Here is a 54659-nt window from a genome sequence, read left to right on the forward strand (position 1 = left end):
GTGGGCGAACGCGGCGGCGGCGAACGCGAGCTGGACCGCCAGCTTCGTCCGCGGGTCGAGTCGGTGGGCGAGCGAGTCGCCGGGCTCGTAGCGGAGCATCAGTCGGCTGTCGCCTCGGTTTCGGGGACGCGGACGCCGTAGTCGGGCAGTTCGGCGGCCGCCTCGTCGGGGGGTGCGTCGACGACGACCCGCCCGTCGGCAAGACAGACCACGCGCTCGGCGTCGCCGAGCAGGTCCCGGAGGTCGTGGGTGACCACGATCAGTCCCGTGCCGTCGGCGTGAAGCTCGCGCAGGTGCCCGAGCAGGCGGTCGCGTGCGGGCGAATCGAGCCCGGTGAACGGCTCGTCGAGCACGAGGTGGTCCGGCTCCATCGCCAGCGCCCCCGCGACCGCGAGGCGCTCGCGCTCGCCGCCCGACAGCGACTCGATCCGGTCGGCCTCGCGGCCGTCGAGCCCGACCGCGGCGAGCGCTTCCTCGGCCCGACGGTCGATCTCGTCGTGACCGAGGCCGAGGTTCTCCGGGCCGAACCGCACGTCGCCGCCGACGGTCGCCGCGACGAACTGGTCGCGCGGCTCCTGGAACGCCATCCCCACCGTCGTTCGGGCGGCGACGGGATCCTCGGTCGCCTCGGTCCCGTTCACGAGCACGCGGCCCGCGTCGGGCGCGAGCAGCCCGTTCAGGTGGCGGACGAGCGTCGACTTCCCGGAGCCGTTCGCCCCGCAGAGCACGAGGAACTGCCCGTCGGGGATCGACAGCGAGACGCCGTCGACGGCGCGGGCGTCGCCGTACTCGTGGACCAGTTCGTCGAGTTCGAGCACGTCAGGTCGCCTGCACCTCGTCGGAGCGAACGATCCCGACGGCGGCGGCCATCTTCACCAGTTCGGCGGGAACGAACGCGACGCCCGCGGCGAAGACGGCGGCGACGAAGCTCGTGTCAAGGTAGTACCAGTAGACGGGGATGCCGAACCCGTAGATGACGAGGACGCCGACGCCCATCGCGGCCACCAGCCGCGGCAGCGAGACTGTTTCCAGATCGACCAGCCCGTCGGCGCCGTGGACGATCGCGCCGATCAGCGCGGCCGCGAACGGGTAGGAGAGCAGGTAGCCGCCCGTCGGGCCGAATATCTCTCCCAGCCCGGCGCTGGCGCCCGAGAAGACGGGCGCGCCCAGCACGCCGGCCAGCAGGTACAGCGCCATCGCGAACCCGCCCCACGCGGGGCCGAGGTAGATCCCCGCGAGGAACACGCCGAGCACCTGCGCGGTGACCGGGACGCCCGGGCTGAGCGGGTTGGGGAACGAGACGAACGCGAACGCCCCCATCAGCGCCGCCAGCAGCGCGGCGCGGACGAGGTTGACGGCGACGTCGTCGCCGACGAGGTCGACTGAGTCGGTTGCGGTTGACACGCCCGACGGTTCTCGTAAACCCACCTTAACGCTACGGTTTACGAGCACGCTCCCCCGGCGCTACCCAACCCTTATTCGCCCGTAGCACGTCTGTTCACCCCTATGGACGAACAAACCGAGGAGCTCCGGGACCTGTTCGTCGAGACCACGGGCGCCGAGGAGGTGACCGAGGATCAGGCCGAGGACCGGGGCGATCTCGCCGACACGGTCGCCGCGGAGGACGCCGAGGCGCGGATCCGGGAGCTGGTCGAGCGGATGCGCGAGCGGTACGCGTTCGAGTCGGGACTCGACGACGACGCGCTCGTCCGGGTGGTGACCCGGTTCTACGCCGGCGACGGCGACGCCGAGATCGCCGACGCGCTGGGGACCGACGAGGCGACGGTGTTCCGGGCGCGGATGGACCTCCACCTCGTCCGCGAGAGCGACCGCGAGGCACCCCTCCCGATGGACGAACTCCGGGAGCTGATCGTCGAGGACGTGCCGCTCGCGGAGCGAGCGGAACGACTCGACGCGGACCTCGACACGGTCGAGCACTACTCGCAGGTGATCGCGGCCGACCGGCGCTCGACCCGCGCGAACGGCCGCTTCACCGACGAGTTCGCCGAACTGCTGACCGACGCGGACCTCCGGGACAGCCACGCCGCCGACGCCCGCGAGTCGGGGCTGGCGGAGGCCGCCGAGGACATCGAGACGAACACCCAGCTGTAGCTCAGGCGCGCTCGTAGCCCCGACCGACCTCGAAGGTGATGGCGGCCAGAACCACCAGAACCGCCGTCGCGACGACCGCCTTCGCGCTCCACGCCGGGATCGTCCCCTCGGGAACGAACTGGCCGACGAGCAGCACCACCAGGAAAGGGAGCAGCGTTCCGACGGTCCGGCGACGGGAGCCCGGTTCTCGGGACATCGGGTTCTTGTTCGACCGCCGCGACAAAAACTGTTCTGGGGCCGAAAGTTCAAGTCGGATCACGGGACCACGCTCCCCGTGTCCCTCGTCGCCGCCAGCGACCTCGGCCGCGCCGCGTACTGCCCCCGCCAACTCTACTACGCCCGCCGGTCGGACGACCGCGGGCCGCCGGCGGAGGTCGAACGCCGCCGCGAACTCGCCTTCAGCTACCCCGAACTCCGGTCGGCGAGCGACGCGACGCTCGACGACCTCCCGCTTGCCGTCCCGCCCGCGGAGTACCGCGAGAACCTCGACGCCCTCGCCGCCGAACCGCTGTGGGACCGCCTCGTCGAGCCGACCGCTCGCGACGCGCTCCTGAGCGGAAAGGACTGCCGCGGCGTCGCCCACAAACTGCTCGCGGCGGGCGGCGACGACGATCCCGCCCCACCGATCCCCACGCTCGTCTCCGGGGGCGTCCCGCCGCCCGCGGGCGTCTGGGAGCCACAGTCGGTCCGTGCGGTCGCGCTGGCGAAGGCGCTCGCGTGGGAGCGCGAACGCGCGGTTCCGCGCGCCGTCGTGGAGTACCCCGCCGCGGGCGTGGTTCGGACCGTCCGGCTCACCACCCGGAAGAAGGCCCGCTACCGGGAGCTGCTCCGGACGGTGGAGACGCTCGACGGGCCGCCGCCGCGGCTCGACGATGACGCGAAGTGCGAGTCGTGTGAGTACCGGGAGACGTGTGGGGTGAAGAGTCGGTCGCTCCGGTCGCTGTTGGGGCTTTGAGCGCCGATGGGGTCGCTCAGTGCTCGGCCAGCCACTGCTCGACCTCGTCGGCCCCCCGGCCGCGGCGGTGGATCTCGTCGTTCCCGGGGTCGACGACCGTGCTCTCGCCGCCCGGGAGCTCGCCCCCGTCGACGACGGCACCGACGCCCTCACGGATCGCGTCGTCGAGTTCGTCGGGATGGGTCGCGTTGGCCGCGCCGCTGCGGTTCGCGCTGGTGGCCGTGATCGGCGCGAACTCGGAGAGCAGGTCGAGCGCGAGGTCGTGGTCCGGAATGCGGATCCCGACGCGGTCCCGCCCGGCGGTCAGCGCGTCCGGCACGTGGTCCTGCCGCTCGAGGACGACCGTGACCGGGCCGGGGAGGAACTCGCGCATGAACGCCTCCTCGCGCTCGGTCGCGGTGACGTGTTCGAGCGCCTCCTCCACGTCGGGCACCGCCATCGAGAGCGGGTCGTCCCGCGAGCGGCCCTTGAGGTCGTAGACGCGCTCGACGGCGTCGGCGGCGATGGCGTCGGCGCCCAGCCCGTAGACGGTGTCGGTCGGGTAGACCGCCAGCTCGCCCATCGCGAGCATGCTGGTGGCCTGAACGAGGTCGTCGCGCATACCCCGACTCCGGGGGCGGCGGGAAAAAAGCGAGCGATACAGCCTACAGCGACTCGATCGCGGCCTCGACCTCGTCGTAGTCGGGGAAGTCCGGCCACGTCTCGGCGACCCACGCGTACTCGATCGTTCGGTCGCCGTCGATCAGGAAGACGGCGGGGCGGTGCTCGGTGATCCCGGTCATCCCGTCGAGGTCGTGCTCGATGCCGTACGCCTCGGCGACGCCAGCGTCGGGGTCGGAGAACAGCCGTGCCTCCTCGCCGCGCTCGGCGAGCAGGTCCCTGTGCTCGTACGGCGAGGAGATCGAGAGTCCGACCACGTCGACCTCGTCGGTCCACCCGCGGTCGTCGATCTCGTTCCAGACGTAGGTGGCGGGGAACGCGCCGTCCATCGGGTGGGCGACCAGCAGCACGGGACCGTCGTCGACGAGCGAGGCGAGCGAGCGGTCCTCCCAGAACTCCTCGTTCACCAGCGGGCGGGTGAAGTCGGGTGCCTCGTCGCCGACCTCGGGGTGGTCGGCGTCGGGCAGGTCGACGACTTCGAAGTCCAGTCCCATCGCCATCAGGCCTCACCCCCGTAGGTCTTCTCGAGGTACTCGACGATGTTGCCCGACTCGGACATGGTGAGTCCGGTGTTCTCGTCGACGATGGCGGGCACCGAGCGCTTGCCGCTGATGCGCTTGACAACGTCCCGGTCGGAGTGCATCGGCTCGACGAACCGCGACTGGTAGTCGAGGCCGTACTCGTCCAGTTTGCGGACGACCCGCTCGCAGAACGGGCAGGCCTGGAGCCGGTAGAGCGTGATCGGTGGGTCCTCGGACATGGCTCACGCTACGGACGCCCGGCGCCTAAAGTCGTCGGCGACGGCACTGGTGGCACGCCCCCGAGCGGGCCGGAAACCGGCGGGTCTCACACGGGAGGGGAACGCTTAATCCGGATGCCCAATAATCACGACGGGAAATGGGCTTGCTTCCCACGGTCACCTTCGCCCTTAGCAGGGGCGTTCTGCAGCTACCGGCGTTCGGACAGGAGGCCAAGACGGTGTTCGGCGTCGCCATGCTGGTCGTCCTCATCGGGTTCTCCGCCTTCTTCTCCTCCTCGGAGATCGCGATGTTCGGGCTGGAGAGCCACCGCGTCGACTCGCTCGTCGAGGAGGGGGTCCCCGGCGCGAACTTGGTGCAGGACCTCCTCGCCGACCCCCACCGGCTGCTGGTGACGATCCTCGTCGGCAACAACATCGCCAACGTCGCGATGTCCTCGATCGCGACGTGGCTGTTCGGCTTCTACCTCTCGGAGGGGCAGGCGGTGCTGGCGGCGACGTTCGGGATCACGACGGTCGTGCTGCTGTTCGGCGAGAGCGCTCCGAAGTCCTACGCCGTCGAGAACACCGAGTCGTGGTCGCTGCGGATCGCCCGTCCGCTGAAGTGGGCCGAGCGGCTGCTGCTCCCGCTGATCGTCGTCTTCGACTACCTGACGCAGGTGATCAACCGCGTCACCGGCGGCGGCTCGGCGATCGAGGACTCCTACGTCACCCGTGACGAGATCCAGAACATGATCCAGACCGGGGAGCGCGAGGGGGTCATCGACGAGGAGGAACGGGAGATGCTCCAGCGCATCTTCCGGTTCAACCAGACGATCGCCAAGGAGGTGATGACCCCGCGGCTGGACATGACCGCGGTGCCGAAAGACGCCACCGTCGAGGAGGCGATCGAGGAGTGCATCCAGTCCGACCACGAGCGCATCCCCGTCTACGAGGGGAACCTCGACAACATCATCGGCGTCGTGAACATCCGCGATCTGGTGCGAGCGGCCCACTACGGCGAGGGCGACCCGGTGCTCGAGGATCTCGTTCAGGCGACGCTACACGTCCCCGAGTCGAAGAACGTCGACGAGCTGCTCGAGGAGATGCAGGACAACCGCCTCCGGATGGTGATCGTCATCGACGAGTTCGGCACCACCGAGGGGCTGCTCACGATGGAGGACATGGTCGAGGAGATCGTCGGCGACATCCTCGAGGGCGACGAGGAGCAGGCCATCGAGTTTGTCGACGACGACACCGCGCTGATCCGCGGCGAGGTCAACATCGACGAGGTGAACGAGGAACTCGGCGTCGACCTCCCCGAAGGCGAGGAGTTCGAGACGCTTGCCGGCTTCATCTTCAACCGCGCCGGCCGGCTGGTCGAGGAGGGCGAGACGATCGAGTACGACGGCATCCGCATCCGGGTGGAGGAGGTCGACACCACGCGCATCAAGCGCGCCCGGGTGACGGTGACCGAGGAGTACTACGAGGACGACACGGGCGAGGTCGACGAGGAGATCGCCGATACCGACGTGGACGCCGCCGACACGGAGTAGTTGGCGACCCGTTTTCGCGGTTCGGTTGCGACGTTCGCAGAAAATCAGTGAGGAGGCGTTTCGCCGTTCGCCCTTCGGGGCTCAGGCGCTGGCGATTCCGCGAGACTCCGTCTCGCGTCTCGTCAGGTCTTCGTCCTACGGACTCAGACGCTGACGATCTCGCGGGAACACGAGAAGACTCGCTCCGCTCGTCTCTCTGGCTCCCGCTCGCCGCGGGCGCCTCTCAGGGCGAGAGGCGCTGGCGATCTCGCGGGAACAGCACGGCCTCGCGGATGTTCTCCAGTCCGAGCATCGTCATCACGAGCCGCTCGCCGCCCATCCCCCAGCCGGCGTGGGGCGGCATGCCGTACTTGAACATCTTGGTGTAGTACTCGAACTGCTCGGGGTCCAGCCCCTGCTGTTCGAACCCTTCGACCAGCTTCTCGTAGCGGTGCTCGCGCTGCCCGCCCGAGACGAGCTCCATCCGGGGGTGCATCATGTCGAACCCCGTCGAGAGCGAGTCGTCGTCGTCCTGATCCTTGATGTAGAACGGCTTGATCTCGCTGGGCCAGCCGGTGATGAAGTAGAACGTCCCCACGTCCTCGCCGAGCGCGCGCTCTGCCTCCGTCGAGAGGTCGTCGCCGAACACGAGCTGCTCGTCGAGCTCGCCGGTGGCGTTGATGCGCTCGATCGCCTCCTCGTAGCTCAGGCGGGGGAAGTCACCCTCCGGCACGTCGAAGTCGTCGTAGCCGAGCAGGTCGAGCTGCTCCGCGCAGTTCTCCGCGACGGCCTCGTAGACGGAGACGACGATCTCCTCGGCGGCGTCCATCGCCTCGTGGTGGTCGGCGAACGCCGACTCGAAGTCGATGGAGGTCGCCTCGTTGAGGTGTCGCGGCGTGTTGTGCTCCTCGGCGCGGAAGATCGGGCCGATCTCGAACACCGTCTCGAGGCCGGAGCCGGCCATCAGCTGCTTGAACAGCTGGGGGCTCTGGTTCATGAAGGCCTCCTCGCCGAAGTAGGTGATCGGGAACAGCTCCGTGCCGCCCTCCGTCCCGGTGGCGACGATCTTCGGCGTGTTGATCTCGGTGGCGTTCAGGTCGCGGAACGTCTCGCGGGCGGCGCGCATGACCTCCGCGCGGATCTCGAAGATCGCCTTGACCTCCGGCTTGCGAAGGTCGAGCGTGCGGTTGTCGAGTCGGGTCGGGAGCTCGGCGTCGACCTTCCCGGAGGGATCGAGCGGGAGCTCGGGGTCGGCCTCGGCGACGACCTCGATCGACTCGGGCACGAGCTCGAAGCCGGTCGGCGCGCGCGGCTCCTCCTTCACGTCGCCGGCGACTTTGAGCACCGACTCGCGGTGGACGTTCAGCCCGGTCTCGACCAGCTCGTCGTCCATCTCGTCTTTCTCCAGCTTGATCTGGAGCTTGCCGCTCTTGTCCCGGAGGATGAGGAACGCGATGCCGCCCAGGTCGCGGATCTCGTGGACCCAGCCGGCCACCGTGGCCGACTCGCCGGCGTCCACGTCCGCCGCGTAGGTTCGGTCCTGCATGGACGAGCGTTCGCTCGGGGCGTCTTTAAACACCGCGTTTCGGGGGCGGAACTGGCCGAGCGGCCGTGCCCGACGCTGACGAAAGAAGTATGTCGGGGGCGCTTCGTTCCCCGCTATGCCCCTCCACCGACGCGGCGCGTTGGCGCTGGCGGCCTCGCTCCTGACCGGCGGCTGTCTCGGGATGGCCGGCAGGGCGTGTAGCTCGGGCGTCACCGTCGACGTTCGGTCGTTCGACCCGGTCGCCGAACTCGACGGCTGGCTGGTCGACCGCCAGCAGGACGCCGCCGCCGACGCCGTCGAGAACGACGGCACACGGCTGAGCACCTACGAGCCGTCGCCGTTTCAGGAGCCGACGCTCGTCCGCCACGACGGCGCGTTCTACCGGGCCTACAGCGAGCAGGTCGACACCACCGACGTCCCGGCGTTCGAGCTCTCCGCGAAGTGGCGGTCGGGACAGACCCCCACCGACGCTGTGCTCGTGCCGTTCGCGGAGCTGCCCGCGAACGACCAGCGGGCGTTCCGGATGGCGGTCCCCGACCGGCCGGAAGCGGGGGCGCCGATCAAGAAGTTCACCGTCCGGAACCACTCGGTCCCGTACCCCGACGGCGGCGACGGCTCGGTGCTGATCGGGAACACGACGTGGGTCGAGTGGGAGAACCGGGCTGTCCGCGTCGAGATCCCGGGCGAGCAGACCCGGACGATCCGGCGGCGGACGTACGAGATCACCGTCGAGCACGTCGCCGAGGACGAGGCGGCGTTCCGGGCCCACCTCGCCGAGGAGTACCTCCTCGACCTGCGCGACGTTCCCGATTCCCAGCGAGAGATCCTCCGGGACGCACGCGGCGACGACGTCTACGACGAGTGCAAGCCCCAGTCGGACGCGCTGGCGGCGCTGCGTGATCGGCTGGACGGTGCGACCCCGCTCCCGGAGCCCTACCCCGGGGAGTTGTACGTCGCGTTCGACGGCGAGCGCGACCGGCTCTTGGTGCAGGACTGGACGGTTTAGGCGTCCTTCGCGCCGTCGACGGTCTCGGCCACCGCGTCGACGCCCTCGTCGTGGAGCAGGTCGCCGACGACGACCGTGTCGGCGTGTTCGCCCATCTCGCGGGCGCTCTCGTAGTCGCGGATGCCGCCGCCGTAGAACAGCGTCGCGTCGTCGAGTTCGTCGGCCGCGGCGGCGACGGTTTCGGGGTCGCCGTACGTGCCGGAGTACTCGAGGTAGACGATCTCCTGCCCGAACATCCGCTCGGCGACGCCTGCGTAGGCCGCCACGTCCGCGGCGGTCAGGTCGCAGTCGGCGTCGGTGTACTCGGCGACGGAGGCGTCGGGGTTGAGGACGACGTACGCCTCGGTGTGGGTGTTGGCCCAGTCGAGGTCGTCGTCGATCCGGGCCCACTCCTTGTGCGCGCCGGTGATCCAGAACGGGTCGCCGGCGTTCAGGACGGTGGGGACGAGGTAGCCGTCGAGCGCGTCGTGGTCGATCACGACGCCGGGGTTGGAGGGTTCCTGGTAGATCGGCACGTCGTGGGCCGCGCAGGCGTCGACGACCCGCTGCATCTTCTCGCTGGTCACGTCCATCGTCCCGCCGATCTCGAGCGCGTCGGTGCCCGTCGCGGCGACGTCGTCGAACGTCTCGCCTGCCACCAGTTCCTTGTCGGGGTCCACCTTCAGAACGTGGTCCCACTCTGCCCACGGGCCGGTCATAGAGTCCGATGTTCGGTCCCCGGCTAAAAAGGGCGCGGACCGTGGTTCCCTCCCGGCGACGGTCGCGGCTCCCCCGTACGCTCGCTCGTGCCGGGCAACCGCGTGACGGCTCCGGTGGCGTCTCCCGTAGTTTCTTGTCACCTCGGAAGGAGTCGTAGCTATGAGCCAATCGACGCTCGGTAGCACGCCCTACCGTAATTCGGACCTCTTCTCGGGCTACTACCTGCAGGAGCGCGTCGACGATCTGGAGGAATGGGACTGCGACGACGAGGCGGAGGCGGTGTTCGAGGAGCTCCGGGAGCTCTGGGAGGGTGAAGGGGAACTCCTCGCGGGCTACAACGAGGACACGCTGCTGGGGTCGTGGATCGACCCGGTTCTCGACGCGCTGGGGTACGACACGATTCAGGAGACCTCGCTACCCGACACCGGCGGGTACATCGACCGCGTGCTCTACCCCGACGCCGCGGACCGGCGGGAGGCGATGTCGATGAAGCAGGACGGGCAGCTCTCGGGCGCGTTCGGGCGTGCGGCCGCGCTGCTCGAAGCGAAGCAGTGGGACACCGACTTCACCCAACGGTTCAGCGAACAGCGATCGTATCGCGACGCGTCCCACCAGGTGAAGTACTACCTCGAACACACGCCCGAGTCGCTCCAGTGGGGGATTCTGACCGACGGAAAGAAGTGGCGGCTCTACGGGACGAAGGACTACGCGACCGAGACGTACTACGAGGTCGACCTCCCGGAGATACTGGAGTCCGGGGACCTGCAGGAGTTCAAGTACTTCTACCTCTTCTTCCGCCCCGAGGCGTTCCGGGAGGTCGGCGGGAGTACGTTCCTCGAAACGGTCTGGTCGGAGAGCGAGACGGCCGCACAGGAGCTCGGGGAGGACCTGCAGGACAACGTGTTCACCGCGCTGCGGGTGCTCGGGGAGGGGTTCGTCGAGACGAACGATCTCGACATCGACCCGGACGACGAGGCGGCGCTGGCGGAGCTGAAAGAGCAGTCGCTGGTCCTGCTCTACCGGCTGATGTTCGTGCTGTACGCCGAGTCACGCAATCTGATCGATCCCGACGATCCCGAAGACCGGGCGGAGTTCCGGGAGAACTTCAGCCTCGACGAGATTCGGCTGGACGTTCACGACCGCATCGAGAGCGGAGACAGCTTCGACGACTACAGCGAGCACTCCCGCACCATCTGGTCCCAGCTTCAGGACCTGTTCCGCCTCGTCGACGCCGGGGAGGAGTCGCTGGGGATCTCGGCGTACAACGGCGGCCTGTTCGACCGCGAGCAGCACCAGTTCCTCGCCGAGAACGCGGTCGCGGACCGCTACATCGCGGAGGTGATCTATCGCCTCGGCACGACAGAGACGGCGGACGGATCGTTCGCGCTGGCGGACTACGCCGACCTCGATACGCGCCACCTCGGGACGATCTACGAGGGACTGCTGGAACACGAGTTCCGCATCGCGCCGGAAGACTACGCGGCGGTCGGCGCCGACGGCGGACAGGTCTGGAAGCCGGCGACGGAGGTCGACGACGATACGGTCGAAACCGTCGACGAGGGTGAACTGTACGTCGTCAACGACGAGGGCGAGCGGAAGGCCACGGGCGCGTACTACACGCCGGACTACGTGGTGAGCTACATCGTCGAGGAGACGATCGACCCGCTACTGGAGGAGATTCGCGAGGACCTTCGGGAGGACGGCCTCGATCCGACGGACCAAGCGTACTTCGGGCGGTTCTACGGCGCCGTGCAGGACCTGCGAATCCTCGATCCCGCGATGGGGTCGGGCCACTTCCTCACGAAGGCGACGGGCTACCTGACCGAGCAGGTGATGGAGGTCGTTCGCGAGCAGGAGGAGCAGGGCCGGGACGAGAAGCACATCAGGCGCACCATCTCGCGGGAGTGCATCTACGGCGTCGACGTCAACGGGATGGCGACGGAGTTGGCGAAACTCTCGATGTGGCTGGAAACGCTCGCCCCGGACGAGCCGCTGGCGTTCCTCGACCACCACCTGAAGTCCGGAAACTCCCTCGTCGGCAGCGACATCTCGGAAGTGCTCGGGACGGACGAACCCAGCGGGACGGAGCAGGCAACCCTGTTCGACGACTTCAGCCGCACGCGCAGGCAGGCGCTGGAGCACGTGATGGAGCTCGTGGAGGACCTGCTGGACATCGAGAACCGCACCGTCGATCAGGCCAAGCGGATGGAGGATCTCTACGAGGAGATCCGGGAAGACGACCTCTACAAGCGCCTGTTCGCGATGGCGAACGTCCACACCGCCGAGCGCTTCGACCTCGACGTGCCCGACGGCGCGTACAAGGAGATGGCGAACGCCATCGACGACACCGACGACTGGGCCGAGATCGAGAGCGAAGACTGGTACACGACGGCGCAGGCGATGGCCGAGGAGGAGCAGTTCTTCCACTGGGAACTGGAGTTCCCTGAGGTGTTCTTTGGGATGGATGGGGAGCGAAAGGACGGGGCTGGGTTCGATGCGGTTGTCGGGAATCCACCGTATGTGCGAATCCAGAATATACGTTCGAATTCTCCCCGCCTCGCTACATACATTTCTGATAAATATGTGTCCCCTACTGGAAATTTCGACCTGTATGTTTGCTTTACTGAGAAATCGTATCAGCTACTAGGGGATGGATATGCAGGTTTCATTCAGCCACACAAGTTCTTCAGAAATAACTCTGGTAAGGGACTTCGACAGTTCATCTCTGGGGATGACTCTCTCAGAAAGATTGTATCGTTCGGTCATGAGCAGGTATTTGACGGCGCTTCCGTGTATACCTGTATCTTGGTTCTCTCAAAAACTCCCACAGAGAGTTTTCAATATGCCCGGCTCTCTCCCGACCAGCTCCTTAACGTAGACCAAGATAAATTCCGTGGAATTTCTGACTATGACGAATCATCTTGGGTATTTAATTCGAAGCAGGAGACTGAAGTTCTGGACTCTATTGAAGCACAATCTTTGACTCTGGAGGATATCGCTGAGGTATATGTTGGTCTTCAGACTAGCGCTGATAGTGTCTACTTAATGAACTCTGAAGGAAGTGATGGGGAATATGAGTTAGTACGTAGCCAGGAAGATGGGGAGGTGTATCGACTTGAGTCGGAGATTCTAAAGCCATTCCTTAAAGGAGAAGATGTGGATAGATACGCATCAATTAGCACCGATAGGCGGGTCATATTCCCCTATCGAATTCGGGGTGACCAAGGTGACGCATCAGCAGAATTCATCTCCAGTTCCGAACTTGCTTCTAATTACCCAAACACATATGAATATCTCAAGCAGCATGAGGAGAAGCTCCGAAGCAGGGAGGGTGGAAAGATGGATCACGAGAGGTGGTATGACTACGTCTATCCCAAGAATCTAACAAAATTCGAACAAGAAAAAATCCTCACTCCTGAAATTGGATACGGTGGGAACTTCACACTGGATCGTGACAGTACTTATCATAAAACCAAGGTATATGGTGTTCTGCTGAGGGATAATGTCGATATCGAGGAGGAAACTCTGCTGGCACTTCTAAATAGTAATCTCCTCTGGTTCTTCATCTCTAGGACGGGGTATGCACTCCGAGGTGGCTACTTTACTTTCAAAAGAGATTATCTGTACCCGTTTGGCATCCCATCGAGTGAAGAACTGGCTCAGAATCCTTCTATTGAGCCATCATCCTCCCTGAATGGTCTCGGAGATGAAAATCATACTGCCGACGAATTACTATCTGCTGCTGCTAGTAATATTCTCAAAGCAAATTCACGTCTGGACAGTCTCAACCTCAATCTCCTTGATCACCTCGGTTCCTACGACGACGGCCAGACCCTCGCCGATATCGGCCTCACCCAACCCCCGGAGAACGCCGCCGACTCCATCCTCCAACAAACAGCAGAACAGAAGCCGAACCTCCGGGTCGGCGACTGCGAGGTCGTCCGCGAGTCGTCGTCGACGGTGGAGATCCGCCTCACTGCGCGGTACAAGCCCGAGGACGAGGACGCCCACGAGACCGACCAGTGGGGGTACACCGAGACCGATCTCCTGCCGGCGCTGCGGATCACCGACCTCACCGAAACCGAGGCCGACCTGATCGCGGCGTTCGTCCCCGTCGCCGTCGACGAGGCTGGCGGCTTCGCGGGCTTCCGCGAGACGGCGACGAAAACGAACTCGCTGGTGGATCGCCTGCGCGCGCTCACCCTCCCGCGTGTCGACGACGTGGCTGACGGACTGGAACGGTACCGCGAGACGAAGGAGCGCGCCGACGAACTGGACGCGAAGATCCAGCGCACCGACGACCTGATCGACGAGATCGTGTACGAACTGTACGGGCTGACCGACGAGGAGATCGAGATCGTCGAGGAGAGCGTGGGAGAGTAGCGGTGCGCTGCGGTTGAACTGCTAGTCCTTCGTGGACACCGACGCTGTTCGCGAACGAGCGAAGCGAGTGAGCGCCCTTTTGGCCGAGCTTTTGCGAGGAGTGGTGGGCGAAGCCCACCCGACGAGTAAAAGCTCGGAGTTAATCCGCCTTCGCCTGCCAGTCCCGCACTGACCCCGCACTCACGCCGTCGACGCTCGACGCCAGTTCGTCCGGGTCCGCTTCCTTCAGCCCCTCGACGTCCTCGACGCCGGCTTCTTCGAGCTTCTCGGCGGTCTTCTCGCCGATCCCCTCGACGGTCTCCAGTTCGGAGTCGGCCTCGCGGGCCTGGAACTCCCGGTAGTTACAGATCGGACAGCCCAGTTCCCACGGTTCGTCGTCGTCGCCGTGGACCACGAGGTGCGGGAGGTGGTGCTCCTCGCACTCCTCGTCGGTGACCTCGATCTCGCCGCGGCGGGGCAGCGGCAGCGAGTAGTCACAGTCCGGGTAGCGCGTACAGCCCACCAGTCGCGAGCCCGAACGCAGTTGCTTGATCGCGAGTTCGCCGCCGTGCTCCTCGCCACACTCCGGACAGGCGCCGATGACCCGGTCCGCCTCGGCGTCGGCCTCCTCGGCCTTGCAGAGCGGGCAGCCGTGGACGAACGTCTTCCGTCCGGCGAGCATCTTCACGCGGTTCAGGCCGTGTTCTTCGCACTCCTCGTCGAGGATCAGCGGCTTGCCGGTCGACGGGAGCGGGAGCGTGTACTCGCAGTCGGGGTAGCCGTCACAGCCGACGAAGTAGCTGCCGTAGCGGGATTTCCGGACGAGCAGGTCCTCGCCGCACTCCGGACACGGGCCGAGGATCTTGTCGGCCTTCATCGACTTCCGCAGGTGGTCCCCGACCTCCTCGCGGGACTCCCGTAGCTCCTCGAACACCGCCTCCAGCATCTCGCGGGACTCCTCGGTCACCTCGTCGAACCCCTTCTCGCCGGCGGCGATGGCGCGCATGTCCGCCTCCAACTGCGCGGTCATCTCCTCGCTGACGATGTGGTCGGCGTACTCCTCGGCGGCCTCGACGACCGCGTGGGCCAACTGCGTGGGGCGGGGCGGGTCGCCCTCCACGTAGTTGCGGTCGTACAGCTTCTCGATGGTGTTGTGGCGGGTGGACTTGGTGCCGATCCCGAGATCCTCCATCGTCTCGATCAGCCGCGACTGGCCGTAGCGCCGCGGCGGCTGGGTCTGCTTCGCGTCGAGATGCACGTCGCTGACCGCCAACTCCTCGCCGGTCGCCACGTCCGGCACTACGGTCTCGTCGGCCGAGGAGTAGGGATACACTGAGTGGTACCCCTCCTCGAGCAGGCGCTTCCCGTTTGCCTTCAGCGAGAGGCCGCGCTCGCCGCCGGCGGGCAGCGACACCTCGCCCTCGACGCCGGCGACGACGCGCAGGTGCTCCCACGTCGCCGCGGGCGCACAGGTCGCGAAGAAGCGTCGCACGACCAGTTCGTACACCTCCCACTCGTCGTCGTCCAGATCCGTCGGCATCTCGCCGGTCGGGTGGATCGGCGGGTGGTCGGTCGTCTCCTCGTCGCCCTCGGTCGGCGAGATCTCGTCCTGTTCGAGCAGCTCCTCGACGCTGTCGCCGAAGAACGTCTCCCGGAACGCCTCCAGCAGCTCCTCGGGGTCCAGATCGTCCGGGTAGACGGTGTTGTCCGTCCGCGGGTAGGTGATGTAGCCGGCGGTGTAGAGGTCCTCAGCGATGCTCATCGCGCGCTGGGCGGAGTAGCCCAGCGAGCTCGCCGCACGGATGAACTGCGTGGTGTTGAACGGCGCCGGCGGCTCGTCGGTCCGGGTCCGTCGGTTCACCTCCTCGACGGCGGCGCCGTCGGCGGAGGCGAGCGCCTCGTGGGCGGTCTCGGCGGCGGCCTCGTCCCAGATCCGGCGGGCCTCGTTGCCGTCCTCGTCGAGGTAGAAGTACTGCGCCTCGAAGCCGGAGCCGCCGTCCTTCGTGAGATCAGCGAAGAGCTCCCAGTAGTCGTCGGGGTCGAACGCCTGGATCTCGCGCTCCCGGTCGACCAGCAGCTTCAGCGTCGGCCCCTGCACTCGGCCGACGGAGATGAAGTCCTCGCCGAGCTGGCCCGCAGAGAGCGAGAGGAACCGAGTGAGCGCGGCGCCCCACACCAGATCGACGGTCTGGCGCGCCTCGCCCGCGGCCGCGAGGTCGAAGTCGAGTTCGCCCGTGTTCGCGAACGCCTCCTGCACCTCGTTCTCGGTGATGGAGGAGAACCGCGCGCGCTCGATGGGTACCGACTCGTCGACGTCGCGGACGATGTCGAACGCCTCCTTCCCGATGAGTTCGCCCTCGCGGTCGTAGTCGGTCGCGATGATCACGCGGTCGGCGTCGCGGGAGAGCCGCCGGAGCGCGGCGACGATCGCCTCCTGCGTGGGTTCGGTGTCGATCGGCGCGTCGATGAGTTCGTGTGGCTCGACGTCCCGCCAGTCGTCGTACTCCGGCGGGAAGTCGACGCCGACGACGTGGCCCGAGAGGCCGATCACCCGCGTGCCCCCCCAGCCGTAGACGTTGACGCCGTTGACCCGCTCGGCGTCGGCGGTGCCGTCGCTGAGGATCTCCGCGATGCGACGGGCCGCGTTGTCCTTCTCGGTGACGATGAGTTCCATTCGCTACCGGCAGTACACTGCTCCCCGGCCTAAACGTTTCGCGCTCCGGGATCGGAAGACATGTTCCTCGCGCGCGCTCACGCTCGCGTATGCGACGCTCACGCCGTGCGTTCCTCCGCCGTGGCACCGCAGCGATCGCGTCGGCGACGGCACTCGCCGGCTGTTCCGGCGACGACGCGACCCCGACCAGCAGCTTCGACGGCCCGGTCGTCGAGGTCGGTCCCAGCGGGGACACCGTCTTCACTCCGGGGACGGACGAACCGCTCCGGATCGAGGCCGGCACCCGGGTCCAGTGGCGCTGGCGATCGGCCAACCACAACGTCGTCGTCAGGGACCAGCCCGCCGACGCCGACTGGGGCGGCGAGCCGGATATCCACAACACGGGCCACACCTACGAGTTCACCTTCGAGGTGCCCGGCGAGTACCACTACGTCTGCGAGCCCCACGAGCGGATGGGGATGGTCGGCGACGTGATCGTGGAATCGACGGAGTAGTTCGGCCGATAGTCCACGTGTTCGGACTGTTCTCGTGCGTTTCACCGGGTGGCACCGGATCGAGGTGTCGAACCGATAAATCGGATACTACGATACAGAACTGCGTTCCGGTCGCGAATCAGCGCGCTTCTCGCAGCCGCCACCGGTCGATCAGTAGTGACGCCTCGCCGTCCTCGACTCGGAACTCCACCGGTTCGCGCCGGCCCGCCGAATCGACGGTCTCGTACTGGTACACTGCGTCGGCGTCCCGGCTGTCGGATTCGTCCGGCTCGGCCGGGAACAGTACCGCCTCGCCGTCCTTCAGCGGGTGGTCGAAGTCCACGCGGAGCGTGGCGCCGTCGCGCTCGACGGTCGCGCCCATCACCCCCTCGTACGCGCTGTACTCCCCGGCGAGTCGCCGGTGGCGCCGGCGCAGGCGGAAGAACGGCACGGATTCCGCCGGATCCTCGTCCAGCACCGTCGCGAGCACGCCCTCGCCGACGACGCCCAGCGGGAACGCCGGCGAGGTGTTCGCGGCCAGCGCGACGCCGACCCCCTCGTCGGGGAGGAACCCCTGATACGCCGAGGAGACGGTGATCGATCCCGAGTGGCCGAGCAGCGTTCGATCACCGAGGAACCCTTCGTCCCGGAACCAGCCGTAGCCGTACTGGCGGTCCGGCCCCTCGCGGCCGGGAGAGGTGCCCGGCACGTCGATGTACCCTTCGTGTGCTCGCGCGAGCGTCTCCGCGTCGAGCAGGCGCTCGCCCGCGGCCGCCCCGCCGTTCAGGTGGAGGCGGAGGTACTGCGCCATCTCCGAGACCGAGGTGAGGATGCCGCCCGTCGCGGCGCCGATGTCGCGGGTCGGGAGCGACGACGCCATCAGCCCGTCCTCGGTCTGCCGGTATTGGGTCATGTGGTCGTCGGCCATCGAGAACTCGTGGTCGTCGAACGTCGAGCGCTCCATCCCTAGCGGCTCGAACACGTGCTCGGCGACGTACTCCTCGAACGGCTTGCCCGTCAGCGACTCGACCGTCTCGCCCAGCAGCGCGTAGCCCGTGTTGCAGTAGGCGAAGCGTTCGCCCGGCGGGTCGGTTCGCTCGGCGTCGGCGCCGTCGACGTGGGCGTAGAAGTCCTCGATATCGCCCAGCGGCACGTTCGGATCCGGGAGCCGCAGCCGCCGGGCGAGCAGCGTCTCGCTCACGCCGAGCGAGGGTAGCCCCGATGAGTGCGTCAGCAGGTGGTGTAGCGTCGGCTCCGGCTCCTCGAACTCGACCGGAGTGTACGCGGAGACGGGGTCGTCGAGGTTACAGATCCCGCTCTCGGCCAGTTGCAGCAGTGCGACGCCGGCGAACGACTTGGTACAGGAGGCGATCCCGTACAGCGTTTCGGGGGTCGCGGGGCGGTTCCCCGCGAGGTCGCGGGAGCCGAACCCCTCGGCGAACAGGGTGTCGTCGGCGTCGGTGACCGCGACGCTCAGTCCGGGGAGGTTCTCCTCGCGGACGACCCGGCGACAGAGCCGGGCGATCTCGCGTTCGGTGTCGGCGTCGATGGACATACCGCCGCTCGGGCGCCCGGCCCGAAGAAGGTGCGGGCGGGTCGCCCGTCCCCGTAGCTCTTTGCCCCGGCCCGCCCCACGGCCACGTATGCCCGAGACCGACGACGACCTGACGACGATGACGTGGGAGGACGCCGAGGACGCCTTCGCCGACGCCGACGCCGCGCTCCTGGGGACGGGGAGCGTCGAACAGCACTCGGTCCACCTGCCCGTCTCGGTGGACACGCTCCGCGCCGAGCACCTGACCGAGGAGCTGATCGACGCGGCCGACGAACACGACCTGCAGTTCGTCCGCCTGCCGACGATGCCCTACGGGATGAGCGAGCACCACATGAACTTCCCCGGGACGATCACGCTCGACCCGCTGACCTACGAGGACGCGATCGTCGAGATCGGCGCCAGCCTCGCCCGCCACGGCGTCGAGCGGTTCGTGATCGTCAACTGCCACGGCGGCAACCGCGAGCCGCTATCGAACGCGGCCGACCGGCTCGTCCGGGAGTACGACCTCCCGACTCACTTCGTCCACTGGACGGACTTCGCCCGCGAGCGCCTGCAGGAGGTGTTCGGCGAGGGCTGGGGCCACGCCGGCGACCACGAGACCAGCGTGATCGAGCACTACCGCCCGGATCTGGTGAAGGAGGGGAAGAAGGAGCCACAGAACGCCAAAGAGATGCCCGAGACGGCCAGCTACGGCTACTTCGACCGCGTGACCGACCTCGGCGGGCTGGGCGATCCGACCAACGCCGACCCCGAGGCGGTCGCCGAGGTGATCGACCACGGGACCGAGGAGATTCTCGAAGCGCTCAAAAGCGATATCGACGCCGGGTGGTAGATCGACAGTAGAACAGTCCCGACACGTCCGTTTCCCGCTTGGCTGTGCGGTGGCGCGAAGCGTCGGCGCCTCCGTGCGCCGACCGAGCGCGAGGGATGAGCGAGTGAGCGGAGCGAACGAGCGAATCGGTTGGGGAGGCTCGTGGGCTGTGCGGGGCGGTGCGGTCGCAAGTGGTCAACGATCGAGCCGCTGTCGCTGTTCGGGGTCGCGGTACGGTCGGATCTCCTCACTTCCTTCGAAAAGCCACCGACTTAGACGTGCTCCTCCAAGAACGCCGAAATCCGTTCGAACTCCTCGATCAGGTTCTCCCGATCGGTCGTGTGGTGGCCCTCGTCCTCGAAGATGCACGTCTCCACCGGAATCCCCCGCGCCTCGACGGCTTCAGCGATCTGCTCGGCCTCGCTCACGGGCACGCGCGGGTCGTTCGCGCCGTGCTGGATAAAGAGCGGACACTGGATCTCGTCCACGTCGTGGATCGGCGAGATGCGCTCCAGCAGTTCGGGATCGTCCAGACTCCCGTACTCCGCGGCGCGGTGCTCGCGCCGCCACTCGCCGGTGTTCTCGAGGAACGTCTGGAAGTCCGCGATGCCGACGAAATCCACCGCGGCGGCCCAGAGATTGGGGTACTGCGTGATCGCCGAGAGCACCATGAAGCCGCCGTAGGAGCGCCCGTAGGCGATCAGGCGGTCGGTGTCCGCCGCGGGCTGGCGCTCCAGCCAGTTCACCGCGTACTCGATGTCTTTCACCGAGTCGAGGCGCTTCTCCTGATCGTCGAGGTGGGTGTACGTCTTCCCGTAGCCCGAGGAGCCGCGGACGTTCGGCTCCAGCACCGCGTACCCCTGATTCAGGAAGTACTGCTTCGTCGGGTAGAACCACGGCCGGCGCTGGTGTTCCGGGCCGCCGTGGATGTCGACCATCACCGGCACCTGTCCGTCGCTGCCGTCCTCGCTCACGCCTTCGGGGAGCGTCCAGTAGGCGGGGATCTCCCGCCCGTCGAACGTCTCGTAGCGGATGGTTTCGGAGCGCAGGAACCGATCCTCCGGAATCCCGAGCGTGCCCGGAGCCGTCCAGCGCTCGGTGTCGCCGGATTCTGTCCCGGCCACGTACACCGAGTGCGGGTGATCGTCGGCGCTGAACTCGATCGCCGCGCGCTCGCCGTCGGGACCGAGTTCCACGCCGGCGACGACGCCCTCAGGGACGTCCGGCTGGGTGGTATCGACGATCTCGCTCCCGTCGTCTGAGAGCGCGCCGAGGTACGTCTCCGAGTAGCCGTCGACGTTGACGGTGTACGCCGCCCGGCCGCTGTCGGCGTCGATCTGGAGCGAATCGACGTTCCAGTCGTCGTGACCCGGCTCGACCGTTTCGACGCTCTCGACCCCTCGATCGCCGCGCTCCGCGGGGTCGATCCGGCCGACGTACGCCGTTTCCGCCCCGTAGTCGGTCACCGCGTACAGGTCGCCGTCGGGGCCGAACGCGACGTGGTGGTAGCGCGCCGCCTCGTCGGCGTCGGTCAGGCGTTCGGCGTCGCCGCCGTCGATGTCCAGCCAGTAGAGCACCTGATCCGCGCTGGAGTTCGACTCCTGCAGGACGAGCGCGTCGCCGTCGGGGTGCCACGCCGCAACGCCGACGAAACCGCCCGGCCCCTCCCAGACGAGGTCGGCCGATTCCGCGTCGCGGCCCTGTACGTACACGTCGAACGTGTCGCCCTGCCGCCGATTGGCGGCGAACGCGAACTGCTCGCCGTCGGGTCCCCACCCGCCCCAGAGGTGTTTGGCCTCGGGCTGGTCGGTGAGTTGGTGCTCCTCGCCGGTCGCGAGGTCGTAGCGGTAGAGCTGGTCGCGCTCGTTGCTCCCCTCGTCCATCCCGAACATCAGTTCCGCCCGGGTGGGGGAGGCGTCGACGAACGAGACGCGCTCGTCGTGGGCGGTCAGGCGCTCGGGGTAGCTGTCGGGTTCGTCGAGGCGGTAGACCTGCGGTGTGCCGGTGGTGTCGGCGAGATACGCGAGTGTGTCGTTTACGGTGAAGGTGGGCGTGTCGGTGCTGTCGATGCCGAGGTAGCGGGCGATGGGGTAGCTCACGGGGACGTGTGGTGAGGGGTGGGAGAAAGGGGTTCGGGAGCGGGCTGTGTGTGCCGGGATTCGTACGAGATTGTCTCAGAGACAGTGCGATGAACAGGGTCAGCAACACCGTGAAAGCCCCTGCCCGCTCGGCTCGCGCGGCTCGCTGCGCTCCTCGCTTCGCTGCGGTGCTTGCGTCGCCGTGCTTCGCCGAGCGGACAGCCCCTTTCAGTCCCACCCGAAACCGCACAGCCCACACGCCTCCCCAGCCGACTCCCTCCTTCGCTTCGCTCAGTCGGTCGTCCCTCGCGCTGAGGCGCGGCACAGGGCCGCGCCCGCTTCGCGCCACCGCACAGCCGGATTCGGAACGAGAGAACCCCACCAGTTCGACCGCAACGGCGGGATTTATCGCCCCCCGGAACCCACCGCACCCCCGTGAGCGACGACGCCCGCGTCGACATGACCACCGGCGCGATCACGCCCAAACTGTTCGCGCTCTCGTGGCCGCTGGTGCTCGGCAACCTCGTCCAGACTCTCTACAACCTCGCGGACATGTTCTGGGTCGGGCGCGTCAACGCGGAGGCGGTGGCGGCGGTGTCGCTGATGTTCCCCACCTCGTGGATGTTCGTCTCGGTCGCGATGGGGATCACCGCCGCCGCGGTCGCGCTGGTGTCGCAGTACGTCGGCGCCGACGAGCGCCGGAAAGCCGACCACGCGGTCGGGCAGACCGTGCTGCTGACCGTCGCCGTCGGCCTCGCGCTGGCGGCGATCGGCTTCACGATCCGCTACCCGCTCGTGAGCCTCATCGGCGCGCAGGGGCAGGTGTTCACCTACTCGATGGACTACCTCGAACCGATCCTCGCAGCGATTCCCTTCACCTTCCTCTTCTTCGCGTTCCGCGCGGTCCTGCGCGCCGCGGGGGACGTGCGGACGGCGATGTGGCTGGTAGTCCTCTCTGCGGGCGTGAACGTGATCCTCGACCCGTTCCTGATTCTCGGCTGGACGCTCGTCGAGGGCGCGCCGATCGTCGGCACGATCACCTTCCCCGCGATGGGTGTGCGGGGGGCGGGGATCGCGACGCTGATCTCCCGGGTGCTCGCCGCGCTGGTGGGGCTCGGCGTCCTGCTCCACGGCGGCTGGGGCGTCCGACTCCGCCTTCCGGACCTGAAACCCGATCGCGAGGTGCTCACGGATCTGGTCCGCATCGGCGCGCCCGGCACCGGCGACGGGCTCGCGCGCTCCTTTGCGGCCGTCTTCTTCGCCGCGCTGGTCGCCCGGTTCGGGCCGATCGCGACCGCCGCCTACGGGATCGGAATCCGGCTGATGTCCGTCTCGTGGACCGTCTCCGGCGCGGTCGGGCAGGCGACCGCCACGGGCGTCGGGCAGAACCTCGGCGCCGACACGCCCGAGCGCGCCGAGGAGGTGACGTGGAAGGCGACCGCGGCGACGATGGTGTTCCTGTTCGCCGCCGGGGCGCTGGCGTTCGTCTACCCGGCGACGGCGGTCGGGCTGTTCATCGACGAGCAGCCCGTGATCGACGCCGGGGTCGTCCTGCTCCGGATCATCGCGCCGTTCTGGGCGTTCATGGGCGGGCTGATGGTGATCCAGGGCGGCTTCCGCGGCGCCGGGCAGACCGCGCAGGCGATGGCGCTCTCGCTGGCCTCGCGCTGGCTGTTCCGCATCCCGGTCGCGTGGCTGCTGGCGTACTACCTCGCGTGGGACGCCGCCGGGCTCTGGTGGGCGATGGCGTTCTCGGGCGTGATCACGTTCGTCATCGGCGCCGCGTGGTTCAACCTCGGCCGCTGGCAGGAGGGCGTCGTCGACACCGGGCCGAACGTCGCGGCCGGCGACGATTAGGCCGGGACCGGATTTTTCCGTCGTCCGGCGCTGGCTCCCCCCATGCGCCCTCCAACACGACGCGAACTCACGGTCGCGGTCGCCGTCCTGCTGATCGCGGTGCCGATCTGGGCCCCGCCGCTCGACGTGACGGGGCCGGACTACCGCTACGAGACGGCCGAGCTCTCGACCCAGAACGGGAAACTGGCGGTCGATACTCCGGACGGCAGCCACGTCCACGACGTCGAGGGGATCGACTGCTTCGACCGCTCGTTCGAGTTCACCCGGCGGTGCTTCTACGACGGCGGCGCCATCGACGGCAACGTCACGGGGGTGAACCCCAGCATCGTCGACGTCTCCGACCCGGCGGCGGCCGGCGAACTCACCCGGACCGGGGACGACGAGTACGTGATGCTCGCCGACGAGATCTACCGACGCTCGACGACGTTCGTCGACGCCAACGAGTCCGTCGGGGTGACGGTCGAACTCGGCGTCGAGCGCGTCGATCCGGCGACGGCGCTGGCGGACGTGGCACACGAGGAGGTCTCCGAGCCGGCGAGAACCGCGATCGAGACAGGATCGGTCACGACCGACGAGCCGATCGAGGACGCGAACGAGGTGCTCGTGGTCGACGGCGAGTACTACGTCGTCTTCGAGGAGTCCCAACAGCGGTCGTACCCGGCGAACCCCGGCACTGAACGGCTGTTCGAAGCTGTCTCGGTCGCCGCGGGCGGGTGGCTGCTACTCCGGAGCTGAGCTACTCGAGGCGCTCCCGCAGTAGCTGATTCACCTGCCCGGGGTCGGCCGAGCCGCCGGTCTTCCCCATCACCTGCCCGACGAGGAAGTTCAGCGCCCCCTCGTCGCCGGACTCGTAGTCCTCGATGGCGCCGGGGTTCTCCTCGATCGCCTCCGCGACGGCCTGCTCGACCTCGCCGCCGCTGGCCTTCCCGAGGTCTTCCGCTTCGATGATCTCGTCGGGGTGCTCGCCCTCGTCGAGCATCCGGCGGAGCACGACCTCCTCGGCGTTCTTCGCGGTGAGCTCGTCCTCCGCGACGAGGCGGATCACGTGCTCGATCTCGTCGAGGCGGTCGGTCACGTCGGCGACGGCCATGTCGCGGTAGTTCAGTTCGCCGAGGAGGTTGTCCGCGACCCACGTCGCCGCGAGGTCGGGCTCGAACTCCTCGGCGAGCTGCTCGTACAGGTCCGCGACCGACTTCCGCGAGGTGAGCTTCGAGGCGGCCTCCTCGCTCAGCCCGTACTCCTCGCGGAAGCGCTCGCGGCGGTCGTCGGGCAGTTCGGGGATCGGGATGCGCTCCTTCCAGTCGGAGACTTGGAGGGGGGGTAGGTCGGCCTCGCGGAAGTAGCGGTAGTCCTTCTCCTCCTCCTTCGAGCGCATCGAGACGGTGACGCCGCGGCTCTCGTCCCAGTGGCGGGTCTCCTGTTCGACCTCGCGGCCGCGCTTGACGGCGTTTTTCTGCCGAGTGATCTCGTAGGCCAGCGCCTGCTCGGCGCCCTTGTGGCTGGAGATGTTCTTGACCTCCGTGCGGTTGGCCTCGTCCCGTGCGTCCTCGTCGAGTTCGCCGTCCTCGCTGATCGCGTCGGCGGGGACCAGCGAGATGTTGGCGTCGACGCGCAGGCTGCCGTCGCGGTTGGCGTCGAACACGCCGAGGTACTCGAGCACCTCCTCCAGTTTCGCGAGGAACTCGCGGGTCTCGGCGGGCGAGCGGAAGTCCGGCCGCGTGACGATCTCCATCAGCGGCGTGCCCGCGCGGTTGTAGTTGACGAGGGTGTAGTCGGCGGTGTCGATGTTGCCGCCCTCGTGCTGGATGCTGCCGGGGTCCTCCTCGAGGTGGGCGCGCCGGACGCCGATGGTGCGGCGCTCGCCCTCGACGCGCACTTCGAGTTCGCCGTCGGCACAGATCGGCGCGTCGTACTGGGTGAGCTGGAACCCCTTCGGCAGGTCGGGGTAGAAGTAGTTCTTCCGGTGGAACGTGGTCTCCTCGGGGATGTCGGCGTCGAGCGCCTTCCCGATCTTGACCGCCGACTCGACGGCGGCCTCGTTGAGCACGGGCAGCGCGCCCGGCAGCCCCAGACAGACGGGGCAGGTGCGGCTGTTCGGCTCCTCGTCGTCGGCGGCGTCGGTCGAGCAGCTACAGAAGATCTTCGTGTCGGTCTCCAGTTGGACGTGGACCTCCAGCCCGATGACGGCCGCGAGCTCCCGGTCCGCGAGCGCCTGACTCATTGGTTCTCGGTTCCCGTGGTTCGTGGTTAAGCGTGTCGGGACGGCAGGAACGCCCGTCGGCCCGCCCTCCGATCCGCTCAGTACACCAGCTCCCCGGAGATGAACTTCCGGGTGCGCTCGTCGCTGGGGTCCTCGAAGATCCGCTCGGTGGGGCCGATCTCGGTGAACCCGTCGCCGAGCAGCACGCCGACGCGGTCGGCGACGCGCTCGGCCTGGTGCATGTCGTGGGTCGCGATCACGACGCCGATGCCGCGGTCGCGGGCCTCGCCGATCGCCGCCTCGATCAGCCCCGTGTTCCGCGGGTCGAGGTCGGAGGTCGGCTCGTCGAGCAGGAGGTAGTCGGGTTCGTACGCGAGCGCCCGTGCGAAGGAGACGCGCTGGGCCTCGCCGCCCGAGAGCGACCCCGCCGGCTGGTCGAGCTTGTGGTCCAACCCGACGATATCGAGCGCGTCCGTCACGGCCTCGGGCGGCTCGGGCGACCCGACGAGCGACCGGAACTGCCGGCGGATGCGGTCGTCCCAGTCCCGCCGGACCCGCAGCCCGTACTCGACGTTCCGGGCGACCGTGGCGTCGAACAGGCTGGCCTCCTGAAACACCATCCCGACCCGCCGCCGGAGCGCCAGCCGTTCCTCCTCGTCGGCGTCCCAGACGGACTGGCCGTCGAGTTCGACACGCCCCTCGTCGGGTTCGAGGAACAGCGAGAGCACCCGTAGCAGCGTGGTCTTCCCGACGCCGGAGGGGCCGATAACGGCGGTTACCTCGCCCTGCTCGATCGAGAGCGACACGTCGTCGACGACCGCCTCCTCGTCGTAGGCGTGGGCGACTCCGTCGAGCCGGATCATCGGTTCACCGCCTCCGTGTCGCCGAGTCGGACGACGATCGCGTTGACGAGCAGCACGAGCGCCACCAGCACCGCGCCGAGCACGAGCGCGGTGTCGTACTGGCCCTGTCGGGCCTCCAGTTGGATCGCGGTCGTCAGCGTCCGCGTCTGGGAGATGCCGTCGGCGCTGGTGATGTTCCCGCCGACGATCAGCACCGACCCGACCTCGCTGATCGCCCGACCGAAGCCGGCGAGCACGGCGGTCGCGATGCCGTAGCGGGCCTCCTTGATCACCACGAGCGCCGTGTCGAGACGCGTGCCGCCGAGGACGCGGGCGGCGTCGCGGACGTTTTCGTCGACGCCAGTGATGGCCGCGAGGCTGATCGCGGTGATCGGCGGCGTCGCGAGCACGAACTGGGAGATGATCATCGCCTCCTTGGTGAAGATCAGGTCCAGCGGCCCGAGCGGCCCCTGGTTCGAGACGGTGAACAGCACCAGCAGCCCGACGACGACGCTGGGAAAGCCCATCCCGGTGTTGATGATCGACTTCACGAACTGCTTGCCCGGGAACTCGGTGAAGCCCATGAGGAGCGCGACGGGGATGCTGACCAGCGTGCTCAGCGCGACCGCGGTACAGCTCACGTACAGCGAGACGGAGATTATGCTCTGGACGTACCCGTCCTCGAAGGGGAGTTCGACGAGCAGGGGGAGCAGCACGACCGGATCGAACGGCACGGTTACTCGCTGGACGAGTCGCTACTCCAACCTTCCGGAACGTACTGCTGGAAGTCGGGGTCCTCCGAGATCGCCCGCGGGTAGAACAGCTGTTCCCCGTTCATCTCGTAGTTCGCGATGGCGTCCTGGGCGCCGGGGCTGGTGATCCAGCCGATGTACGCCATCGCGAGGTCGTAGTTGACGTTCTCGTGGACGCCGGGGTTGACAGCCATGATCCCGTAGGGGTTCGAGAGGATCTCCGGCCCGCCCTCGATCGGCCCCTGGACGAGGATCGTGAGGTCGATCTCCGAGCGCTGGGAGATGAAGGTCCCGCGGTCCGAGAGCGTGTAGGCGTCCTGCTGGTTCGCGTTGTTGAGCGCCTCGCCCATCCCGGCGCCGATCTCCTGGTACCAGTCGCCGCCGGGTTCGACGCCCGCGGCGTCCCAGAGGTTCAGCTCCTTCGTGTGCGTCCCGGAGTTGTCGCCGCGGGAGACGAACGCCGCCTCCTGCTCGGCGATGGCGGCCAGCGCCTCGGTCGCCGACTCCATCCCCTGAATCCCCGCGGGGTCGCTCTCTGGCCCGACGATCACGAAGTCGTTGAACATCAGATCCCGGCGGTTGATCCCGTAGCCGTTGCGCATGAACTCGTCCTCCAGCCCGCGGGCGTGGACCATCACCACGTCCGAGTCGCCGTTGCGGGCGGTCTCCAGCGCCGCCCCCGTCCCCTGTGCGACGGCGTCGACGGTGACGCCGTACATGTCCTCGAACTCGGGATGGATCGCGTCGAGCAACCCCGTGTCGTACGTGCTCGTCGTGGTAGTGAGCGTCAGCGTCTCCCCCGCCACGCCCGGCCCGCCCTCGGACTCGGATCCGGTGACCTGCGTACAGCCGGCGGTGCTCGCGATTGCGGCCAGCCCGACCCCCTGCAGGAACTTCCGTCGTTGCATCGTACTCGGCATAACGCCGGCGGGGGAAAAACGTTCGCTTCTCGGAGTAACTGTTCGAAGTTACATATTGCCGTATATTCGGGAGCACGCGGCGATCGGAGAGCCGGAAGCAGTTACGTCTCCCCGGCCCGCGGCACCTCGGTCCGGTGTCGACGGACCGGGACCGGCCGCCGCCGCCCACGACCGGAGTGAGAACGTCTATAAAGCGCGTGGTCGAACCCACGGGCGACTACTGATGCCACTCGATCCAGTTCGTCCGGCAGGCCGTCCGTCCGTGGGGTGGTCGCCGTGACCGAGTCACGGTTGCTCGTCCCGGTCGACGAGTCGGCGAGCCTCCGGAACACGGTCGCCTACGTCGTGGAGGAAGCGCTCGCCCGCGCCGACGAGGCGGGGTCGCCGCCGGCGATCCACTTCGTCTACCCGCTCCCGGAAAAGATCACGTTCCGCTCTGGCTCGCCGCGGGTCGACGCCGCCCGGACGCTGCTCGACCGCGTGGCGTCGTGGGCCGAGGAGGACGCCGACGGCGCGGACGTGACGATCGAGACGGCGCTCGTGGCCACCCACGAGTACCTCTCGACGCCCAACGACTACGCCGACGTGCTCGTCCGCTACGCCAACGAACATGACCTCGGGCTGGCGGTGTTCGACCCCCGGTACGACCCGATCGGCTCGACGCCGCTGCTGCCCTCGCTGGAGGCGGAAGTCCGCCGGGCCGGCCTCGCGGTCGAGGAGGCGCCCCGGAACGTCGAGACGCCCTCCCAGCCGCTGGTCCGCCGGGGGACGCTCACGCAGTTCTTCGCGCTGTTCGCGGCGTCGTTCGCGTTCTACCTCCTGCTCGCGGGCTCGATCGCCCCCTTCGAGCTCGCGACCGGCACGATCAGCGCGGGGATCGTCGCCGTCGCGCTGTGGCGCGTCTCGCTCACGTCGGCGATCGATCTGAGCCAGACCGCCGGCCGGCTGGCGCGGTTCACGCTGTACGTCCCGTTCCTGCTCTGGGAGATCGTGAAGGCGAACTTCGAGATCGCGTACATCGTGCTCCACCCCGACCTGCCGATCGACCCCGAGCTGGTGGAGTTCGACGCCGCGGTCTGGTCGGCGCTGCCGGTGACGACGCTTGCCAACAGCATCACGCTCACGCCCGGCACGCTGACCGTCGACGTGGAGCGCCAGCACATGGTCATCCACACGCTGACGGGAAGCGCGCGCGAAGCGCTGTTCGCGGGGACGCTCGAACGGGCGGTCCGGTTCGTGTTCTACGGCCGCGCGGCCGCCCGGATCCCCAGCCCGTTCGAGCGCCGACAGCAGGAGGAGAACGAATGATCGAACAGGTCCTGCTGGGCGCGGCGACGGTGTTCGTCCTCGTCTCGCTGGTGGGGATCTACCGGGCGATCGCCGGGCCGACGATGCCCGACCGCGTGATCGCGATCAACTTCGTCGGCTCGAACGTCGTGATCGTGATCGCGCTGATCGCCGCCGCCATCGGCGAGCCCGGGGCGCTGGACATCGCGCTCGTCTACGCCCTGCTGAACTTCCTGCTCAGCATCGCCATCTCGAAGTTCCAGGTCGAGCGTGGAGGTGTGCTATGACGCCCCGCGAGATCGCCGTGGTGGTGTTCGTGGTCGGCGGCGCGTTCTTCGCTGTCGTCGCCGCAGTCGGGCTGCTCCGACTGCCTGACGTGTACGCGCGCGCCCACAGCACCTCCAAGAGCGAGACGCTCGGCGCCGTGCTCTCGCTGGGCGCGGTCGCGGTCACCTACGGGGTCGGCTTCGACACGCTGAAAGTCGTCTTACTGCTGCTGTTCATGTTCATCACTAACCCCACTGCAGCCCACGCCATCACCCGGGCGGCGAACGAACTCGGAATCGAACCGTGGACCGGCGAGGAGGAGGAGCCATGACGCCGTTCGAGATCGCCCTGCTCGCGCTGGTCGTCGGCGCCGCGGTCGCGACGGCGGCGCTGCGCAGCGTCCTGAGTTCGGTCGTCGCCTTCGGCGCGTACAGCCTCGGCATCGCGATCGTCTGGGTGTTCCTCCGTGCGCCCGACGTGGGGCTGACGGAGGCCGCCGTCGGTGCCGGCGTCATGACGGTGCTGTTCCTGCTCACGATCGTGAAGACGGAACATCGCGAGACGGAACGGACGTTCGAACGCATCGACCTCCGGGCCGCCGGCGTGGCGGTCGCGCTCGTGTTGGTGCTGTCGACGACGCTGTTCGCACTGCCCGCGGTGGGCGACGCGAACTCGGCGGTGTCCGACGACGACGTGACCGAGTACTACCTCGACAACGCCTACGAGGAGACCGAAGTCAAAAACGCCGTGACGGCCGTGCTCGCGGCCTACCGCGGCTTCGACACGATGGGCGAGGCCGCGGTGGTGTACTCCGCGGGCGTCGGACTGCTGGTCGTGCTCGACAGGGAGGTGTTCGGCTGATGAGCGATCGACAGCCCGCCGGAACGCCCGACACGGAGGTGCCGACGGGCCAGAGCGGCCCGTACGTCGGCAGCCCGATCATCATGGCCACCGTGCGCGTAGTGACGCCGTTCGTGTTCACGTTCGGCCTGTTCGTGATGTTCCACGGGGCCGACTCCTCCGGCGGCGGCTTCCAGGGCGGCGTCATCGTCGGCACGGTCGTCCTGATGCTGGGGATCGCGTTCGGGATCGAGGCGACCCGGGAGTGGATCGGCAGCAGGCTCCCGGTCGCGCTGATCGGCGTCGGCATGCTCGCGTTCCTGTTCACCGGGATCGGGAGCGTGCTGCTCGGCGCCGGCTTCCTCGAGTACTCGGTGTACCACGACCTCGGCATCCCCCACGCGACGAAGTACGGGATCGAGTTCGTCGAACTGGGGATCGGCGTGATCGTCTCGGGCATCGTCACCGGCCTGTTCTTCGCCATCGCGTCCGGATTCAACGGGGGTGAGTCGGCGTGATCGACCTGCTCGCGTCGCGGGGCTACTTCCTCGTCGGCTTCCTGCTGATGGGCGTCGGGACGTACGTGCTGATCGGCAGCGACAACCTCATCAAGAAGGTGATCGGGATGAACGTGTTCCAGACGGGGATCTTCCTGTTCTTCGTCGCCTCGGCGTTCGTCTCGGGGGCGAGCCCGCCGCTGCTGTCGGCGTCGCCGCCGTACGTCAGCCCGCTGCCGCACGTGCTGATCCTGACCGCCATCGTCGTCGGGGTCAGCCTCACCGCGGTGGCGCTGGGGCTGATCGTCCGGGTGTACGACGAGTACGGCTCGCTCCGCGAGAGCGAGATCCGGGAGGTGAGCCTCGATGAGTGATCTCCCCGCGCTGCTGGTGGCGCTCCCGCTGCTGGGGTCGACGTTCGCGTTCCTCGCGGGCCTCGCCCGTTCACGCTCGGGCTGGCCGGTCGCGCTGGTGACGACCGCCGTGCAGGTCGTCGGCGCCGGCGTACTCGCTTCGCGGGCGTTCGACTCGACGGTCAGCTACGTCGTCGGCGGGTTCGAGGCGCCGTTCGGCATCGAACTGTACATCGACGGCCTCTCGGCGACGATGGCGCTGCTGGTCGCGGTGGTCTCCTTCGGCGTGCTCGCGTACGCGCGGCGGGCCGGCCCGCGGAGTAACGCGTTCTACGCCGTCTACCTCCTGCTCGTCGCCGGGCTGACCGGGATGAGCATCACCGGCGACGTGTTCAACATGTACGTGTTCCTCGAGATCACGGGGCTGGCGGCGTACGCGCTGGTCGCCAGCGGCGAGGGCGGTCGCTCGGCCCGCGCCGCGCTGAAGTACCTGATCGTGGGGACGGTCGGCGCGAGCCTGTTCCTGCTCGGGATCGGCTACGCCTTCATCGCGACGGGGACGCTCAACATGGCCGACCTCTCCCAGCAGCTCGCGGCAGTCGGCTACGACGCGACGCTGGTGCAGGCCGCGTTCGCGCTGCTGGTCGTCGGCCTGTTCGTCAAGGTCGCGGTGTTCCCGCTGCACGCGTGGCAGCCCGACGCCTACGCCGGCTCGCCGGACTCGGTGAGCGCGCTGATCTCGGCGCTGGTGTCGACGGTCGCCGCCTACGCGCTGATCCGAATCGTCTACACGGTGTTCACCGTCGAGTTCCTGCAGGCAAACCCCGCGGCGCGCTCGCTGCTGGTCGCCGCCGCGGTGGTCAGCATCGTCGTCGGCAGCGTGCTCGCGGTGTCCCAGACCGACATCAAGCGGATGCTCGCCTACTCCTCGATGTCGCAGTTCGGGTTGGTCGTCGGCGCCGTCGCCGTCGCGAACGAGACGGCGCTGATCGGCGCGACGATCCACCTCGTGGGCCACGCGATCATGAAGGGCGGCCTGTTCCTGACCGCCGGCCTGATCGCGACCGCCACGGGCGCCCGGACGGTCGACGAGTACTCGGGGCTGGTCGGGCGGCTCCCCCTCGGCGCGGGCGCGTTCGGCGTGCTCGCGCTGGGGATGGTCGGCGTGCCGCCGGCGGTCGGCTTCGTCGGCAAGTGGTACGTCGCGCTGGGCGCCGTCGAGGCGTCGGCGTGGCCGCTCGCGGTCGTTATCCTCGCGAGCACGCTGCTGACGCTTGCGTACTTCGCGCGGATCCTCGAACGGATGTTCTTCCGTGACAGCGAGGAGCCACGCTCCTCGGGAAGCAGCGAGGAGCCACGCTCCTCGGAGAGCGGGGACACGGCCGATACCCCGTCGGCGACCGACGGCGGCGCGGATCTGTCGCGCCCCTCGATCGGCATGACCGCCACCGTCGTCGTCGCGGCCTTCGCGGCGATCGCCCTCGGGATGCTCGCCTTCGAGTACGGACAGCTCCTCGAACCGACGGTTCAGGCACTCCTCTCATGACCGAGATAGCTTCACTCAGACCCCTCGCAGCGGTGCTCGTGCCGGCAGTCGCCATCCTCCCGATCCTCGCCTCGCGGGGGCGGCAGAACGTCCGGGAGACGTGGACGCTGCTCGCGGCGCTGTCGGCGCTCGGGATCGTCGCCAGCATGGTGCCGGGCGTGCTCGCGGGCGACACGTACGTCAGCGCCGTCGGCACGCTCGTCCCCGGCGTCGAGTTCGCGGTGCAGGCGGACGCGCTGGGCGTGCTGTTCGGCCTGCTCGCCAGCTTGCTGTGGCTGGTCACCAGCTTCTACAGCATCGGCTACATGCGCGGGCTCGACGAGCACGACCAGACGCGCTACTTCGCGGCCTTCGCGGGCAGCGTCGCCGCCGCTATCGGCGTCGCGTTCGCGTCGAACCTGCTCGTGCTGTTCGTGTTCTACGAACTGCTCACGGTCGCGACCTACCCCCTCGTCAGCCACGACGAGACCGACGAGGCCCGCGCGGCCGGCCGGAAGTACCTCACCTACACGTTCGGCGGCGGCGTCGCCGTGCTCGCTGGCTCGGTGCTCGTCTACCTGCTCGCCGGGACGACCGCGTTCGCGCCCGGCGGCATCGAGGCGCTCGCGGGCAGCGATCCGACGCTCGCCCGCGCGGCGTTCGGGCTGCTGATCCTCGGCTTCGGCGTGAAGGCGGCGCTGATGCCGCTGCACTCCTGGCTCCCCGACGCGATGGTCGCGCCGACGCCCGTCTCGGGGCTGCTGCACGCGGTCGCGGTCGTGAAGTCCGGCGTGTTCGGGATCGCGCGCGTGATCCTCGAGGTGTTCGGCCCCGAGACCGTCGCGGAGATCGGGATGGGCCTCCCCCTCGCTGTGGTCGCCGCGTTCACGCTCACCGTCGCGAGCGTGATCGCGCTCCGGCAGGACAACCTCAAACGCCGGCTGGCGTTCTCGACGGTGAGCCAGCTCTCCTACATCGTGCTCGGGCTGGCGGTCGGCGCAGCGCTCGCGCCCGGCCGCGCGTCAGCGTACGCGCTCGTCGGCGGGCTGCTGCACATCCCTGCCCACGCGTTCATGAAGCTCACCCTGTTCTTCTGTGCGGGCGCGATTCACGTCGAGACCCACACCGACGACATCAGCGACATGGCGGGGATCGGCGAGCGGATGCCGCTGACGATGGCCGCCTTCGGCGTCGCGTCGCTGGGGATGGCGGGCATCCCCCTGCTCGCCGGCTTCGTGAGCAAGTACTTCCTGCTGATCGGTACGGTCTCCGGCGGCCAGCTCGTGTTCACCGCCGCGCTGCTGGTCTCAGGGATTCTCAACATCGCGTACTTCTGGCCCGTCGTCTACGCCGCCTTCTTCGAGTCGCAGGGCGAGAGCGACGGGAAGCCGCTGCTCGAACACGTGCTCGGCGGGCGGTTCGCTGCCGACGACGAACTCGCGACTGATGGCGGTCGCTCCGAGACCGAGCACGGCGAAGAGCACGACGACCACGGCCACGGCGGCGACTGGGACTCCCGCGGCTGGTTCGGCGGCGAGTCCACGTGGTTCATGCTCGGGCCCATCCTGTTCGCGGCGACGGGCTCGGTCGTGCTCGGCATCGTCCCCGACACCGCGGTGTTCCTCCGGATCGTCAGGCTGATCGTCGCGGCCACCACGGGGGTGAACGTCTGATGGAGCCGATCGTTCCGCCGTTCGTTCCGGTGATCGTCGCCGCGCTCCTGCTGCCGCTGCTCGGCCGGAAGCTCGGCCACGCGGCCGCGGGCCTGCTGACGGGCGCGGTCGTCCCGTACGTCTGGCTGGTCGACTCCGGCGCCCACTTCGCGAACGTCGACCTGTTCGGCTTCGAGACGGTGCTCTTCAACGTCGATCCGTTCTCGACGCTGATGGGGCTGATCTTCGCGTTCATCGGCGCGGTCGGCGTCGCCTACTCCTACTACAGCGACGCCGAGAACGTCCAGACCGCGTTCGCGCTCTCCTACGTCGCGAGCAGTCTGGGCGCCGTCTTCGGCGGCGACTGGCTCACCCTGATCTTCTTCTGGGAGCTGATGGCCGTCACCAGCACGCTGCTGGTGTGGCACTACGGCGGGAAAGCGGTCCGCGCGGGGTTCCGCTACGCCCTGCTCCACGGCGTCGGCGGCACGCTGTTCCTCGGCGCCGTCGTCTGGCATTTCGCGGAGACCGGCACGTTCCTGTTCGCGAGCGTCCCCGGCGGTCCCGAGACGGCGGGGCTTGCCGGCCCGGTGGCGCCGGTACTCGCGGCGCTCGGCGTCGGCGTCAACGTCGGCTTCGTGGGCCTGCACGCGTGGCTTCCCGACACGTACCCGCGCCCGCACATCGCGGCGAGCGTGTTCCTCTGCGTGTACACGACCAAGACCGGCGTGTACGGGATGTACCGCGTGTTCCCGGGGGACGGCAACGTCGCGGTCGCGTACATGGGCGGCGTGATGGCCGTCTTCGGCGCGACGATGGCGCTGTTCCAGAACGACATGCGCCGGCTGCTCTCCTACCACATCCAGTCGCAGGTGGGCTACATGGTCGCCGGCGTCGGCATCGGCGGCGCGCTGGCACAGGCCGGCGCCTTCGCCCACGTGTTCAACCACATCCTCTACAAGGGGCTGCTGTTCATGACCGCCGGCGTCGTGATCTACCGCACCGGCGAGGAGAGCCTGAAGAAGCTGGGCGGGCTGGCCCGCGAGATGCCGATCACCGCGGGGGCGTTCACGGTGGCGGCGCTGTCGATCGCGGGCTTCCCCGGCTTCAACGGGTTCGTGAGCAAGGGGATCGTGATCTCCGCGAGCCACTACGCCTTCGAGAAGGGGCCGATCCACCTCGGCGACTTCTACACGCTCGAACTGCTCCTCCTGCTCGGGGGCGTCGGGACGTTCATGTCGTTCATCAAGTTCGGCTACTACGCGTTCTTCCACGGCGAGTACGACGGCAGCGTGAAGGACGCCAACCGCGGGCAGGCGGCCGCGATGGTGCTCGTCGCGGCGCTGTGCGTGTTCTACGGGATTTTCGACGGCGCGCTGTTCGGCCTGCTCCCGTTCGACGTGACCGACGGCGACGTGGTCGCCCACGCCTACCACACGTACACGGTGCCCCACCTGATCGAGGGCGTCGCGCTGGCGGTGCTGGGGCTGGTCGGCTTCGCGCTCGTCAAGAAACCCCTCTCCGGGCTGGGTCGGGTGCCCGACGTGGACAACCTCTACAACCCCGCGACGTTCTACGGTGCGCGCTACCTGGTCGTGGGCGTCACCGAACTGTACGCCCGCGTCGACGACGCCGCGGTCGCGTTCGCGAAGGCGTCGGTCCGGGCAGCGAAGGATCCCGACGCCGCGATCGCGCGGGCGACGGGCCGGGAGTCCGTCGAGACGAAAGCCGGGATCGACCGGAGCCTGCTGTTGGTGCTGGCGGTGCTGGTGGCGGCGCTGGCGGTGCTGTTGGTGTAGGCGACTCCAGCGACCGCGGCCTGCTGGTCACCCAACGCTTTCCGCGTTCTTCGAACCTCCGAGCCGTCGCTCAGTCGGCCGCCTGCCCGCCGTCGACCGGCAGCGTGTGCCCCGTCACGTAGGAGGCGTCCGACGAGCAGAGGAACGCGACCGCGCCGGCGATCTCCTCGGGGTCGGCGATCCGGTCCATCGGTACCTCCCGCATCGCCGAGGTGTCGTAGTCGGCGCGGAGCGTCCGGATCGCGGTCTTTACGAGTTCGACGGCCGTCCGAACTCGGTCCCACAGCGACGACCCGCCGGGCCCGCCGATCAGGCCGGACTGGATGTTCGTCTTCGTCGGCCCCGGAGCGACGGCGTTCACCCGGACGCCACGTTTGGCGTACTCCAGCGCGACCGATTTCGTCAGGCCGACGACGCCGTGCTTGCTCGCCGAGTAGCTCGAGAGCCCGCCCATCCCGACCAACCCGGCCTCCGACGCGGTGTTGACGATGGCGCCGCCGCCGTCCTCGACCATCACGGGGAGTTCCGCCTTCATGCACGCCCAGACGCCCTTGAGGTTGATGTCGACGATGCGGTCCCACTGGGCCTCCTCGATCCCCGTCGTCTCGACGAACCCAGTGAGGATGCCGGCGTTGTTGTGCGCGATGTCGAGGCCGCCGTACGTCTCGACCGCCACGTCGACCATGTTCTCGACCGAGGCGGTGTCGGAGACGTCGACCTCGACGAACGTCGCCTCGCCGCCGGCGCGCTCGATCAGGTCGACCGTCTCCCGCCCGCCGTCGGTGTCGATGTCCGCGACGACGACACTGGCGCCCTCCTCGGCCAGCCGCAGCGCCGAGGCACGGCCGATCCCCGACGCCGCTCCCGTGACCACTGCCGCCTGCCCGTCGAATCGTTCCATGCCACTGACTAATCGTTCGTTCAGCATAGCCCTTCCCCCTCGCCGCCGAAGAAGGCACGCGATCGACCGCGGTGACCCACGCGAACCGAGTTCGATAGAGCGGTATGTGATTTATCGATTCCCGAATCCCCGTCCGTGGCTTTATACAGGTGGCCTCGGTAATCCGCCCATGAGCAACCGAGGCGAGGATCTCGAGTCGCAGGTCGCCGAGCTACAGGCAGCGGTCGACGGGCTGACCGAGGAACTCGTGGAAACCAAAGAGCGTGTCCGGCAGCTCGAGGAGACGACCGACTCCCTCGAAGCCGACGACGGCGAGGCGGAGAGCCGGACGACCGCTGAACAGCAGGCACAGGCCCGCGGTGCGGAGCGCCGCGACGCCGAGTTCGTCGCCGAGCGGGACGACGACGCCGACGAGGCCGCCGCCGAGGGGGAGGAGGAGGAATCCGACGACGACGACGGCGACGACATCATCGTCGCCTGAGGCCGTATGCACATTCAGGAACTCGTTCTGGACGACTTCAAGAGCTTCGGGCGTGAGACCCACATCCCGTTCTACGAGGACTTCACCGTCATCACCGGTCCCAACGGCTCGGGGAAGTCAAACATCATCGACGGGGTGTTGTTCGCGCTGGGGCTCGCGCGAACGCGAGGCATCCGCGCGGAGAAGCTCACTGACCTGATCTACAACCCCGGCGGCGAGGGGAGCAACACCGACGGCCCACGCGAGGCGTCGGTGACGGTCGTGCTGGACAACTCCGACGGCACCCTCAGCCGCTCGCAGGTGACCGCCGCCGCCGGCAGCGAGAACGTCGGCGACGTGGACGAGATCACCGTCAAGCGCCGGGTGAAGGAGACCGAGGACAACTACTACTCCTACTACTACCTCAACGGCCGATCGACGAACCTCTCGGACATCCAGGACCTGCTCGCACAGGCCGGGATCACCCCGGAGGGGTACAACGTCGTGATGCAGGGCGACGTGACCGAGATCATCAACATGACCCCCTACCAGCGGCGGGGGATCATCGACGAGATCGCGGGCGTCGCGGAGTTCGACGAGAAGAAGGCCTCCGCCCGGGAGGAGCTGGAGGTGGTCGAGGAGCGCATCGACGAGGCCGAACTCCGGATCGAGGAGAAGGAGTCCCGGCTGGAGCAGCTGGCCGACGAGCGCGAGACCGCCCTCGAGTACCAGGAACTCCGCGAGGAGCGCGAGGAATACGAGGGCTACCTCCGGGCGGCCGAACTCGAAGACAAGCGCGAGGACCTCGAACAGACCGAGGCGAAGATCGAGAACGCGGAGACGAAGCTCGAGGAGAAGCAGGCCGCCCTCGACGAGGCCGAGGGGAAGCTCACCCGACTGGAGGCGGAACTCGACGAGCTCGACTCCGAGATCGAGCGCACCGGCGAGGACGAGCAGCTCCGGGTCAAAAGCGAGATCGAGGAGGTAAAGGGCGAGATCGCCCGCCTCGAGGACCGTATCGAGGCAAGCCAGGAGCGCATCGAGGAGGCCGAGTCCGAGCGCCGCAGCGCGTTCGTGGACATCGACCGGAAGGAAGAGGAGATCGAGGAGCTCGAAGACGAGATCCGCGACCTGAAAGTCGAGAAGGCGAACGTCAAAAGCGACATCGTCTCGAAGGAGAGCGACCTCCAGGAGGTCGAAGAAGAGATCGAGAACGTCGACACCGCGTTCGACGAGCTCAAGGCCGAACTCGAACGCGAGAAGGAGGCGCTGGAGGCGCTGCGCGAGGAGAAAAACGAGAAGCAGCGCGAGAAGGACCGCCTGCTCGACGAGGCCCGGCGGCGCTCGAACCGCGTCAGCGACCGCGAGGACGAACTGCAGGAGGTCCGCGACTCCCTGCCCGACCTCCGGGCCCGGGTGTCGAACCTCCGCTCGGAACTGGACAAAGCCGAGAAGAACGAGTCCACCGCGGCGTCGATGGTCGAGGAGCTCAAGCAGCGTAAGCAGGAGCTCAACGGCGACATCTCCGAGGTGGACGAGGAGCTCCGGGAACTGCGCAACGAGTACGCCGAACTCGAGGCCAAGGCGAGCGACAGCGGCGACACGTCGTGGCCCCGCGCCGTCACGGCGATCAAGAACGCGGGGAAGCGCGGCGTCCACGGCCCCGTGGGCGAACTGGCGTCGGTCCCCCGAGAGTACGCCGAGGCGTGTGAGACCGCCGCCGGCGGCCGCCTCGCGAACGTCGTCGTCGACGACGACGGCGTGGGTTCGGACTGCATCGACTACCTGAAGTCGCGGAACGCGGGCCGGGCGACGTTCCTCCCGATGACGGAGATGAACGACCGCAGCCTCCCCCGCGAACCGAGCGACCCCGGCGTCGTCGGCTTCGCCCGCGAACTGGTCGACTACGACGACCGCTACTCGGGCATTTTCTCCTACGTCCTCGGCTCGACGCTGGTCGTCGAGGACATGGAGACCGCCCGCCACTTCATGGGCGACTTCCGGATGGTCACCCTCGACGGCGACCTCGTCGAGAAGTCCGGCGCCATGACCGGCGGCTCCGGCGGCGGCTCGCGCTACTCGTTCTCGAAGTCCGGCGGCGGCCGGCTCGAACGGCTGGCCGAGGAGATCCACGAACTCGAAGAGGAGCGCCAGTCGATCCAGGACGACCTCGACCAGGTGGAGGCCGACCTCACCGACGCCCGCGAGCGCAAGAGCGCCGCGGCGGAGAAAGTCCGCGAGATCGAGACCGACGTGGAGGACGCCGAGGAGGACGTCGCGGAGGCGGAGGCCCGGATCGAGGAGATCGAAGACGAGCTCGCCGACCTCCGCGAGGAGCGGGAGGAAGTCGACGCGCAGATGACCGAGCTGGACGGGGAGATCGCCGACCTCGACGAGCGGATCGCGGCCGCCGAGGAGTCGATCGAGGAGATCGAGGCCGAGATGGCCGACTCGAAGATCCCCGAGCTCTCCGCGCGGGCCGAGGAGATCCGCGAGGAGATCGACGCGCTCGAGGACCGCAGCGACGACCTCGACGCCGAACTTGGCGACCGGCGCCGCGAGAAGGAGTACGCCGAGAACTCCCTCGAGGACCTCCACGACACCGTCGAGGAGGCCCAGAACCGGAAAGCCGAACTGGAGAGCGATATCGAGGAGTTCGAGGCCCAGATCGAGGAGAAGGAGGAAGTGCTCGAGGAGAAACACGAGAAGGTCGCCGAGCTCGAGGAGCAGCTCGCCGAGCTCAAAGAGGAGCGCGAGGCGCTCAAAGCCGACGTGCGCGAGGCCCGCAGCGAGCGCAACGACCGGCAGGACGAGGTCGATCGCGTCGAGAACCGGCTCGACTCGCTCAAACGCAGCGCGGTCGCGCTGAGCGAGGAGATCTCCGACCTCGAGAGCCAGGTCGGCGAGTACGACGCCGACGAGATCCCGCCCCACGACGAGGTGGAGGCGGAGATCGAGCGGCTGAGCGAGGAGATGGAAGCGCTGGAGCCGGTGAACATGCTCGCGATCGACGAGTACGACGAGGTCGAGGCTGATCTCGACCAGCTCCGCGAGCAGCGGGAGGTGCTCGTCGAGGAGCGCGACGGGATCGAGGACCGCATCGACGGCTTCGAGCAGCAGAAGAAACAGACGTTCATGGACGCCTTCGAGTCGATCGACGAGCAGTTCCAGCGCATCTTCTCCCGGCTCTCCGACGGGACGGGGGAGCTGGTGCTCGAGGACCCCGAGAACCCCTTCGAGGAGGGGCTGACGATGAAGGCCCAGCCCGCGGACAAGCCCGTCCAGCGGCTGGACGCGATGAGCGGCGGGGAGAAGTCGCTGACCGCGCTCGCCTTCATCTTCGCGATCCAGCGGCACAACCCCGCGCCGTTCTACGCGCTGGACGAGATCGACGCGTTCCTCGACGCGGTCAACGCCGAGCGCGTCGGCGAGATGGTCGACGACCTCGCGGGCGACGCGCAGTTCGTCGTCGTCAGCCACCGTTCGGCACTGCTGGACCGCTCCGAGCGCGCGATCGGCGTCACGATGCAGGAGGACAACGTCTCCGCGGTCACGGGGATCGACCTCGCCGACGGCGAGGAGCCGGGGGCGGAGGTGGCGACCGATGACGACTGACGGGAACCCGGCACGGAGGGGACGATGAGCGACGAGGAGTTCTCGATCGACATCGCGGGCCACGAGACCGGCGATCCGGGCGTCGACGACGACCTCGTGAGCGACGATGCCGCCGAGACCGACGACGAGGACGGAGAGGTCGAGCCGGTCGAAGTGCTCGTCAATCTGGCCGAGGACGGCGAGATCGACCCGTGGGACATCGACATCGTCGCGGTCACCGACGCGTTCCTCGCCGAACTCGACGAGGCAGACCTCCGGGCCTCGGGCCGGGCGCTGTTCTACGCCTCGGTGCTGCTGCGGATGAAGTCAGAAGCGATGCTGGGCGACGACGAGCCCGACGAGCCCGAACCCGAGCCGTGGGAGACGGCGATGCGGCGGGAGGCGCCGCCGCCCGGCGAGGACGACGGCTTCGACCCCGTCGATCAGCTGGAGGCGGAGATGGACCGCCGGCTCGAACGAAAATCCACCCGCGGGACGCCGGAGACGCTGGACGAACTGGTCCGGGAGCTCCGGGACGCCGAGCGGGGGAGCTGGTGGAAGGAGTCCCGCAGCTACGACACCAGCGAGTCGCCCGCGGGCTACGACCGCGGCCCACAAACGCTCGACTACCACGCCGGCGACGACTTCCGGCGGGACGAGGAGCCGACCGAGGACGACGTCACCGGCACCACCCACACCGAGGACATCGACGAGGTGATCGCCGACGTGGACGGCGCGCTGGCCGAGCACTACGACCGCGGCCGCGACGAGGTGCTGTTCGTGGAGGTGCGCGACGCCGGCGGCCGGCCGGTGATGACGTATCTCGCTCTCCTCTTCCTCTCGAACCGGGGCGACGTGCGGCTGAACCAGGACGACCTGTTCGACGACCTCTGGGTGCAGGACCCCGCGGCCGTCGACGCCGAGGAACCCGGCGGTGCCGGCGTCGTCGAGTCGGACGCGGAGGCCGACGACGCCGGTGACGCGGTCGACGGGGACGCCGCTACCCCGTCGACCAGTGACGCGACCGACGACGACGCGGCGGCGTCGAGCGCCGGCGACTCCACGGCGGCGGAGGATTGACGCCGAAACGCCTAACCGACCGCCGAAAGAACGCCGGGTATGGTCGCTCCAGCCAACGTCGCGGGCGAGGCGTTCGATTTCCTCGTCTCGCACCCGCTGTTCACGGTGGTGCTGGCCGGGATGCTGGGGTTCGTCTTCTTCATGTATCTACTCGTGCGCCGGACGCTACTCGGGCTCCGCGAGGGGTTCGACAGCGGGAAAGGACGGTGAGGCTCCCGTGGTAGACCCGCTCACTATCGGAACCGCGCTCGTGGCGGCGCTCGCGAGCCTGTTCATGGCGTGGGCCATCGGCGCCGGCTCCTCGGGATCGACGCCGTTCGCCCCCGCGGTCGGCGCCAACGCCATCTCGGTGATGCGCGCCGGCCTCGTGGTCGGGGTGCTCGGCTTCGCCGGCGCAGTGCTGCAGGGCCAGAGCGTCACGGAGGCCGTCGGCTCCGAGCTGGTCGGCGGCGTCTCGCTCACCGCGCTGGCGGCGACGGTGGCGCTGTTGATCGCGGCCACGCTGGTCGCGCTGGGCGTGTTCCGGGGCTACCCGATCGCGACCGCGTTCACCGTCACCGGCGCCGTCGTCGGCGTCGGCCTCGCGATGGGCGGTGAGCCGGCGTGGGCGAAGTACCGCCAGATCGTGACGCTGTGGGTGCTCACCCCCTTCGTCGGTGGCGGGATCGCCTACGCGACCGCGCGGCTGCTGCGCGCCGAGCGCGTCCCCGAGCGCGTGCTCGTGCCGACGCTCGCGGCGCTGGTCGGCGCGATCGTCGTCAACGTCGACTTCGCGCTGCTCGGCCCGGCGGGCGGCAGCGGCTCGATCGCGGGTGAACTGACGGCGGTAGTCGTCGGCGTGGCGCTCGGCGGCACCGTCGGATCGCCGCGGGAACTGCTTCTCGTTCGCGGCGGCGTCACGCTCGCGCTGTCGCTGCTGGTCGCGCTCGCGCTCGCGGCCGACACGCGGCGGGACGCCGAGAACGCCCAGCGCCGCTTCCTGCTCGTGCTGGGCGGGCTGGTCGCGTTCTCCGCCGGCGGCTCGCAGGTCGGGCTGGCGATCGGCCCGCTGGTGCCGCTGCTCGATACGTTCCAGTCGATTCCGATCGTCGCGCTCCTGCTCGGCGGCGGCGTGGGGCTGCTCGTGGGGTCGTGGACCGGCGCGCCGCGGATGATCAAGGCGCTCGCACAGGACTACTCCAGCCTCGGCCCGCGGCGCTCGATCGCCGCGCTGATCCCGAGTTTCGCGATCGCTCAGACCGCCGTCGCCTTTGGCATCCCCGTCTCCTTCAACGAGATCATCGTCTCCGCGATCGTCGGCTCGGGGTACGCCGCCGGCGGCGCGGGGGTGAGCCGGAAGAAGATGCTGTTCACGGTGCTCGCGTGGGCCGGCTCGCTCGCGCTCTCGCTGCTCCTGAGCTACGGCGTGATGACGGTGATCGAGTCGATCTAATCCTCGCCCAGTTCCGACAGGTCCTCCGTCACCACGTCCTCGGGCAGCGCCGCCAGCGCCTCCTCGGGCCAGTCGTCGTGGCCCAGCGTGAACGTCGTCTCGGGGTTCGCGTCCGCGAGCGACGCGACGCCCTCGGCGGCGGCGACGTACGCCGGCGGCTCCAGTCGATCGGGCGTCTCGGCGTGTAACGGGTACGTCTCCGAGAGCGACGGCGGGAACGGGCCGAAGGGCGGTTCGACGCGCCAGACGGCGTCGTGGTCGTGGTCGGCAGGCTCGCCGAACTCCGTCAGCAGCGTTCGCTCGGGGGTCTCCAGCCGGGCGAGGCGCTCGTGGTGTCGCAGCACTTCGGGCCGGCGGGCGCTCTCCGGCGAGGTGTAGAAGAACGTCCCCTTCGAGACGCGGTCGTTCGCCTCCAACTGCTCGGCGTGATCGAGCAGCGCCTTGTAGCCGTCGGCGCTCGCGGGGTGGGCGCGGGCGCGCTGCTCGACCAACTCCATGAGGCTCCCCTCCCGGATCGCCTGCCGGACCCGGCGGATCTCCGCGAACGTGACGTGGAGGTTGTGCTCGGCGAGCGCGTTCTCCCGCTCGCGGTCGTCCAGCGCGCGCAGCGAGTCGGGGTCGTGCTCGGTACAGATCGGGCAGGGACAGGGGAGGTAGCTGAGCTCGTCGAGCTGTTCGGTGCCGCTGACGGTGAGATACCGGCCGTCGCGGGCGTACAGTGCGTACGCCGCGGAGTCGAACAGGTCACAGCCCACCGCGGCGGCGAGCGCGAACATCATGGGGTGGCCCGCGCCGAACAGGTGGACCGGGCAGTCCGCGCCCAGCCCGCGCTTGGCGGCGGCGGTCACGTCGATCATGTCGTCGTAGCGGTAGCTGTTCAGGAGGGGCACGACCGCGCCGACGGGGAACACGTCCAGTTCCGTGCTCGCGGCGTGGGCGCCCGCCTGCTCGCGGAGGTCGGTGTACGTCGACCCCTGCACGGGCGCGTTCACCAGCATCTCGCCGGTGTCGACGGCCTCGGCGTCGGCGAGCGCCTCCTCGGTGGCGGCCAGTTCCTCCTCGGCCTGCTCGCGAGGGACGTCCGGCGGGGTGGGGATGTCGACGGGCGTGCCGATGTCGCTCCCGATCTCGTGCTGGAAGTTCAGGATTTCGGTCGTGGTCGTGTCGATCTCGCCGTACTCCGCCAGTTGGAACGAGCCGGAGTCGGTGACGATCGCGCCCGGGAAGTCGAGCATCTCGTGGAGGCCCTGCTCCTCGGCGCGTTCCCGGAGGTCGTCGGTGGTGCGGATGATGTAGGAGTTCGTGATCAGGATCTCGGCGCCGAACTCCTCGTGGAGCCGGCGGGGCGAGATCGTCTGGAGGTTGGGGTTGACGACCGGCATCAGCGCCGGCGTCTCGACGGTGACGCCCGCCCGGGGCACTGTGAGTCGGCCGACGCGGGCCAGCCCGTCGCTGGCCCGGATTTCGAAGGCGTCGCGCATGGATCGGCTTTCGCGGGGGAACGGTAAGGGGTTGCGTTGTCAGGGCAGCGCGGCGACGACGGTCGCCGCGGCGTTCCCGCTCTGCTCGACCGCCCCGGTCGCGACGAGGTACAGCGAGAGGAAGATGATCGAGTTGTACGTGCCGTGGACGAGGATCGGGACGACGAGGTTCCGGGTGTACTCGTAGATGGCGCCGAGGATCAGGCTCGGACCCATCAGGACGCCGATCGTCACCAGCACCGCGGAGGGGTTCGACGCCACCAGCGAGCCGACGTGGATCGCCGCGAAGATCGCGCTGGCGACGATCACGCCCGGCACCGCGGTGAACTCCTCGCGGATGCGGTTCTGGACGACGCCGCGGAACAGCAGCTCCTCGCCCGGCCCGATCAGGAGGAACGCGCCCGGGAGGAGGTACAGTACGATCTCGGGGTTCGCCATCGCCATGTCGGTCACCTGGTTCTCGGCGGCCTCCGTCCCGGTCGCCGTGAGCAGTTGGCTGACGGCGATCAGGTAGACGAAGGAGAGTACGAGCGCACCGATCACGATCCCGAACTCCTTGACCGACGGGAGCCGGATCCCGATCGAGCGGACGGGGATCCCCCGCCGCCGGAGGTAGAGGTAGCCGACGCCGAGGAACGCGACGCCTTGGGTCAGCAGCAGGGAGAGCACGATGCTGAGGACGGGGGTGACCGTGACGCCGGCGAGGCTCAGGAGGAGGCCGCTGGACAGAACCAGCACCAGCGCGACACCGATCCCGGCGATGCCGAGACCGAGGCCGACGCCGACCGCACGCAGTCGGGAGTCCATACCGGAGGGCGGGCCGCCGAGGCCAAAGACGTTCCCCTGTCAGCCGAGTTCGTACCGGCTCACCGCCAGCGCCGCCCGGCCGTCACGGATCTCGCCGTCACGAACTGCGGCGACGAGGTCGTCGTAGTCGGTCGTCAGCGTCCGGATGCTCTCGTCGTCGTCGAGCTCCTGTTCGGCCGCCGGCTCGCAGCCCCGGGCGACGAACGTGTGGTGCAGCGAGTTCGCGATCCCGTTGACCGGCTCGGTCGTACAGAGATGTTCGATCGAGTCGGCCGTGTAGCCCGTCTCCTCACGAAGCTCCCGACGGGCGGCGGCTTCGAGGTCGTCCTCCTCCGGTTCGACGCCGCCGGCGGGCAGCCCGCGGTTGACGCGGCCGACCGCCTGCCGCCACTCCTCGATCAGTACTACCTCGTCCCCGCCGGGGAGGAACGGGAGCACGACGACGCTCTCGACCTCCTCCACGTGGTGGTACTCCGTCTCGGTCCCGTCGGGCAGTTCCACGTCGTCGCGCCGGACCGCGAACCCCGGGCAGCGGTAGTCGATCTCGGTGTCGAGCGTCTCCCACGCGAGGTCGTCCTCAGTCATGAGCGGGAGTGCTGCCCGGCCGCAAGAAAAGGCGGTCGGTCCGCCGTGGCGTCGACGGTCGCCGCCCTACCGCGTCAGCCAGAGATCCCGGGCGCCGACGCCGGCGATGACGACGGAGACGGCGGTCAGGCCGAGGTCGAGCCCGGTGTACCAGAACGGCAGCCACGGGAACACGCCCCGGAGCATCACGGCCGCCTCGTCGAGTAGCGGGATGGTCCCCCCGGCCCGATCGGTCGGCGTCTCGCCGACGTACCACTCGCCCTCGGGATGTTCGCCGCCCGGGACGCGGTCGGCCTCGTAGGGGATCTGGTTGGTGGTGACCGACCACCGGACGGTGCCGTTGCGGTCGACCTCGAGGATGCGCTTGTTGAGCGTGTCCGTCACCAGCGTGTGGCCGTTGGCGAGGCGGTCGGCGTCGCGGGGCCAGCGCAGGTCGATGCCGCCGGCGCGTTCGAGCGTCCACGCGACCTCCCACTCGCCGTCCTCGCGGTGGAGTTCGGCGACGCGGTTGTTGTCGCTGTCGGCGACGAGCACGGCCGCCTCGCCGTCACCGCCGGGGGTGCCGCCGAGCCACTGCGGGTTGTGCTGGTGGTCGATCACCTCGGGGTCGCCACAGCGCACGTCGCCGTCGCCGTCGGTGTCCTCGAGCTGGCGCTTCCCGCCGGGCATACAGGAGTCGTCGGGGCCGCCGTCGTCGGCGTTGATGGTTTCGATCACGCCCTCCTCGCGGTCGACGACGAGGATCTGGTTGGCGTTGCGGATCGAGACGAGGAACTGGCCCTCGCCGACCACGTCCACGTCGTTGATGTGGAGCCAGTCGACCCGGGTGGGGTCGGCGGGGGCGTCGTAGTAGCTGCTGGCGTTCCACTGCCAGACTGGCTCGCCGTCGCGGACGATCAGGAGCCGTTCGTGCTCCATGTCGCTCAGCAGGTACTCGCCGCCGCCGAGCTTCTCGACGTCGTGGACCTCGCTGTTCCCGCTGCTCCGGACGGGGAAGGAGTACTCGTACTCGATCGACTCGGTGTCGGGGTCGAGGATCCGGAACCCGGTGTGGGTACACGGCGACTCGTAGGGGCCACAGTCCTCGTAGCCGCCGTCCATGAACCCGGCCATCACGCTACCGTTGTCCAGTTGGGTCACGTCGAAGTAGCTGTCCGTATCGTCCATGCGCCACGCCACGCTGCTGCCCTCGTACATCGCGACGCTGCCGTACTGGTGCCAGCCGGGGCCGCCGCCTTGGATCCCGACGAGCGTCTGCCGTTCGCCGTCGGTGCCGGCCACGGACGCGTCGGGGGCGAGCGCCGCGCTCGCGCCCATCGTCACCACGAGGAGGGCCACGGCGCCGATCACGAGGACGGCGCCGCGTCGCTTCCGGTCCATTACCGTACAGTCGGTGGGCGCCGGGGCATAACCCTTGTGAGGACGGCCAGCGCGGGGAGCGCTGTCGATCCGAGACGACTCAGGCGGTCACGACGGTTCGAAACGCGTCGTCGACCGCCGCGAGCGTCTCCGCGAGCGAGCCGGAGTTGTCGACGACGACGTGGTCGTCGCCCTCGATCGGCTCGAACTCGTCTTTGAGCTGGGTGTACACCGAGAAGTCGGCGTCGCTCTCGTCGTCCTCCTCGCGCTGGCGGCGCTCGATGCGCTCGCGCACGACCGACTCCGCACACTCGACGCGGACGAGGCGGAACTCGACGCCGGCGTCGTCGGCGACCGCGGCGGCGCGTTGCCGGAGCCGTCGCCGGCGGAACGTGGCGTCGAGGACGACGTGCTCGCCGGCGTCGAGGCGGTCCCGCGCGCGGTCGAACAGTTCGTCGTACACCGCGGCGGACTCCTCGGCCTCGTAGGTCGGCTCCGGGAACAGTTCCTTGCGAACTACGTCGGTCCGCAGCATGCGGGCCGGGAGCAGTTCGGCGATCCGCTCGGCGACGGTGGATTTGCCGGTGCCGGGCAGCCCACACACGAGGACGAGCATTCGTTTTGTTGGGTGGGGTGCGCGCACTAATAGTCAGCGCTTCAGGGTGGGGGGTGTCACTGCTCGCCAACGAGGTGGACCGTTACACACTACTACGGACTCCTCGCTGTCGCTCGTCGATGTGAGAATGCGGGAAGTGGGCCGGCGCGACTCTGGATTACCGCGACCCCGACCTACGCTGTCCGTCGATTCTCCGAACTTAAACTCCGGTTCACTCATTGTTGGATACCTCCAGTTGGTCGATGTACTCGCGGCGGTTCTCCATCCGCTCGTGCCGTCGACGCCAGCGCTCCTCGCGGCTCGCCCAGTCGTAGTGGTTCTCGATCACGTCCACCGTCGCGTTTACGCGCTCGGAGACCACCTCCGGCGGGAACCCGAGGTTCAGTTGCCACGTGATGCTGCCTGTCCGGATCCGGTGAGGAGACCGTGATGACGGGCACTTGCTGGCGTGGACGTACTCCGTCCAGTCGCACTCCTCACGCTCCTTGTCGTGGGGACAGTCGAGCAGCAAGCACGGCTCCGTCGCCATGTACGACCAGTTCCGGAGCGTGTTGTTCGTCGGTCGGCCCACCGCACTCGGGAGCAGCGGCTTCCGGTCGTAGTCGTCGCGCACGTCCCGTCGCTCCTCGTCGACGTACTCCCGGACCACGTCCATCGCCTCCGTCGGGAGGGCGACCGGACGCTCGCCGCTGGATTTGTTCTTCAGCGGTGTATCCGTGTCCGGCCGGTGCCGGAACTCCACGCACTCCTTCTTGAAGTCCACGTCACGCACGTCGAGGCCGCGGATGCTGCCCTGTCTAGCGCCGGTGTGCCACGCGATTTCGAGGAAGGTGTGGCCTCGACGCGCCCGATACTGCGGACTCTCGCGGTACGCTTCCAGCAGCGCCATCGCCTTCTCCGCCCGGAAGGACGCGTCGCTGGCGCGCTCGTTCCGGTCGAGATCGGGGACACGCGCCGCGTCAGCCAGCCCGTCCTCGACGGCGTCAAGTTGCTCATCAAGGTAAGTCAGGAACGTCCGCAGCGTTCGCATCTCCCCCTCTAGCGTCACAGGTTTGATGCGCGAACTTCGGAGTTCATAGTACTCGTCCAAGTCGTAGGGCCGGAGTTCGCTCACCGAGTCGACGCCGATACCCTCGCACCACTCGACGAAGAGCTTGAGCCGGTACTTCCACGACCGAACGCTCGACTCCGTCGCGTCTGCCCGACGGCGACGTAGATAGCGCTGAACGGCGCTCCGAACGGTCATGTCCTCGGGATCGGGGCGATCCCGACTCACAAGCTTCCCCCCGGCGCCGTGTCGCGGCGGTTGTGCGCCGTGACGTGCTTCAGAATCTTCTCGAGTTCCTCGACACGCTCGGCGAGCTCGGCGCGGGTCGGCGGCTCCCCACCGTCGGCGACCGCCGTGGTGCTCTCCCGCTGCTCGTCGATCTCCGGATAGGCCGGTTGCTCGCTCGACGGCACGCGGTAGAGGTCGAACTCGTCGCCGTCCTCGACGCCGTCGAGATCGAACGGGATGATGTCCTCCTCGGCCGGCTCCGTCGGCGCGTGCGGGTCGAGCGGGCGGCAGAGCACGGTCTCGCGCGGCGTGACCGAGAGCCCCTTCGCCGACTCGTCGAGGCGCTCGAACAGGTCGGCCACGGTCTCGTCGCTGTAGACCGTCGCCGTCACCTGGCCGACTTGCACGGACAGGCGCTCGGGGTCACTCATCGGCGGCACCCCCGATCCACGTCTGCCGCGCGGAGAGCGCACGGCGCCCGGCCTCTGTCAGGCTGTAGGCGTTCGTCCGACCGTCGGCGTGGGCCTTCTCGACCAGCCCCTCGTCGACGAGATCGTCGAGGTTCGGGTAGATCTGGGCGTGGTTGACGTGGTCGCCGTAGTACTCCTCCAGCCGGCGCTTCACGTCCACGCCCTTCAGGTCGGACTCGTCGGCGAGCACCCAGAGCACGTCGCGCTGGAACGCCGAGAGGTCCGAGAGGCCCGTCACGTCGCTCATCGGCGCCCTCCGTCGACGCGGTGCTTCTCCCGGCAGTCGTCGCACAGGAGCACGTTCCAGCCGCGAACGTCGAAGTCGAGTTCCTCGGCCGGGACGAGCTGTAGCTCCCAGCCGTTCAGAGTCGTGAAGTTGCAGTTGTCGCACGTCGACGCTCCGTCGTCGCCGACCGGACCCGGCTGGTCCGTCGCGACGGCGGTGTCGCTACTGTTTTCCGAAATCGGTCCCTCACTGCCTGTGCGGGGTGTATCCCCCGCGATTGTGTTCACGGACATAGCTGGTCCGGGAAACACCTCGGGGTCGTGTGCCAGCACGGCCCCTCTGTCGCTAACCTACCAGAGTCATCACCAACCTGCTCGGTGTCTCCTCACTCCTCTCAAGCCACTCGTATTACGTAAAGGTAACGCTAGTTCTTTCTAAGCTCTATAGTACTCTAGAAGACTAGTGGTGCCCAATAGCAATTTTGCAGGCAAATAGGCCGGAGGGTGCCTTTACGCACTAGCAATGAGGAAGTCTGGATCCTGGATGACGATTTGGGACGATCGGATACTCGAATACATCGAGGAAGAGGGCTCAGCGTCGCCAAAACAACTAGAGGACAGCGGTTATTTCGACGTGACCAAACCCCATCTCTCACGTCGCCTCCGAAAACTAGCTGACAAAGGGTTCCTTCAGGACTTGGGGAACGGCGTCTACATCATGTCTGAGCGAGGAGAGGCGTATCTGAATGAGGAACTCGACGCTTCGGAGTTGGAGGAAAACGGGGACGGCGATTCACCGGCGACGGCATAGGAGGACCTAATGCGAAAATCAGGCAACTGGATGGAACTCATCGACGACAGGATTCTCGAGGCACTGAACAGCGAGTCGTGGTCGACACCACACTTCCTCTCGTTCGACATCGAGATCGCGGCCTCGGAGGAGCAGATCTTCGAGCGGTGTGAGGTACTCCGTCGTGCTGGCTTCGTCGAGCGAGAGTTTGATGACCACTACGAGATCACGAAGTGGGGCGCGCTGTATCTCGATGGTCAGGTAAGTGCGAAAGTGCGGCGCCCCGAGCCGGCGCCGAGGCCGCCGGAGGCGGTTAGACCCGGGTGGTACGCCGGGTTCGGGTAGCTACCCTACTTACGCCCGAAGACTGCGGACGAGGTCGAGCTTCTCGAGAAGCTCCTCTCGGACCTTCTCGGGCGAAGCATCGTCGTCGAGGCCGAGCGCATCGACAACCTTCTCCCACTCGTCCTCGGTCAGATCGAGGGTGCGCTCTGCCACGTCTGTCGTGCTGACACTCTCAGTACTCCCGTCGCTGGTGCTCCCGAGACCCTCAGTGGAGCCGAGACCATCCTCTCCCGACTCGAACTCGGTCTCCTCGGTGAGATCGGAGCCCGAATCGGTCGCGGACTCAGAGGTCTCCGACGCCTCAGCCTCGAACTCAACCTGCTCGGTGTCCTGATCGTCCGTGGTGTCCGTCTCCGGAGTCTCGGTATCTTCTGTCTCCGGCTCCTCAGAGGGCGTCTCCGTAACCTCCTCGGGCTCAGCCTCGAAGGTGTCGAGATCTTCGAGATCGACGTCCTTGCCCTGATCTAAGAGCGCGAACTCGAGATGCCAGTCGTAGAGCCTCTGCTTCCAGTCAGCGAGCCCGACCATCCGCTCCGCAGGATCTCGCGAAGCGTGCTCGATGGCCTGGTCTCGGAGATCCTCTGTAACGACCTCCGCCTCGCTCTCCGTGAGATCCTCGGGGACCTCACCCTCAGGGACCAGGTCGATCAGGGTCTCTTCCTCATCCTCAGTCTCGAAGTCGTACATGTCCCGAACCAGCCGGGTGAACTCCTCCCGATACGCGGGCTCGAGGTAATCCTCGAGGTCACCGGAGGAGTACTCGGGGAGAGCAGCGGTCGCATCGGCACGGTCACCAGTAACGATCGCTTCCGAAAGGGAGGAGTCGGGCTTGTGGGTGACACGCTCGCGGCCCTCGTAGTCGTAGGGGTCATCGAGCCCCGACGTGATCGAGTGCTCGCAGTCCCTGTCGTAGGGGCGAGTCATCGCCGTAGAGAGGTCGTCGTACGCACCCGCCGCCCGGTAGTAGGGCTCGACCATCCGGCGAACCCAGTCCAGAGCAGCCCTGGAGACACGGTTGTAGGGGTCGATGTCAGACTTCTGAGCGTCCCACGGGAGAATCCTGGCGTCCCCCTCAGTCTCGAACTCGATGATAATACGGAGACGCCGGTGCTGACCGGAGAAGTTCCCCAGGTCAGACCCGAAGCCCGCCCGCTCGTCGGTAACACCAGTCAGAACGCGGCGGTGCTGACAATAGATGTCCGCACCGGAATCCTCCGCACTCGCCTCGCGCATCAGACCGACGGTGATGTTCAGGTTGACAGCCGCATCGAACTCCTTGGAGTTGAGGTCGATGTTCTCGTAGCGACGGACGAACAGATCGTCCATCGGGGTGAACGACCACTCGATGGGCTCGGGAGGCTCAACCTCGGTCGTGTCGGTGAGCTCATCGTTCTCGTCGTACTCCTGAACGATGATCGACACGGACTCCATGTCTTCCATCTTGTCGTCCCGCAGGAAGTGCTCGTAGGTCTTGCCCAACTCCTCAACCAGATTCTCCCGGTACTTCCCCCACGGCGTGTTCAGATCCGAAATACGGATCTCGGTCACGCCCTCCTCAATGTCCTCGTACGTGACTTTATCTACCGTCCAGTCACTCTCGTCTTCTAACCAATCCTGGTCAATGGTGAAACCAAACCCAGTGTCAGCATACATATGCCGACTCTTGATCGTCGCTTGGTTCCCGAGGTTCACGATGGCCTTCTTGGCCCCGACCCCGTAAGCACCGATAGAGCCGGAAATCTCACCCTTATTCGACTGCCCCAGGGCGAAAAGGATGTGAAGATCGTCTTCCTCAACACCACCGGTATCGTCTCGAATAACTATCTCGTCGTTATCTCTGGCACCCCCCTCATGGTACTCAATCTCAATGGTGGCCGGGTCCAGACCATCGAGATTACGGCGCCAGTTATCGAGGGCGTTGTCGATCAACTCTTTGAACGCCGAGACGGGCGTAACGTCGGACTTCACCGCCTGATACGCTTCCTTCGACGGCTTAAGGTCGTACTTATTCTCGCTCATCACATCCCCTAGTTGGATAGGTAGGTAAAAAAGTCTTTCTGAAGAATATTGATAGCCGCCATATGACGGCTCGCGCAAAGAATGTATACTATCGCGAAATAAGCGATCCCACTATTGAGCAAGATAGTTCATGCTGATCGGCAGAATAAGCACTACTTCTATTTCGCTTAGTGGGTGTCCGAGAGCAGATAGAACAGATCGATAAAGGCGGCTATTCGTCGTTTCCAAACCCACAGGATAGACCAAAATTGTAGCAAAGATAATGGTTCTGAGATTAATAAAAAGGTTTATTATCCTCCAAATCCAATAATCGGATATGAACGACTCTGAAACTGCGTTGGCTGTTCGGATGACGGAGAAGGCTCTGCATCGAGACGTGACAGGCAAGCGCCACATGCCTGTCGAGGGTATCGTTTGTGTTGTGGCAGTTCACAACCGAGGGCAGGCTAAGGAGGTCCTCGAAGAGATGGTGCGGAATCACACCGCTGGTTGGGCTCGGATGAAGCCCGAGACATATCACATCAGTGACGAAGATGCAGCGGTCGAGTTTCTGGAAGAGAATGGAGGGAATATTCCTTTCCGATATAATCACGATGTGAAATAGAGGGGTTAGAGAATAAGCTCTCTATATCAACTCTGTCGTGACAGGGAGGTGTATATACGGGAGCTCACCCACCAAGGTTGTTGTGTAGATACAACACCTATATGTAGCTGGCTGCGATAGATGCAGGTGATGATGGCAGAGAACGCTAACGAAGAGCAAGAGGACGTTCTTGTTGAGACGGACCACTATGCGGAGGAGTCGCCACTTGCGTACCTGTTTGGAGACACGGCCCGGGTGAAGATTATCAGCACGTTTGTTTCAGAGAGGGGGAGGGATATTAGTATCTCAGAGATTGCTCGCCTTTCGGGAGTTTCGCGAAGCACGGTGTACAACCACATTGATTCGCTTCAGAGGCTTGGCGTGATCAAGCATACGCGAGATGTCAGTGATGGGCATAGCTCGCTATATCAGTTGAACGAAGATAGCGAGATCGCAGACTTGTGCTACAAGCTTGACGGGATTACTCTTCAGAAACTGATTGAAGAGAATCACTTAGACTGAGAGGCAACCACTTCACTTACAACGGCCGGCGCATCTGGATAGTATAATGACTGAGGAGCCGGCCGTCCTCGACCTGATGGATTCTGAGTCCGCCTACGCCGAGGAGCTCGGAGCGGTCTAT

The 54659-nt window shown here is 67.4% G+C and carries 55 protein-coding genes (2 of these 55 running past the window's edge); 28 read left to right on the top strand and 27 right to left on the bottom strand.

Annotated features, from left to right (window positions below):
- The 3 genes in view from ACYQZ5_RS01190 to ACYQZ5_RS01200 are tightly spaced (at most 1 nt apart) and all read right to left on the bottom strand, a layout consistent with a single transcriptional unit that may run on beyond the window.
- Positions 1-99: the start of an energy-coupling factor transporter transmembrane component T family protein gene (locus tag ACYQZ5_RS01190; protein ID WP_459844857.1), read on the bottom strand. Its footprint begins 606 nt before the window's first position; only the first 99 of its 705 coding nucleotides appear in the window; its start codon is at positions 97-99; the stop codon falls past the left edge of the window.
- Positions 99-818 (bottom strand): energy-coupling factor ABC transporter ATP-binding protein, encoded by a 720-nt coding sequence (locus tag ACYQZ5_RS01195; RefSeq protein ID WP_459844859.1) that lies wholly within the window; start codon positions 816-818, stop codon positions 99-101. Before ACYQZ5_RS01195 ends, ACYQZ5_RS01190 begins: the two co-directional genes overlap by 1 nt.
- 1 nt (position 819) lies before the next feature.
- On the bottom strand, positions 820-1404 hold the full coding sequence (locus tag ACYQZ5_RS01200) for a biotin transporter BioY (RefSeq protein ID WP_379732575.1): 585 nt from the start codon (positions 1402-1404) through the stop codon (positions 820-822).
- A gap of 102 nt (positions 1405-1506) precedes the next feature.
- On the opposite strand from ACYQZ5_RS01200, the gene ACYQZ5_RS01205 reads away from it, so the two are divergent.
- Complete coding sequence (locus tag ACYQZ5_RS01205) at positions 1507-2112, top strand: conditioned medium-induced protein 4 (protein WP_379732576.1); 606 nt, start codon at positions 1507-1509, stop codon at positions 2110-2112.
- A 1-nt stretch (position 2113) separates the two neighbouring features.
- Here the strand turns inward: ACYQZ5_RS01205 and ACYQZ5_RS01210 are convergent, their stop codons facing one another.
- Positions 2114-2308: a hypothetical protein gene (locus ACYQZ5_RS01210; RefSeq protein WP_379732577.1), complete on the bottom strand. Its 195-nt coding sequence runs from the start codon at positions 2306-2308 to the stop codon at positions 2114-2116.
- 78 nt (positions 2309-2386) lie between these two features.
- Here ACYQZ5_RS01210 and ACYQZ5_RS01215 point away from each other — a divergent pair, with 78 nt between their 5' ends.
- Positions 2387-3067, top strand: a complete 681-nt coding sequence (locus ACYQZ5_RS01215) for a CRISPR-associated protein Cas4 (RefSeq protein WP_459844862.1) — start codon at positions 2387-2389, stop codon at positions 3065-3067.
- Positions 3068-3083: 16 nt separating this feature from the next.
- Here ACYQZ5_RS01215 and ACYQZ5_RS01220 read toward each other — a convergent pair whose 3' ends face one another.
- The 3 genes from ACYQZ5_RS01220 to ACYQZ5_RS01230 are packed head-to-tail and all read right to left on the bottom strand — an operon-like array spanning position 3084 to position 4487.
- Positions 3084-3668, bottom strand: a complete 585-nt coding sequence (locus tag ACYQZ5_RS01220; protein WP_379818584.1) for an L-threonylcarbamoyladenylate synthase — start codon at positions 3666-3668, stop codon at positions 3084-3086.
- A gap of 43 nt (positions 3669-3711) precedes the next feature.
- On the bottom strand, positions 3712-4221 hold the full coding sequence (locus ACYQZ5_RS01225) for a redoxin domain-containing protein (RefSeq protein ID WP_379730607.1): 510 nt from the start codon (positions 4219-4221) through the stop codon (positions 3712-3714).
- Between the two features lie 5 nt (positions 4222-4226).
- Positions 4227-4487 (bottom strand): glutaredoxin family protein, encoded by a 261-nt coding sequence (locus tag ACYQZ5_RS01230; protein ID WP_379730594.1) that lies wholly within the window; start codon positions 4485-4487, stop codon positions 4227-4229.
- 137 nt (positions 4488-4624) lie between these two features.
- Between ACYQZ5_RS01230 and ACYQZ5_RS01235 the strand changes: the two genes are divergently transcribed.
- Positions 4625-6019, top strand: a complete 1395-nt coding sequence (locus ACYQZ5_RS01235) for a hemolysin family protein (RefSeq protein WP_379730595.1) — start codon at positions 4625-4627, stop codon at positions 6017-6019.
- Between the two features lie 223 nt (positions 6020-6242).
- Here ACYQZ5_RS01235 and aspS read toward each other — a convergent pair whose 3' ends face one another.
- Positions 6243-7544, bottom strand: coding sequence for an aspartate--tRNA(Asn) ligase (gene aspS / locus ACYQZ5_RS01240; RefSeq protein WP_379730596.1), 1302 nt, complete (start codon positions 7542-7544; stop codon positions 6243-6245).
- 115 nt (positions 7545-7659) lie between these two features.
- Between aspS and ACYQZ5_RS01245 the strand changes: the two genes are divergently transcribed.
- Entirely contained in the window at positions 7660-8550 is an 891-nt protein-coding gene (locus ACYQZ5_RS01245; protein WP_379730597.1) for a hypothetical protein, read from the top strand.
- Here ACYQZ5_RS01245 and ACYQZ5_RS01250 read toward each other — a convergent pair.
- Positions 8547-9248, bottom strand: coding sequence for a phosphoglycerol geranylgeranyltransferase (locus tag ACYQZ5_RS01250; RefSeq protein WP_379730598.1), 702 nt, complete (start codon positions 9246-9248; stop codon positions 8547-8549). The genes ACYQZ5_RS01245 and ACYQZ5_RS01250 overlap by 4 nt on opposite strands.
- A 160-nt stretch (positions 9249-9408) precedes the next feature.
- On the opposite strand from ACYQZ5_RS01250, the gene ACYQZ5_RS01255 reads away from it, so the two are divergent.
- Positions 9409-13632 carry an Eco57I restriction-modification methylase domain-containing protein gene (locus ACYQZ5_RS01255; protein ID WP_379730599.1) on the top strand — a complete coding sequence of 1408 codons (4224 nt, stop codon included), beginning with the start codon at positions 9409-9411 and terminating at the stop codon, positions 13630-13632.
- A 139-nt stretch (positions 13633-13771) separates the two neighbouring features.
- Here the strand turns inward: ACYQZ5_RS01255 and ACYQZ5_RS01260 are convergent, their stop codons facing one another.
- A complete protein-coding gene (locus ACYQZ5_RS01260) occupies positions 13772-16285 on the bottom strand; it encodes a DNA topoisomerase I (RefSeq protein ID WP_379730600.1) in 2514 nt (837 codons plus the stop codon).
- Positions 16286-16374: 89 nt separating this feature from the next.
- On the opposite strand from ACYQZ5_RS01260, the gene ACYQZ5_RS01265 reads away from it, so the two are divergent.
- A complete protein-coding gene (locus ACYQZ5_RS01265) occupies positions 16375-16779 on the top strand; it encodes a plastocyanin/azurin family copper-binding protein (protein WP_379730601.1) in 405 nt (134 codons plus the stop codon).
- Between the two features lie 118 nt (positions 16780-16897).
- On the opposite strand, the gene ACYQZ5_RS01270 is transcribed toward ACYQZ5_RS01265, so the two are convergent.
- A complete protein-coding gene (locus ACYQZ5_RS01270) occupies positions 16898-18313 on the bottom strand; it encodes a serine hydrolase domain-containing protein (protein ID WP_379730602.1) in 1416 nt (471 codons plus the stop codon).
- An 88-nt stretch (positions 18314-18401) separates the two neighbouring features.
- Here ACYQZ5_RS01270 and ACYQZ5_RS01275 point away from each other — a divergent pair, with 88 nt between their 5' ends.
- Positions 18402-19145, top strand: coding sequence for a creatininase family protein (locus tag ACYQZ5_RS01275; protein WP_379730604.1), 744 nt, complete (start codon positions 18402-18404; stop codon positions 19143-19145).
- A 251-nt stretch (positions 19146-19396) separates the two neighbouring features.
- Here the strand turns inward: ACYQZ5_RS01275 and ACYQZ5_RS01280 are convergent, their stop codons facing one another.
- Positions 19397-21223 carry a S9 family peptidase gene (locus tag ACYQZ5_RS01280; protein WP_379730605.1) on the bottom strand — a complete coding sequence of 609 codons (1827 nt, stop codon included), beginning with the start codon at positions 21221-21223 and terminating at the stop codon, positions 19397-19399.
- Positions 21224-21637: 414 nt separating this feature from the next.
- Between ACYQZ5_RS01280 and ACYQZ5_RS01285 the strand changes: the two genes are divergently transcribed.
- Both ACYQZ5_RS01285 and ACYQZ5_RS01290 read left to right on the top strand, forming a co-directional pair.
- Positions 21638-23059, top strand: a complete 1422-nt coding sequence (locus ACYQZ5_RS01285; RefSeq protein ID WP_459844868.1) for an MATE family efflux transporter — start codon at positions 21638-21640, stop codon at positions 23057-23059.
- 42 nt (positions 23060-23101) lie between these two features.
- On the top strand, positions 23102-23794 hold the full coding sequence (locus ACYQZ5_RS01290; protein WP_379731025.1) for a DUF8127 domain-containing protein: 693 nt from the start codon (positions 23102-23104) through the stop codon (positions 23792-23794).
- Between the two features lies 1 nt (position 23795).
- On the opposite strand, the gene gatB is transcribed toward ACYQZ5_RS01290, so the two are convergent.
- The 4 genes from gatB to ACYQZ5_RS01310 form a co-directional block, all read right to left on the bottom strand.
- The gene (gene gatB, locus ACYQZ5_RS01295; protein WP_379731024.1) at positions 23796-25280 is read right to left on the bottom strand and encodes an Asp-tRNA(Asn)/Glu-tRNA(Gln) amidotransferase subunit GatB; all 1485 of its coding nucleotides are present in this window, start codon (positions 25278-25280) and stop codon (positions 23796-23798) included.
- Positions 25281-25357: 77 nt separating this feature from the next.
- Positions 25358-26122, bottom strand: coding sequence for an amino acid ABC transporter ATP-binding protein (locus tag ACYQZ5_RS01300; RefSeq protein ID WP_379818590.1), 765 nt, complete (start codon positions 26120-26122; stop codon positions 25358-25360).
- On the bottom strand, positions 26119-26835 hold the full coding sequence (locus ACYQZ5_RS01305) for an ABC transporter permease (RefSeq protein ID WP_379731022.1): 717 nt from the start codon (positions 26833-26835) through the stop codon (positions 26119-26121). Before ACYQZ5_RS01305 ends, ACYQZ5_RS01300 begins: the two co-directional genes overlap by 4 nt.
- 2 nt (positions 26836-26837) lie before the next feature.
- Positions 26838-27761 carry an ABC transporter substrate-binding protein gene (locus ACYQZ5_RS01310; RefSeq protein ID WP_379731021.1) on the bottom strand — a complete coding sequence of 308 codons (924 nt, stop codon included), beginning with the start codon at positions 27759-27761 and terminating at the stop codon, positions 26838-26840.
- 288 nt (positions 27762-28049) lie between these two features.
- Here ACYQZ5_RS01310 and ACYQZ5_RS01315 point away from each other — a divergent pair, with 288 nt between their 5' ends.
- The 9 genes from ACYQZ5_RS01315 to ACYQZ5_RS01355 are packed head-to-tail and all read left to right on the top strand — an operon-like array spanning position 28050 to position 35993.
- On the top strand, positions 28050-29081 hold the full coding sequence (locus tag ACYQZ5_RS01315) for a monovalent cation/H+ antiporter subunit E (RefSeq protein WP_379818592.1): 1032 nt from the start codon (positions 28050-28052) through the stop codon (positions 29079-29081).
- The gene (locus ACYQZ5_RS01320) at positions 29078-29347 is read left to right on the top strand and encodes a monovalent cation/H+ antiporter complex subunit F (RefSeq protein WP_379731019.1); all 270 of its coding nucleotides are present in this window, start codon (positions 29078-29080) and stop codon (positions 29345-29347) included. Before ACYQZ5_RS01315 ends, ACYQZ5_RS01320 begins: the two co-directional genes overlap by 4 nt.
- Complete coding sequence (gene mnhG, locus ACYQZ5_RS01325; RefSeq protein WP_379731018.1) at positions 29344-29658, top strand: monovalent cation/H(+) antiporter subunit G; 315 nt, start codon at positions 29344-29346, stop codon at positions 29656-29658. The genes ACYQZ5_RS01320 and mnhG overlap by 4 nt, the downstream gene beginning before the upstream one ends.
- A complete protein-coding gene (locus tag ACYQZ5_RS01330; protein ID WP_379731017.1) occupies positions 29655-30188 on the top strand; it encodes a DUF4040 domain-containing protein in 534 nt (177 codons plus the stop codon). The genes mnhG and ACYQZ5_RS01330 overlap by 4 nt, the downstream gene beginning before the upstream one ends.
- On the top strand, positions 30188-30685 hold the full coding sequence (locus ACYQZ5_RS01335) for an MnhB domain-containing protein (protein WP_379731016.1): 498 nt from the start codon (positions 30188-30190) through the stop codon (positions 30683-30685). Before ACYQZ5_RS01330 ends, ACYQZ5_RS01335 begins: the two co-directional genes overlap by 1 nt.
- The gene (locus ACYQZ5_RS01340) at positions 30682-31038 is read left to right on the top strand and encodes a cation:proton antiporter subunit C (protein ID WP_379731015.1); all 357 of its coding nucleotides are present in this window, start codon (positions 30682-30684) and stop codon (positions 31036-31038) included. The genes ACYQZ5_RS01335 and ACYQZ5_RS01340 overlap by 4 nt, the downstream gene beginning before the upstream one ends.
- The gene (locus ACYQZ5_RS01345; protein WP_379818594.1) at positions 31031-32563 is read left to right on the top strand and encodes a monovalent cation/H+ antiporter subunit D family protein; all 1533 of its coding nucleotides are present in this window, start codon (positions 31031-31033) and stop codon (positions 32561-32563) included. Before ACYQZ5_RS01340 ends, ACYQZ5_RS01345 begins: the two co-directional genes overlap by 8 nt.
- A complete protein-coding gene (locus tag ACYQZ5_RS01350) occupies positions 32560-34215 on the top strand; it encodes a cation:proton antiporter (RefSeq protein ID WP_379818596.1) in 1656 nt (551 codons plus the stop codon). The genes ACYQZ5_RS01345 and ACYQZ5_RS01350 overlap by 4 nt, the downstream gene beginning before the upstream one ends.
- Positions 34215-35993 carry a Na(+)/H(+) antiporter subunit D gene (locus ACYQZ5_RS01355; protein ID WP_379731101.1) on the top strand — a complete coding sequence of 593 codons (1779 nt, stop codon included), beginning with the start codon at positions 34215-34217 and terminating at the stop codon, positions 35991-35993. Before ACYQZ5_RS01350 ends, ACYQZ5_RS01355 begins: the two co-directional genes overlap by 1 nt.
- A 70-nt stretch (positions 35994-36063) precedes the next feature.
- On the opposite strand, the gene ACYQZ5_RS01360 is transcribed toward ACYQZ5_RS01355, so the two are convergent.
- The gene (locus ACYQZ5_RS01360) at positions 36064-36894 is read right to left on the bottom strand and encodes an SDR family NAD(P)-dependent oxidoreductase (protein WP_379731100.1); all 831 of its coding nucleotides are present in this window, start codon (positions 36892-36894) and stop codon (positions 36064-36066) included.
- Between the two features lie 169 nt (positions 36895-37063).
- Between ACYQZ5_RS01360 and ACYQZ5_RS01365 the strand changes: the two genes are divergently transcribed.
- The 5 genes from ACYQZ5_RS01365 (at position 37064) to ACYQZ5_RS01385 (ending at position 43460) form a co-directional block, all read left to right on the top strand.
- The gene (locus ACYQZ5_RS01365; RefSeq protein WP_379731099.1) at positions 37064-37375 is read left to right on the top strand and encodes a DUF7518 family protein; all 312 of its coding nucleotides are present in this window, start codon (positions 37064-37066) and stop codon (positions 37373-37375) included.
- 6 nt (positions 37376-37381) lie between these two features.
- A complete protein-coding gene (smc, locus tag ACYQZ5_RS01370) occupies positions 37382-40969 on the top strand; it encodes a chromosome segregation protein SMC (RefSeq protein WP_379731098.1) in 3588 nt (1195 codons plus the stop codon).
- A gap of 24 nt (positions 40970-40993) precedes the next feature.
- Entirely contained in the window at positions 40994-42028 is a 1035-nt protein-coding gene (locus tag ACYQZ5_RS01375) for a segregation/condensation protein A (RefSeq protein WP_459844879.1), read from the top strand.
- Between the two features lie 39 nt (positions 42029-42067).
- A complete protein-coding gene (locus ACYQZ5_RS01380; protein ID WP_379733466.1) occupies positions 42068-42238 on the top strand; it encodes a DUF7859 family protein in 171 nt (56 codons plus the stop codon).
- Between the two features lie 64 nt (positions 42239-42302).
- Positions 42303-43460: an inorganic phosphate transporter gene (locus ACYQZ5_RS01385; RefSeq protein ID WP_459846577.1), complete on the top strand. Its 1158-nt coding sequence runs from the start codon at positions 42303-42305 to the stop codon at positions 43458-43460.
- On the opposite strand, the gene tgtA is transcribed toward ACYQZ5_RS01385, so the two are convergent.
- From tgtA to ACYQZ5_RS01430, 9 genes are all read right to left on the bottom strand, one after another.
- Positions 43457-44941: a tRNA guanosine(15) transglycosylase TgtA gene (gene tgtA, locus ACYQZ5_RS01390; protein ID WP_379732044.1), complete on the bottom strand. Its 1485-nt coding sequence runs from the start codon at positions 44939-44941 to the stop codon at positions 43457-43459. The genes ACYQZ5_RS01385 and tgtA overlap by 4 nt on opposite strands.
- 39 nt (positions 44942-44980) lie before the next feature.
- Entirely contained in the window at positions 44981-45748 is a 768-nt protein-coding gene (locus ACYQZ5_RS01395) for a CPBP family intramembrane glutamic endopeptidase (RefSeq protein ID WP_379732043.1), read from the bottom strand.
- Positions 45749-45787: 39 nt separating this feature from the next.
- Positions 45788-46333: an NUDIX hydrolase gene (locus ACYQZ5_RS01400; RefSeq protein WP_379732042.1), complete on the bottom strand. Its 546-nt coding sequence runs from the start codon at positions 46331-46333 to the stop codon at positions 45788-45790.
- A gap of 66 nt (positions 46334-46399) precedes the next feature.
- Positions 46400-47713 carry an aryl-sulfate sulfotransferase gene (locus ACYQZ5_RS01405; protein WP_379818897.1) on the bottom strand — a complete coding sequence of 438 codons (1314 nt, stop codon included), beginning with the start codon at positions 47711-47713 and terminating at the stop codon, positions 46400-46402.
- 79 nt (positions 47714-47792) lie between these two features.
- Positions 47793-48308 carry a P-loop nucleotide/nucleoside kinase family protein gene (locus ACYQZ5_RS01410; RefSeq protein ID WP_459844883.1) on the bottom strand — a complete coding sequence of 172 codons (516 nt, stop codon included), beginning with the start codon at positions 48306-48308 and terminating at the stop codon, positions 47793-47795.
- A gap of 211 nt (positions 48309-48519) precedes the next feature.
- On the bottom strand, positions 48520-49554 hold the full coding sequence (locus tag ACYQZ5_RS01415; RefSeq protein WP_459844887.1) for a tyrosine-type recombinase/integrase: 1035 nt from the start codon (positions 49552-49554) through the stop codon (positions 48520-48522).
- 26 nt (positions 49555-49580) lie between these two features.
- Positions 49581-50015 (bottom strand): hypothetical protein, encoded by a 435-nt coding sequence (locus ACYQZ5_RS01420; protein ID WP_379730517.1) that lies wholly within the window; start codon positions 50013-50015, stop codon positions 49581-49583.
- Entirely contained in the window at positions 50008-50301 is a 294-nt protein-coding gene (locus tag ACYQZ5_RS01425; protein ID WP_379730516.1) for a PadR family transcriptional regulator, read from the bottom strand. Before ACYQZ5_RS01425 ends, ACYQZ5_RS01420 begins: the two co-directional genes overlap by 8 nt.
- Positions 50298-50612 carry a hypothetical protein gene (locus ACYQZ5_RS01430; protein ID WP_379730515.1) on the bottom strand — a complete coding sequence of 105 codons (315 nt, stop codon included), beginning with the start codon at positions 50610-50612 and terminating at the stop codon, positions 50298-50300. Before ACYQZ5_RS01430 ends, ACYQZ5_RS01425 begins: the two co-directional genes overlap by 4 nt.
- Positions 50613-50823: 211 nt before the next feature.
- Here ACYQZ5_RS01430 and ACYQZ5_RS01435 point away from each other — a divergent pair, with 211 nt between their 5' ends.
- Both ACYQZ5_RS01435 and ACYQZ5_RS01440 read left to right on the top strand, forming a co-directional pair.
- Positions 50824-51090 (top strand): ArsR family transcriptional regulator, encoded by a 267-nt coding sequence (locus tag ACYQZ5_RS01435; protein WP_379730514.1) that lies wholly within the window; start codon positions 50824-50826, stop codon positions 51088-51090.
- Between the two features lie 30 nt (positions 51091-51120).
- On the top strand, positions 51121-51414 hold the full coding sequence (locus ACYQZ5_RS01440; protein ID WP_379818901.1) for a repressor phrH2: 294 nt from the start codon (positions 51121-51123) through the stop codon (positions 51412-51414).
- A gap of 9 nt (positions 51415-51423) precedes the next feature.
- On the opposite strand, the gene ACYQZ5_RS01445 is transcribed toward ACYQZ5_RS01440, so the two are convergent.
- On the bottom strand, positions 51424-53433 hold the full coding sequence (locus tag ACYQZ5_RS01445) for an ATP-binding protein (RefSeq protein ID WP_379730512.1): 2010 nt from the start codon (positions 53431-53433) through the stop codon (positions 51424-51426).
- Positions 53434-53749: 316 nt separating this feature from the next.
- Here ACYQZ5_RS01445 and ACYQZ5_RS01450 point away from each other — a divergent pair, with 316 nt between their 5' ends.
- The 3 genes from ACYQZ5_RS01450 to ACYQZ5_RS01460 all read left to right on the top strand — a co-directional run.
- Positions 53750-54037, top strand: a complete 288-nt coding sequence (locus ACYQZ5_RS01450) for a hypothetical protein (RefSeq protein ID WP_379730511.1) — start codon at positions 53750-53752, stop codon at positions 54035-54037.
- A gap of 129 nt (positions 54038-54166) precedes the next feature.
- The gene (locus tag ACYQZ5_RS01455) at positions 54167-54538 is read left to right on the top strand and encodes a winged helix-turn-helix domain-containing protein (protein WP_379730521.1); all 372 of its coding nucleotides are present in this window, start codon (positions 54167-54169) and stop codon (positions 54536-54538) included.
- A gap of 46 nt (positions 54539-54584) precedes the next feature.
- Positions 54585-54659, top strand: the 5' end (the start) of a protein-coding gene (locus ACYQZ5_RS01460) for a DNA-methyltransferase (RefSeq protein ID WP_379730510.1). The gene runs 1134 nt beyond the window's last position; the window shows 75 of its 1209 coding nt (coding positions 1-75); it begins with the start codon at positions 54585-54587; its stop codon lies beyond the right edge, outside the window.

The organism is Halolamina salina (assembly GCF_054653455.1).

What these genes read in the sequence shown, in the direction of transcription:
- ACYQZ5_RS01205 (WP_379732576.1), top strand. Translation starts at nt 1,507, where the DNA reads ATGGACGAACAAACCGAGGAGCTCCGGGACCTGTTCGTCGAGACCACG.
- ACYQZ5_RS01210 (WP_379732577.1), bottom strand. Translation starts at nt 2,308, where the DNA reads ATGTCCCGAGAACCGGGCTCCCGTCGCCGGACCGTCGGAACGCTGCTC.
- ACYQZ5_RS01220 (WP_379818584.1), bottom strand. Translation starts at nt 3,668, where the DNA reads ATGCGCGACGACCTCGTTCAGGCCACCAGCATGCTCGCGATGGGCGAG.
- ACYQZ5_RS01225 (WP_379730607.1), bottom strand. Translation starts at nt 4,221, where the DNA reads ATGGGACTGGACTTCGAAGTCGTCGACCTGCCCGACGCCGACCACCCC.
- ACYQZ5_RS01230 (WP_379730594.1), bottom strand. Translation starts at nt 4,487, where the DNA reads ATGTCCGAGGACCCACCGATCACGCTCTACCGGCTCCAGGCCTGCCCG.
- ACYQZ5_RS01235 (WP_379730595.1), top strand. Translation starts at nt 4,625, where the DNA reads ATGGGCTTGCTTCCCACGGTCACCTTCGCCCTTAGCAGGGGCGTTCTG.
- aspS (WP_379730596.1), bottom strand. Translation starts at nt 7,544, where the DNA reads ATGCAGGACCGAACCTACGCGGCGGACGTGGACGCCGGCGAGTCGGCC.
- ACYQZ5_RS01245 (WP_379730597.1), top strand. Translation starts at nt 7,660, where the DNA reads ATGCCCCTCCACCGACGCGGCGCGTTGGCGCTGGCGGCCTCGCTCCTG.
- ACYQZ5_RS01250 (WP_379730598.1), bottom strand. Translation starts at nt 9,248, where the DNA reads ATGACCGGCCCGTGGGCAGAGTGGGACCACGTTCTGAAGGTGGACCCC.
- ACYQZ5_RS01255 (WP_379730599.1), top strand. Translation starts at nt 9,409, where the DNA reads ATGAGCCAATCGACGCTCGGTAGCACGCCCTACCGTAATTCGGACCTC.
- ACYQZ5_RS01260 (WP_379730600.1), bottom strand. Translation starts at nt 16,285, where the DNA reads ATGGAACTCATCGTCACCGAGAAGGACAACGCGGCCCGTCGCATCGCG.
- ACYQZ5_RS01265 (WP_379730601.1), top strand. Translation starts at nt 16,375, where the DNA reads ATGCGACGCTCACGCCGTGCGTTCCTCCGCCGTGGCACCGCAGCGATC.
- ACYQZ5_RS01270 (WP_379730602.1), bottom strand. Translation starts at nt 18,313, where the DNA reads ATGTCCATCGACGCCGACACCGAACGCGAGATCGCCCGGCTCTGTCGC.
- ACYQZ5_RS01275 (WP_379730604.1), top strand. Translation starts at nt 18,402, where the DNA reads ATGCCCGAGACCGACGACGACCTGACGACGATGACGTGGGAGGACGCC.
- ACYQZ5_RS01290 (WP_379731025.1), top strand. Translation starts at nt 23,102, where the DNA reads ATGCGCCCTCCAACACGACGCGAACTCACGGTCGCGGTCGCCGTCCTG.
- gatB (WP_379731024.1), bottom strand. Translation starts at nt 25,280, where the DNA reads ATGAGTCAGGCGCTCGCGGACCGGGAGCTCGCGGCCGTCATCGGGCTG.
- ACYQZ5_RS01300 (WP_379818590.1), bottom strand. Translation starts at nt 26,122, where the DNA reads ATGATCCGGCTCGACGGAGTCGCCCACGCCTACGACGAGGAGGCGGTC.
- ACYQZ5_RS01310 (WP_379731021.1), bottom strand. Translation starts at nt 27,761, where the DNA reads ATGCAACGACGGAAGTTCCTGCAGGGGGTCGGGCTGGCCGCAATCGCG.
- ACYQZ5_RS01320 (WP_379731019.1), top strand. Translation starts at nt 29,078, where the DNA reads ATGATCGAACAGGTCCTGCTGGGCGCGGCGACGGTGTTCGTCCTCGTC.
- mnhG (WP_379731018.1), top strand. Translation starts at nt 29,344, where the DNA reads ATGACGCCCCGCGAGATCGCCGTGGTGGTGTTCGTGGTCGGCGGCGCG.
- ACYQZ5_RS01330 (WP_379731017.1), top strand. Translation starts at nt 29,655, where the DNA reads ATGACGCCGTTCGAGATCGCCCTGCTCGCGCTGGTCGTCGGCGCCGCG.
- ACYQZ5_RS01335 (WP_379731016.1), top strand. Translation starts at nt 30,188, where the DNA reads ATGAGCGATCGACAGCCCGCCGGAACGCCCGACACGGAGGTGCCGACG.
- ACYQZ5_RS01345 (WP_379818594.1), top strand. Translation starts at nt 31,031, where the DNA reads ATGAGTGATCTCCCCGCGCTGCTGGTGGCGCTCCCGCTGCTGGGGTCG.
- ACYQZ5_RS01350 (WP_379818596.1), top strand. Translation starts at nt 32,560, where the DNA reads ATGACCGAGATAGCTTCACTCAGACCCCTCGCAGCGGTGCTCGTGCCG.
- ACYQZ5_RS01355 (WP_379731101.1), top strand. Translation starts at nt 34,215, where the DNA reads ATGGAGCCGATCGTTCCGCCGTTCGTTCCGGTGATCGTCGCCGCGCTC.
- ACYQZ5_RS01360 (WP_379731100.1), bottom strand. Translation starts at nt 36,894, where the DNA reads ATGGAACGATTCGACGGGCAGGCGGCAGTGGTCACGGGAGCGGCGTCG.
- ACYQZ5_RS01365 (WP_379731099.1), top strand. Translation starts at nt 37,064, where the DNA reads ATGAGCAACCGAGGCGAGGATCTCGAGTCGCAGGTCGCCGAGCTACAG.
- smc (WP_379731098.1), top strand. Translation starts at nt 37,382, where the DNA reads ATGCACATTCAGGAACTCGTTCTGGACGACTTCAAGAGCTTCGGGCGT.
- ACYQZ5_RS01375 (WP_459844879.1), top strand. Translation starts at nt 40,994, where the DNA reads ATGAGCGACGAGGAGTTCTCGATCGACATCGCGGGCCACGAGACCGGC.
- ACYQZ5_RS01380 (WP_379733466.1), top strand. Translation starts at nt 42,068, where the DNA reads ATGGTCGCTCCAGCCAACGTCGCGGGCGAGGCGTTCGATTTCCTCGTC.
- ACYQZ5_RS01385 (WP_459846577.1), top strand. Translation starts at nt 42,303, where the DNA reads ATGGCGTGGGCCATCGGCGCCGGCTCCTCGGGATCGACGCCGTTCGCC.
- tgtA (WP_379732044.1), bottom strand. Translation starts at nt 44,941, where the DNA reads ATGCGCGACGCCTTCGAAATCCGGGCCAGCGACGGGCTGGCCCGCGTC.
- ACYQZ5_RS01395 (WP_379732043.1), bottom strand. Translation starts at nt 45,748, where the DNA reads ATGGACTCCCGACTGCGTGCGGTCGGCGTCGGCCTCGGTCTCGGCATC.
- ACYQZ5_RS01400 (WP_379732042.1), bottom strand. Translation starts at nt 46,333, where the DNA reads ATGACTGAGGACGACCTCGCGTGGGAGACGCTCGACACCGAGATCGAC.
- ACYQZ5_RS01405 (WP_379818897.1), bottom strand. Translation starts at nt 47,713, where the DNA reads ATGGACCGGAAGCGACGCGGCGCCGTCCTCGTGATCGGCGCCGTGGCC.
- ACYQZ5_RS01410 (WP_459844883.1), bottom strand. Translation starts at nt 48,308, where the DNA reads ATGCTCGTCCTCGTGTGTGGGCTGCCCGGCACCGGCAAATCCACCGTC.
- ACYQZ5_RS01415 (WP_459844887.1), bottom strand. Translation starts at nt 49,554, where the DNA reads ATGACCGTTCGGAGCGCCGTTCAGCGCTATCTACGTCGCCGTCGGGCA.
- ACYQZ5_RS01420 (WP_379730517.1), bottom strand. Translation starts at nt 50,015, where the DNA reads ATGAGTGACCCCGAGCGCCTGTCCGTGCAAGTCGGCCAGGTGACGGCG.
- ACYQZ5_RS01425 (WP_379730516.1), bottom strand. Translation starts at nt 50,301, where the DNA reads ATGAGCGACGTGACGGGCCTCTCGGACCTCTCGGCGTTCCAGCGCGAC.
- ACYQZ5_RS01435 (WP_379730514.1), top strand. Translation starts at nt 50,824, where the DNA reads ATGACGATTTGGGACGATCGGATACTCGAATACATCGAGGAAGAGGGC.
- ACYQZ5_RS01440 (WP_379818901.1), top strand. Translation starts at nt 51,121, where the DNA reads ATGGAACTCATCGACGACAGGATTCTCGAGGCACTGAACAGCGAGTCG.
- ACYQZ5_RS01445 (WP_379730512.1), bottom strand. Translation starts at nt 53,433, where the DNA reads ATGAGCGAGAATAAGTACGACCTTAAGCCGTCGAAGGAAGCGTATCAG.
- ACYQZ5_RS01450 (WP_379730511.1), top strand. Translation starts at nt 53,750, where the DNA reads ATGAACGACTCTGAAACTGCGTTGGCTGTTCGGATGACGGAGAAGGCT.
- ACYQZ5_RS01455 (WP_379730521.1), top strand. Translation starts at nt 54,167, where the DNA reads ATGATGGCAGAGAACGCTAACGAAGAGCAAGAGGACGTTCTTGTTGAG.